This window comes from Streptomyces uncialis (genome assembly GCF_036250755.1).
Taxonomy (GTDB): Bacteria; Actinomycetota; Actinomycetes; order Streptomycetales; family Streptomycetaceae; genus Streptomyces; species Streptomyces uncialis.
Genome location: NZ_CP109583.1, coordinates 1554369 through 1610837 on the forward strand (window position 1 = coordinate 1554369; position 56469 = coordinate 1610837).

Genomic DNA, 56469 nt, shown 5'->3' on the forward strand with positions numbered 1-56469 from the left:
GTGAACTCGGCGGTCCGGACGACGTCGTCGTGCTGGAAGTCCAGGTAGAGGCGGTACGTGCCGCCCGACGGCGCGACCGCCATGAAGGTGATCCGGGGCCCCGGCTCGGTGGTGCCGTCACCGGGCTCGCCGTCCGGGTGGACGTGGAGATAGCCGAGGTCCCCGACCCGCAGCGCCACCAGATGCCCGTACGCGGCCAGGTAGGGCTGGAGGTCGGTGACGGGGTGCCCGTCCCTGCTGACGGTGAGCGTCAGATCGCTCGCCTCGCCGGGTACGAGTTCGCCGTCGAGGGTGACGGTGTACTCGCCGACGCGGGCGGTACGGGTGTCCTCGGAGATCGGCTGCGGGTCGTACCGCCCGGCGACCGATACGTCGATCCCCAGCGTCATCGTCCCGTCGTGGCCGGTCGGGTGGATGTCGGCGAAGAGTCTCCAGGCCCCCGGCTCCAGGGCCAGCTCGACGCTCCAGGTGCCGCTCCCGTCCCGCACCGGGTGCACATGCTGGAACCCGGTCGTGTCGCGCCGGACGGCGATGAGGTGCAGTTCCTTCCCGTGCTCGGGCGTGAACGCGGTCACCGGCTGTCCGTCGGGACCGGTCACCCGGAAGGTGACCGTCCGCACCCCGGCCGGAAGGATCGTCGCGTCGAGCTCAAGGGTGTAGCCGTTCTCGGAGACCGACAGCCCACCGGGACGGGCTCCGCCCTGGCCGCTGTGGCCGCTGTGACTGGTCATGTCGTGGCCGGAATGGTTCTTCATCGTGTCTCCACCTGTGCGATGCGTGTGTGTCGCGTGCCGTGCCATCAGTCGTCGTGAAATCAGTCGTCGTGCGTTGCCCCTGTCCGGGACATTCACCATAACCATATACCCCCTGGGGGTATTTCCGTCAGGGGTTTTTCGACGGATGGCATGTCATCACGGATTCCCGCACCGGGAGTCGCGCCGCGCCCCGCGACCCCGGAACCGCGCCCACGGGGTCGGGCCTGTGGGGCCCGCCCTCGGAGCCGGACCCCGCTACCGGCGGCGGCCGTCCCGCCACGGACGGTGCAATCAGATGTCCTCACCATCGGGATGTTCCGTGTATCTTCGACCCTGAAAGACGGCGGAGAGACATGAGGGGAACGCGCGGATGGTGCGGTTGACCCGGGCTCAACAGCAGGAGCGCACGCGCGCGGCGGTACTCGACGCGGCGCGGGACGAATTCATCGAGCGCGGGTACCCGGCGGCGAAGGTGGACGGGATCGCCGAGCGGGCGGAGCTGACGCGTGGCGCGGTGTACTCGAACTTCCCGAGCAAACGCGCCCTGTATCTGGCGGTGCTGGTCGACATGGTCGAGCACGACGTCACCGCGGAACATCACGCCGACGCGCTCCCGCCACCCGCGGCGCCCTCCGCCTCGTCCGTCACCGACGCGTTGGGTGCGTTCGCCCGGACCTGGCTCGAACGCATGCCCCTGGCCGACGGTTCCCCCTCCCTGGGTCGGTTGCACCCCGGTTCCCCGGCGGGGGTTCTCGACGACGAACCGATCCGCGACGCGTTCGGACAGCTGACCCGTGTCGAGGCGCTGCTGCTGGCGCTCGCCCTTGAGTCGTACGCGCCCGCCGACGCGTCGTCCGGGCGGCAGGTCCGGCGGGCCCGACTGGTGCTGAGGCTGCTGGACGGGCCGGGGGCCTCGGCGAATCCGGCGCTCCAGTTCGGCGATCCCTTCGACATCGTGCTGGCCTGCGCGCATCTGGGCGGGCTCGACCTCGCCGACGAGTGGGACCCTCCGCACCTGCCCTACGTCCGGCCGGCCCGGGCCTGCCGGGACCGTTGGGCACCGCCGCCGGAGCTGCGGGACCTCCTCACGCACCGGCCCGTCGGCTTCACCGGGGACGGAGTGATCACGTTCCTCGGCACCCACCGCCTGGAAGCCGCCGAGGAGGCCGTCCGCGCCGCACGGACCGGTGACCGGATCACCGTGGCCGTCACGACGGCGGACCCGGCCGAGACCGGCCGCCTCGTGCAGCTGAGGGCCGGTGACTTCGCGCGCTGCCTGCGGCGGGTGTTCGAGCCCGGCGCCTGGCCGCGGCTGCGCCTCGTCCTCGACGAGGGCGGCCTGCTGGCGTCGGCGGCGGGCGTACCGGACGCCGACGACGACACCGAGTACGCGGTTCGTGTGCGGGACGGCGATATCGTCGCCCGGGCCGGGGGACGTGGTGCCGCCCATGCGGCGGCCACCTTCGGTCTCCCCACCGCGGCGGACTCCCCCGTCGCCCCCGACGGGACGCCGTCCCCACCGTCCGGACGCGGTCACCGCACCCCTGGAGCCACGTCATGACCCGGCCCGGCCCGTCCCACGCGACCAGCACCGAACTGCTGGTGCTGCACACCCTCCGCTGCGTCGGTGTCTCCGGGCTGTCCAGGGTGGCCGGAGCGACAGGGCTCGCCGAGTCCGACACCGAGTCGGAACTGATCGACCTCGCCTTGGCCGGACTCGTCACCCGCACCTCGGGCGACTTCGGCGGATGGGGACTCACGGAGGACGGCCGGGTCGCGGACGCCGAGCGGATCGCCGACGAGGTCGCGGCAGCCGGAGCCCGGCCCCGGCTCACCGCGGCGTTCGATCGGTTCCTGCTCCTCAACCCCGAGTTGCTCGACCTCTGCACGTCATGGCAGACCCGCACCATGGGCGGCACCATGACGATGAACGACCACAGCGACCCCGCGTACGACGCCCAAGTGCTGGACCGGTTCACGGAGTTCCACCGGCGTGCCGAGCCCGTCTGCGCCGAGCTGTCCGCGGCGCTTCCCCGCTTCCAGCGCTACGCCGTGCGGCTGGGCGACGCCCTCGCCCGGGCGCGGGCCGGCTCCCTGGAGTACGTGACGGACAGCACCTCGTCGTACCACACCGTGTGGTTCCAGCTGCACGAGGACCTGCTGACCACCCTCGGTATCCCACGCCACTGAACCGCGACTCCTCACCCGTCACCCGTCACCCGTCACCCGTCACCCGTCACCCGTCACCCGTCACCCGTCACCCGCGATGGTGCGCATCGGCGCGGGACTTGCGGCCGAGCCCGCGAAGGCGAACGCAGAGATGACCACGCGATGACCTGGATTCACCCGCTCTCGCCCGAGGTCGAGGAGAGCGTGGAAGTGCTCGGGGCCAAGGCGCACGGTCTCGTCGTGCTCCGCCGTCTGGGACTGCCCGTGCCGCCGGGCTTCGTGATCAGCACAGAGGTGTGCCGCGCCTTCCTCCGCGCCGGACGACTGCCGAGCGGCTTCGGCGCCCAACTGGCGGCAGCCGTGGCCGACCTCGAAGCCGTCACACATCGCAGGCTCGGCGGTGCGGAACGGCCGCTCGTGTTGTCCGTCCGCTCCGGCGCCAGTGTGTCCATGCCCGGCATGATGAGCACCGTCCTCAACCTCGGGCTCACTACCAGGGCGACCACCGCTCTGGCCGACGAGACGGGCGACCTTCGGTTCGCGCTCGACTCACGGCTGAGGTTCCTGACCGGCTTCGCCTCCGAGGTTCTCGGCGTGGGCCCGGCGACCTTGGCGGGCGTCGATCGTGCGGCCGCCCGACAGAGCACCAGCACCAGCAGCCGTCTCACCGACGCGATCCATGATGTCGAACGGCTCATCGCGGAACGCGGTGGCGACACCGTGTCCGAGGACGCCACCCGGCAGTTGGAGTCGGCCGTGACAGCCGTGTTCTCGTCATGGAACACACCCCGCGCGAAGGCCTACCGCGAACTGCACGGCATCCCGCACGACCTCGGCACCGCCGTGACCGTCCAGTTGATGGTGTTCGGGAACCGTGACCAACACAGCGGTACGGGGGTCGCGTTCAGCCGCGACCCCAGCACCGGCGAGCATGTCCCGTTCGGTGAGGTCATGTTCGGCCGCCAAGGTGATGACGTCGTCTCGGGCACCTCGCTGACCGGTCCCCTGAGCGAACTCGCCGACCGGGAACCCGCCATGTGGACGCGTCTGCTGTTCGCCCTGACGCGGCTGGAGGAGCACTATCGAGACGCGTGCTACGTCGAGTTCACCTTCGAGGCGGGCGAGCTGTGGGTGCTTCAGGTGCGACCCGGACGATTCGTCGGGCGCGCGGCGGTACGCGTCGCGGTCGACCTCGCCGACGCGGGCGCGATCCGGCGCGACGAAGCGCTGCTCCGCGTCTCACCGCACCACCTCGCCCAGCTGCGTACGCCTCGGATCGCGGCGACCGGACCCGGGGCCGTCTTCACCCGAGGGCTGGGCGCCTCCCCCGGAGTCGCTGTCGGCCGAGTGGCGACCACCGCCGACAGCGCGGTACGGCTTGCCGCACGAGGACCGGTCGTCCTGATACGGCCGGAGACCTCCCCGCTCGACATGCACGGCCTGGCCGCCGCCTCCGGGGTGGTCACCGCTCGCGGCGGCCCGGCCAGTCACGCGGCCGTCGTGGCGCGCTCGCTGGGGAAGCCCGCCGTCGTGGGTGCCGCGGGTCTCACCGTGGACCCCGTCGGCGGCACCGTCCGGGCAGGCGGACGTACCCTGCCCGAGGGCACCCTCGTCGCACTCGACGGGACGAGCGGAGAGGTCGTCGTCGGCGAACCTCGCGTCACCACGTCCTCGGCCGACCCTCAGCTGCACCGCTTGCTCGCCTGGGCCGACGACATCACGGCCGACGAGCCCACGGGCCGCACCGAACCCGAACGCCTCACCGCGGCCCAGGCCGTCCTCCGCCGAACCGGCCGAGCAGCGACAGGCTGACCGCACGCACGACGGCGCGCGGAACGCCCCTCCGGTTCCGCGCGCCGCCACGTCAACTGGCCTGGTGTGTGCGGGGTATGGGCCCGACCGGCGTTGACAAGCCGTGCCACCACCGCGTTGAGTTGCCCGCGCGATGGTCCGGTCCGGGAGCATCGCGGTGCCCAGGTCCGCTGCGGCACTTCGAGAGTCCGGGAGGGGAACCCCGATGGAGCTTCGATTCATAGCCGGGCCGGTGAGCGTGGGGGCAGGGGGCGTGGCGCTGGCCTTCGCGGACGTAGCCGTCGGGTGGTGGATCGCGTGGACCGTCTGCGCGCTCGTCACGGCCGCCTCGGTCGCGTACATGATCCGGCTCAGCCGCTGAACCGGATGCCGGGTGCGGGGTCGCCCCGCGATATGGGTAGCTGTGCGGCGCGGGCGGGAGCAGTGTTCCCGCCCGGGTCGGCGCCGGTTCGGCCGGTGGGTGGAGGTCCGAACACCATTGCGGTCCGGACTGGTTGAGCACCTGGTCACGCGACCGCGAGAGACCTCGTACCGCTCACCCCACCCGCACGCGCCGTGCGTCCACCTCGGCGAGCACGCGGTCGATCCGGTGCGACCTGCGCAGCAGGGCCGGTGCCTTCGCCCCGGCCAGGGCGAGAAGGGTGACGGGGAGCGGGCGGCCCGCCAGTACGGCCAGGGCGACCGTCCAGGGCGGTATCCCGGCCAGCGCGCACATCACCACGGCGGCCCGGGGCGTCCACGGCAGCAGCGCGAGAGCGGCCAGCGCCCAGCCGCCGTGGCGCTCCACCAGCCCGGCGACCTCCCGTAGTTCCGCCCGGCCCGGCGCGACGGCGCCCACCGTGTCCAGCAGCCAGGGTCCGGCCGCGTGGACGGCGGTCGCGACCAGGAAGGCTCCCAGTACCGACGCGGCGACGAAGGTCAGGGCGATCACCCGCCAGCGCCGGGGATGGAGCGCCGACAACCCGATGAGCAGCATCTGGTTGGGCAGGACCGGCAGTACGTAGTCGCTCAGCGGGAAGACACCGAGCGCCGGAAGGAACCACCGCCGGTGCGCGGCCCGGTCCAGCCGCAGCAGCAGCCGCACCGTGCGGGTGGCGGAGTTCTCCCGGGCGGCGGGAACGGGAGCGCCGGGGGCCGGATCGGGGACGGGGGCCAGGGGCTCAGCCATGGCGCAGGGACCGGTATCCCAGCGACGGTGAGAGGCGCATCAGGGACGGCAGGAGGCGCGCCTTGCCGACGTAGATCTCCGTCCGGTCCCGGCGGATGCCCTCGATCACCGCGTGTGCCGCCTGCGCCGCGCTGATCTTGCCCCGGCCCCGGCCACGCGTCATATCGGTGTCCACGAGCGGGAGGACCGCGTCGATCACCCGGATGTGCGGCGCCCCGTCCTCGCACTGGTAGCGCAGCGACCGCGTGAACGTCCGCACCGCCGACTTGGCCGCGCAGTACACGGGTGCCGAGGGCTTGGGCACGATGGCGAGTCCGCTGGTGATGTTCACGATCGCGGCCTCGGAACGGCTGCTGAGATGGGGAAGCAGCCCGGTGGAGAGGGAGATGACGGCGTCCAGATTGACGGCGAGTTCCCGCCGGAGCAGCGGTCGTGAGGCGCGCGGATCGGCGGTGAGGAAGTCGCTGGGGTTCTGCACTCCGGCGTTGTTGATGACGACCGAGAGTCCGGGGTGGCGGCCGGGCAGTTCATCGCCGAAGGTGTCGACCGCGTCCGGATCGGAGAGATCGACCACCTCGGCGGACACCCGGTCGCCGTACTCGGCTTGCAGGGCCACGAGGGGTCCGGGCGCGCGGCCCACGGCCACCACATGCGCGCCGAGCCCGACCAGCTGCCGGGTCATCTCCCTGCCGATGCCGCGCGCCCCGCCGGTGACGAGCACCGTTGTGCCGGTGAGCTTCATGCGGTCCTTCTCCTCGCTGCTTCATGGGTACGGGCCGTCGTCCGCGCGTCGGGGCCCGTCCGCACACCCGTCGGCGCATCCGTCCACTCACACGTCCGCTCGTCCGGTCGCTCGTCCGGTCGCTCGTCCATGTCGGACACCGTGTCCGGGCCGGGTCGCCGGAACGCCGACCTGTAGGCCGCCGGTGTCATCGCGGTGCGGAGCCCGAAGTGGCGGGTGAAGTGCGGCTGGTCCGCGTAGCCGCAGGCGAATCCGATGACGCCGATGCTGTGGGCGCTCCGCAGGAGCAGCGCCGCGGCGGCCTCCGTGCGGAGCTCGCCGAGGAGTCCGGTGAAGCCGCCGTCACCCGCCAGCCGCCGTTGGAGGCTCCGCACCGGCAGGCCCAGTTCGGCGGCGAGGGCGGCGAGTGTCCAGCGCCGGGCGAGATCGGCGCCGAGCAGTTCCCGGGTGCGTGCGACAGCGTCCGTACCGGCCCGCGCCGGGCGCGGGTGCACGGGTGGTGCGGTGCCGGACCAGGTGAACCGCCAGAGCCCGCCGCCGTGACCGGGCGGTGCCGCCGTGACGGTGCCGTCGGCGAACACAGTGGTCGGCTCCCCGTACCCGGCGCCGACGACGAGATCCCGGGCACCGGTCAGCGGCAGCAGCGCGGTCAGTACGCCGAGAACGACCGCGTCCTCGGCGGGTTCGGGCGGTTCCATGGGGGGTCCCACATGCTCGGCGACGAGATGTCCCGTACCGGATTCCCGTACCACCACCCGGTGCCGTGAGTGGGTGAACCGCTCCAGCCGCTGCCACCGGGCGAACAGGTCCCCCGGGCCGACCGCGCTCAGCAGCGCGGACACGGCCGGGTCGGACGGGCTGGCCGGCATCAGTGAGCCTGCCCGCAGCAGCGGCAGCAGCCCGTGATCGCGCGCCACGTCCCTCAGGAACCGCCGCTTCGCCTCGAACGGCAGCAGCGCCCCGCCGCCCCCCGGAGCGACGACCCGGATGCCCTCACCTGCCAGCGCCCGCTGGACCAGCGCCACCAGTCTGGCGCTCGCGAACTCGTCCATGACCAGCGCTCCTTCCGTCCTCACCGCGTCTTCCGGACACGTTAGGCGGGTTGACGGAAGGTGTCTTGAACGATCGCGCCACCGCATCGGAGGTCCTGCCGGGTACGTACCTCCGGAGCAGTGGGGCTCAGGTGTCGATGCGGGAGCGGTCCAGGGTGGCGGCGGAGCTGGTGATGAACTCCTTGCGCGGGGCGACCTCGTTGCCCATGAGCAGGTCGAAGACCGACTCGGCCGAGTCCAGATCGCCGATGTTGATCCGGCGCAGGGTGCGGAAGCGGGGTTCCATGGTGGTCTCCGCCAGCTGGTCGGCGTCCATCTCGCCGAGGCCCTTGTAGCGCTGGATCGAGTCCTTGTATCGGACCTTTCGGCGCCGGTACTCCAGCAGGGTCTGGCGCAGCTCGTTGTCCGAGTAGGTGTAGACGTACTTGTCCTGGCCCTTCTTGGGCTGGACGAGTTCGATCCGGTGCAGTGGCGGCACGGCAGCGAAGACGCGGCCCGCAGCGACCATCGGACGCATATAGCGCTGGAACAGCGTCAGCAGCAGGCAGCGGATGTGCGCGCCGTCCACATCGGCGTCCACGAGCAAGATGATCTTCCCGTACCGGGCCGCGTCCAGGTCGAAGGTACGCCCCGAACCCGCTCCTATGACCTGGATGATCGCCCCGCACTCGGCGTTCTTCAGCATGTCCGAGACGGACGACTTCTGGACATTGAGGATCTTGCCCCGGATCGGCAGCAACGCCTGGAACTCGGAGTTGCGGGCCAGCTTCGCCGTACCCAGCGCCGAGTCACCCTCCACGATGAACAGCTCACTGCGCTCCACATCGTCACTACGGCAGTCCGCCAGCTTCGCCGGCAGCGACGACGACTCCAGCGCCGTCTTCCGACGCTGCGCCTCCTTGTGCTGACGAGCCGCGATCCGGGTCCGGGCAGCCGCGACGATCTTCTCCATCACGGCACGGACCTGCTGTTTGTCGTCCCGTTTGGTGGAGGTCAGATAGGCCTTGAGCTCCTTGGCGACGACGGCCGCGACGATCCGGGTGGCCGCCGAGGTACCGAGGACCTCCTTGGTCTGGCCCTCGAACTGCGGCTCGGCCAGCCGTACGGTGACGACCGCCGTCATGCCCTCCGTCGCGTCGTCCTTGGCCACGTCGTCCTCGGCCACGCGCAGCAGCTTCGTGGCGCGCAGCACCTCGTTCACGGTCTTGGTGACCGAGCGTTCGAAGCCGGAGAGGTGGGTGCCGCCCTTGGAGGTGGCGATGATGTTCACGAACGACTTCACGTTCGTCTCGTAGCCCGTGCCCCAGCGCAGGGCGATGTCCACACCGAGCTCGCGGGTGACCTCGGTGGCGGTCATATGGCCGCGGTCGTCGAGGACCGGGACGGTCTCCTTGAAGCTGCCCGTGCCGGTGAGACGCAGGACGTCGCAGACCGCCTTGTCCTGGGCGAGGTATTCGCAGAACTCGCCGATCCCCCCGTCGAAGCGGAAGGTCTCCTCGGTCTTGCCGGACCCTTCCAGGGCGCGCTCGTCGCGGACGACGATCGTCAGACCGGGGACGAGGAATGCCGTCTGGCGGGCGCGCTGGTGGAGCGTGTCCAGCGTGAGCTCGGCGTCCTTGAGGAAGATCTGCCGGTCCGCCCAGTAACGCGTCCGGTTCCCGGTGCCGTTCGCGTTGCGGCTCCGCACCTTCCGCTTGCGCAGCCCTCCGCCGGGGGTGAAGTCGGCGTCCTCACCGGGTCCGGAGTAGTGGCCGGGCACGCCGCGGCGGAAGCCGATCAGGTAGGTGTGGCCCACCCGGTCCACTTCGACGTCGAGGCGGGCCGAGAGGGCGTTGACGACGGAGGCGCCGACCCCGTGCAGTCCGCCGGAGGCCGCGTACGAGCCGCCGCCGAACTTGCCGCCGGCGTGCAGCTTGGTCATGACGACCTCGACCCCGGAGAGGCCGGTCCGGGGCTCGACGTCCACGGGGATGCCGCGGCCGTTGTCGCGGACCTCCACGGAGGAGTCCTCGTGGAGGATCACCTCGATGTGGTCGCAGTACCCGCCCAGGGCCTCGTCGACGGAGTTGTCGATGATCTCCCAGAGGCAGTGCATCAGGCCACGGGTGTCGGTCGACCCGATGTACATACCGGGCCGCTTGCGGACGGCCTCCAGTCCTTCGAGGACGAGCAGGTGCCTCGCGGTGTAGTCGGAGCCGTCTCCGGCCGGGGTGCGGGGACGGGCGGAAGGCGGGGTGCTCACGCGTTCGCTCCAGGTACAGAGGATGGGTGGGTGACGCGGCCGGGGCCCGCGAGCGCGGGCCCCGTACCGGAAAGACGCGACTGCCGTGGGCTCAGATGTCGAGGAAGCGGACGTCCTTGGCGTTGCGCTGGATGAACTGGCGGCGGGCCTCGACGTCCTCACCCATGAGGACGGAGAAGAGGTCGTCGGCCTGTGCGGCGTCGTCCAGGGTGACCTGGCCGAGCACCCGGTGCTCGACGTCCATGGTGGTGATGCGCAGCTCCTCGGCGTTCATCTCGCCGAGGCCCTTGAAGCGCTGGATGGAGTCCTCCCGGATGCGCTTGCCGTTCTGGCGGCCCAGCTCGATCAGCGCGTCCCGCTCACGGTCGGAGTACGCGTACTCGAAGTCGTCCCGACCCCACTTGATCTTGTACAGCGGCGGCCGGGAGAGGTACACGTGACCGGCCTCGACCAGGGGGCGCATGAAGCGGAAGAGGAACGTCAGCAGCAGGGTGTTGATGTGCTGGCCGTCGACGTCGGCGTCCGCCATCAGGATGATCTTGTGATAGCGCAGCTTCGCGATGTCGAAGTCCTCGTGGACACCGGTACCGAAGGCACTGATCAGCGCCTGGACCTCGGTGTTCTGGAGGATCTTGTCGATCCGGGCCTTCTCGACGTTCAGGATCTTGCCGCGGATCGGCAGGATGGCCTGGTACATCGGATTGCGGCCGGACTTGGCGGAGCCGCCGGCGGAGTCACCCTCGACGATGAAGATCTCGCACTTGGCGGGGTCGTTCGACTGGCAGTCCGACAGCTTGCCCGGCAGGGAAGCCGACTCCAGCAGACCTTTGCGACGCGTCAGATCACGGGCCTTGCGGGCCGCCACGCGCGCGTAGGCCGCCTGGATCGACTTGCGGATGATGTCCGCGGCCTCGTTCGGGTTCCGGTCGAACCAGTCGTTGAGATGCTCGTGCACGACCCGCTGCACGAAGGTCTTCGCCTCCGTGTTGCCCAGCTTGGTCTTCGTCTGGCCCTCGAACTGCGGCTCACCGAGCTTGACCGAGATGATCGCCGTCAGACCCTCGCGGATGTCCTCACCCGCGAGGTTGTCGTCCTTCTCACGCAGGAACCTCTTCTCCCGCGCGTACCGGTTGACCAGAGCCGTCATCGCCGCGCGGAAGCCCTCCTCGTGGGTACCGCCCTCGTGCGTGTGGATCGTGTTCGCGAAGGAGTGCACGCTGTCGGAGAACTGGGTGTTCCACTGCATCGCGACCTCCACCGACAGCAGGCGCGCGGTGTCCTCCGCCTCCAGCGAGATGATCGACGGGTGGACGGGGTCGCCCTTGCGCGCGTTCAGGTACTTCACGAAGTCGACGATGCCGCCCTCGTAGCAGTACGCCACCGTCCGCGCCACCGGGTCGGACACGTCCGCGACCGGGTCGTCGGCGCCCACCGTGGCCTTCGCGGACTCGCGCTCGTCGGACAGCGCCAAGGTCAGGCCCTTGTTGAGGAAGGCCATCTCCTGGAAGCGGCGCGACAGCGTCTCGAAGGAGTACTCGGTGGTCTCGAAGATGTCGCCGTCGGCCCAGAACGTCAGCGAGGTGCCGGTCTCGGAGGTCGCCTCGTGCTGCCTGAGCGGAGCGGTCGGCACACCCTTCTCGTACTCCTGGCTCCAGCGGTGCCCGCCGTAACGCACCTCCGCCTCCACCCGCGTCGACAGGGCGTTGACCACCGACATGCCCACGCCGTGCAGACCGCCGGAGACCGCGTAGCCGCCGCCGCCGAACTTCCCGCCCGCGTGCAGCACCGTCAGTACGACCTCCAGGGCGGGCCTGCCCTCGGACGCCACGATGTCCACCGGGATGCCGCGGCCGTTGTCGACGACCTTGATCCCGCCGTCGGCCAGGATCGTGACGTCGATGCGGTCCGCGTGCCCCGCGAGGGCCTCGTCGACCGAGTTGTCGACGATCTCGTGGACCAGGTGGTGCAGTCCGCGCTCGCAGGTCGAACCGATGTACATACTGGGCCGCTTGCGCACCGCCTCCAGGCCCTCCAGGACCTGGATCTGACTGCCGGTGTACGACGTGTCCCCCACGTTGCCGGTGGTGGACGCGGGTGCGGGTGCCGGTGTGGTGACGAGTGCGGTGTCGGTGGCGGGCGCCGTGTCGGTGACGGATGCGGTGGCGGATGCGGCGGCGGATGCGGGTGCCGTAGGGGGTGCGGTGGCGATGGTGTCGGCCGGAAGGTCGGAGGGAATGCCGGGACCGGTCACAGGGGCGCTCTCTTTTCTGGCACGACGAACCGCGCTCCCACCCACCGAGGCGGGAGCCGCATGGCGTCGGACGGAGGTCGGCGCAGGGGCCCCGCCGATCGGCGAGGCCCTGTTCCGCAAGGTTCACCATAGAACCGAGAACTAGGTTTAGCACACCCGGCGTCAGCATTACAGTCGACTCAAGAAGTCCCACGAACGCCTCAATAGCGGCCATCCAGGCATCCACTTGATCCCCCCTACGCGCGAAGCGCGAAAGCTCGCCAGATCGCCGCACAGGGATTTCGCCGCCCGGCGTCACGGCCCGCCGAAATCGGGACCCGCGCACGGCCTGGAATCGCTCCACGGAGCCCTTCGAAGCCACCTACGGCGACATGAGGCGTCCGCCTCAAGGTCATCCACCCGGCGTCCCGGGTGGAGGCGCGCACAGCGCGATGCCGGCGGCGGACCCCCGGGTCCATGGGGAAGGCGTCGGGTCGGCTCCGACAGGTGGGTAAGCAGGCAGGCGGGCAGGTGGTGTTCGTGCGGCGAAGGACGGCCGACCGGTCGGGCGGTGAGCCGGTCGGGCGGGAAAACCGATCGACAGACGGTACGCGAGGGGCTGTGATGGCTCCGACCGTCCGTCGCATCGAGCGGGCCCACCGCAGGAGTTGTCCATGACCACCGGGAGTACCGCGGAGCCCCGACCCGCGATCGATACCGCACTGGCCAGGCGCCTGGTCGACGCGCAGTTCCCGCAGTGGGCCGAGCTGCCTCTCAAGCTGCTCGACCCGGCCGGTTCGGACCATGTGATCCACCGGCTGGGCGACGACCTGTCCGTCCGGCTGCCCCGCCACGCGGGAGCCATCGGACAGGCCGCGAAGGAGACGGAGTGGCTGCCCAGGCTCGCTCCGCATCTGCCGTTGGCCGTCCCGGTGCCGGTGGGGGTGGGTGAGCCCGGCTTCGGCTATCCGTGGCCGTGGGCGGTGTCCCGCTGGCTGGACGGCGAGGTGGCGACCGTCGGGGCGTTGGGCGACTCGCCCGGGGCCGCCGTCCAACTGGCGGAGTTCCTCGTCGCCCTTCAGTCGTTCCCGCCCGCGGACCTCCAGGTCGGGAACGCTCGCGAGGACCTGATGGGTGAGCCCCTGGCCGACCGGGACCGTGATACGCGGGCGGCGATCGCGGAGGTCGGCGGTACGTTCGACGCCGCGGCCATGACCGAGCTGTGGGACGCGGCGCTGAGCGCCCCCGGATGGGACCGCCCGCCGGTGTGGTTCCACGGCGACTTCCACACCGGCAACCTGCTGACCCGCGACGGCCGCCTCAGCGCGGTCATCGACTTCGGCGGGCTGGGCATCGGCGATCCGGCGTGCGACCTGATCATCGCCTTCACCCTGATGTCCGCCAGGAGCCGCGCCGCCTTCCGTACCGCGCTCGGCGTCGACGACGCGACCTGGACCCGGGGCCGTGGCTGGGCCCTGGCCACCGGCCTGAACGCCTACACCTGCTACGCCGCCGTCAACCCCCGCGTCGCCGCGCAGACCACCCGCCAGATCACCGAGGCTCTGAACGGCTGATCGACCGAGGAGAGCGCCGTCCGGCCCCTGCTCGACCAAGGGCGGGCCGAGGAAAGGATCATGAGGTGGCGAGTGCCGTCCAGAAGGCGTGGTGGTGGTCGGCCGCGAAGTCGGTGCGCCCGGCGCGGTCGGACGCGAGCCGCTGCACATAGGGATCGCGGGTCGTGAACCGCTTCCATCCGGGCAGGCCGTGCCCCGTCATCTGCCCGGTGGCCGCGAACCGGCTCCAGTGGCCGATCACCGTGTCCGACAGCCTGGCCTGCGTGGTGTCGAGCGGCTCGAACAGGTCGTTGTCGAACAGGTAGGCCAGGTCGACCATATGACCGGTGCCGAGCGAGAAGCTCGCCGGTCGCGGCACGCTCTTGACGTACGGGGACTCGGCCTCGGCGAAGTCATAGGCGTGGACGGGGGTGTGGTGGGCCATCGCGCGCTGGGTGTCGAGCGCCGCGCCGGAACTGCGTGCGCAGGTTGCCGCCGGGCTGCGGCAGGGACGCAGCGGCATGGCGCGCGAGGTCACCGGCGGCGTCGAGAGCGAGCTCTCCGAAGCGACGATCCGCACCCTCGGCTCGGTACAGCTCGCCCTCGTCAGCGGCCTGATGATGCAGCACCTCACCGACCCCGACTCCGCGCCTACCGCCGACGAGGTGCTGGAGGGTCTGCGGGCGCTGGCCGCCCACCTGCCCGAGAAGGCCTGAGGCCCGTCCCCTGGGCGCCGTCGCACCACCGTGCCACGCCCCCCGGGCCCGTCCCACGTCCCACGTCCCACGTCCCCGGATGAACGACGGCGACGGGACGGGCGGCCCGACCGGGTTCGGCCCGACCGGGTTCGGCCCGACCGGGTTCGGTGAAGCCGCGCGACGACGGTCCCGAGGACGGCAACCGCCTTCCGGGGAAGGGCGCCCCGCGCGGTGCACGCACAGCAGATCGCGGTGGTCCCGCCTGCGCGAGCGGGACCACCGCGACTTCGTCCTTCTCAACGGGACCCAGGTCCGCCGCGCCCTTCAGCGGGAGCGGTCCGCCTGCCCGCCGGTCAGCCCCGGCCGTAGACGACGGCCCTCGTCGTGTCCTTGTAGGTGTTGTTGAGGGTGATCTCGCTCCACGCCTCGTTGGCCTCGCCCGCCGCCAGCGGCCGGGTGGGGCCGTAACAGGCGAGACGCTGCCCGGAGAGGAACCTCGTCTTGTGGCAGGACGCGTTCGTCCCGTGGGTGTGGATCACATGCGCGGCGAGGTCCACCGTGACCGTGGCCGGAGCGTTGTTCACCACCACGGCGACGGCCTGGTAGGTGTTGTTGGCCGGGTTGCGGAAGATGCAGGTCTGCATCGCGACATTGTTCGACGCGTAGTGGGTGGTCGTCTGGCCGCAGGTCTGGTTGGGGCCGTTGGAGACGAACGGCTGCCAGTACGGCGCGGCCACCGCCGGACTCATCCCCAGACTGAGCGCTCCCACTGCCATGGCGCCCGCTGCCGCTGTCTTGACCCACGTGCTCCGGAACATCACAAAGCCCCTCTCGAATGGCGATGAGCATATGACTGACGAATACACGGATGTCAGCGGTCGGGAGCTAACCACCTGCGGTTCAGAAGCGACAAGGGCGCCTCGGAGCCTCGTCCGGAAGCCGTTTCGACCTGGCGCTCCCACCGCGGGGATGTCGAGACGGTCCGGCGTTCCGGAGCGCGGAGAGCCCCCAGGGCCGTAGCCCCAAGGGATCTCGCGCTGTTCCGCCGCACGGACGAGGGGGCCGGCCGAAGCCCGCGCGGAGACCTGCCGACCGACGATCCGTCAGCGCCATTCGGGCGGGATGCCGCCAAGTTGGGTGAGGAGGTCCCAGTCCTTGGGACGCAGGCTCGGGGAATGCCAGCGGGCACCGTTGCCGACCCAGTAGCCGCGGTAGTTCCGGATGCCCTGGAGCCCTTCCCAGGTGCCCGGCTCGCCCATGTCGCCGATGCCGGATTCCGTACCGCAGCAGGAGCAGATCCCGGCGGTCGGCCAGCCGGACTCCCAGGTCAGCCCGTCCTCCCCGTAGCCGCAGATCCGGCAGTGCTCCTCGTCCATGTCCATACCCGGGTCCGTTCGTTCCATCGCGGCAGCGTAGACCGAGGTCAGGAGCGCGGACGATCGAATTCCGCGACGGCGGACCGGGGTCGGGTCCGGCAGGCCGGGTCTTTTCCCGTCCTCGGGCGCACCATGCGTGGAAGCCGGGGTTTGCCTTCGTTCGTGTACAACCTCACGATTTTCGGCTGATCGGGCCGGAGGGCCGCCGGATAGTGGAGGCGACCGGTGGGACACGTCCCCGGTCCACCTACCCACCTGGAAGCAGAGGTGTTCCGTCATGCCCACCACCGAGGCCGTCGCCCGAGCGCAGCTCGTGTTCACGCTCTTCGACGCCGACGGCAACGGCTACCTTGAGCCGGCCGACTTCGATCTGATGGCCCGCCGGACGGTCGACGCCCTGCCGGCCGCCAAGGAGGAGGCCGGACAGGCGCTGCTCGACGCCTTCCGCGGGTACGGCGCCACCTTGACGGCGGAACTTGACGCGGACGGCGACGGGCGGATCAGCCCTCAGGAGTTCACGGCGGTCGTCCTGGAGCCGCAGCGGTTCGACGGGGCCGTGGACGTGTTCGCGGACGCGCTGGCGGAGCTGGGCGATCCGGACGGCGACGGACTGGTCGAGCGGCCCGACTTCCTCGCGCTGATGGTCGCCATCGGGTTCGAACCGGCCAACATCGAGGCCCTGTTCGACGCCTTCGCCCCGGTGGAGGGCGACCGGGTCCCGGTCGCCGTATGGGCGGACGGCATCCGGGACTACTACCGGCCCGACAGGGCGGGCATCGCCGGGGACCGTCTCGTCACAGGCTGAGCCACGTGTGAGCGCCGACGACCGCGCGGTAGGGGTACGGACGGGCGGTCGGCCGCCGTCAGGGCCTTCCCGGCCCGGGGGGCTCACCCAACGCGTCCTCTGCGGTGGGTGAGCCCCCCGGGCGGCGGGCCGACGGAGTCCCATGAGCGGAGCGTCGCGTACCGAACCGGGCGCTCCGCAGCGGACGGGCAGGGATGAGCACCCCGTACCGGACCGTCGAGTCGCCCGCCCCGGGTCGGCCCCGCAGCAAACGGCTCAGCCGATCCAGACCAGCAGGCCTTGGCGGAGACGGGCCGCCGTCCGGAAGAAGGCGGCGAGATCCTGGTACGCGACCGCCACGTCGTCCAGCCGCGGCCCGGGGTCGGAGCCGCCCGCGTAGGGGTAGGTCCCCGCGTAGGGGTAGGTCCCCGCGTCCGCCAACTCCGCCGGGGTGACCCGCTCGACGAGTCCCTCCGGGTGATCGCCGCCATCGCCCCGGCGGCGTCCCGCACCCGCTCCGGTCGGATCATCCGGGGCGCTCCGTACCCCCAGTCCTCCGCGCCGGGAATCTCCTCCTCGCCGTGCACCACATTCACCTCGACACCCCGGAGCCTGAGCAGACGCTCCAGCGTGTGCCACATCTTCCCGGTGCTGTGGAGGCGGCTCCCAGGGGCCGGTCTGCCGTCACCCGGCTCCGCGGCCATGCGCTCCTCGACGAACTCCCGGGCCCAGTCGGGATGCAGAACGGCCCGGTTCAGCTCGGCGGGGGTGAGGCGGACATACTTTCCGACCATGCTCATGGCCGAATCGTAGGAACCGCCACTGACATCGACACCGGCAGGCGGGTTCCGGCGACACCCTGGGTCCCGCCGCACAGGGACCTGGGACGCGCCGCACAATGAACGGATGACGTACACCGAGGACGCGGCCACCGCGTATGCCTGGGCGGTGCTCGGAGGCCGGGGCAGGCTCGTCGAGAGGGTGCGCTTCGAGGGGGCGGGCGCTGTCCTGCCGTCGCGTCTGCCGGTCCGGGAACTGGCGCGCGCCTGTGTGGGGGTTTCGTCGCTGGCGGCGGCGGAACTGCTGGCCCTGCGCAACGGCGTGCCGGTGCCCGCGGTGCGGGTGAACGAGGCGGCGGTGGCCACCGCGTTCGTGAGCGAACGCCATCTGAGGATCGACGGCCGGGCTCCGACCTCCTTCGCCCCGCTGTCCGGGTTCTGGCAGACGTCCGACGGATGGGTGCGCACCCACGCCAACTACCCGCACCACCGGGCCCGGCTGCTCGACGCGCTGGGTATCGCGGACACGGGACCTGACCAGACGCTGGTGGGTGTGCTCGCGAAGGAACTGGCATCGCGTCCGGCCCTGGAGGTCCAGGAAACCGTCTACGCGGCGGACGGCCTGGCCGTGGCGGTGACTCCCGCACCCACACCCGCAACCGGCACCGGGCCTACACCCGCACGCGGCACCGGCACCGGACCCGCACCCGCACCCGCACCCGCGCCGACATCCGACCGGCCCGCTCTGGTCGAGGCGCGGCGTGCGGGTCGGAGCAGCCCCCGGCTGCTGACGCCCGCGTCCGTGCCCGCCCAGGGGGTGCGGGTCCTGGACCTGACCCGCGTCATCGCCGGTCCCGTAGCGACCCGCACCCTGGCGCTGCTGGGCGCCGACGTGCTGCGCGTGGACGCCCCGCGACTCCCCGAGGACGCGGACGCCCACGCCGACACCGGCATGGGCAAACGCTCCACGCTGCTGGATCTCGCGGCCCCCGGTGACCGGCGCGTCTTCGAGGGCCTTCTGAGCGAGGCGGACGTCGTGGTGACCGGCTACCGGCCCGGCACCCTGGACCGGCACGGACTGGCCCCCGACGCACTCCTGGCCCGGTATCCCGGCCTGATCGTCGCGCAACTGTGCGCCTGGGGGTGGTCCGGCCCCTGGGCCGGGCGCCGCGGTTTCGACAGCCTGGTCCAGGCCGGTACCGGTATCGCCGCGATCGAGGCCACGGCCGACGGCCGCCCCGGCGTACTGCCCGCGCAGGCGCTGGACCACGGAACCGGGTATCTGCTGGCCGCCGCGGTCCTGCGCGCACTGACCGACCGCCAGGCCACCGGTGACGGGCGGCAGCTCCGCCTCTCCCTGTCAGGCACGGCCTCCTGGCTGCTGCACGGCGTCCAGCCCACTCCCGTACAGGGCCACTTCGGCCGTGACGACCCGGCCGCCTGGCTCACCGAGACCGAATCGCCGTACGGTCTGCTGCATCACGTCCTGCCCCCGGTCCACTACGACGGCGCACCCGCGAACTGGGACCGCGCATCGAGCCGCTGGGGAAGCGATCGGCCGAACTGGGCCTGAACAAGGGCAATATGTCCGGCTGAGCCGACATATCCCCGTGGTCCCTGGCCAGCCCCCAGGCGGGATGGCCGGACGCTGTGGCGGACGATGCGTACTGACGGCGGAAGCCGTTGCCCACGGCGTTCCGGCGAACTGGATGAATTCGGCGCGACCGCCAGATGTCTCCATGACGGACTTCGGCATCCGTGAGGACGGCCTTCGGTACCCCTCCAGGTGGGCGAAGTCCGAGTGCGGGAAGCCTTCCCCCAGTACGCCTCGGGGGCAGCCGCCGGGTGACTCGTCCGTCCGCCCGGCCCGGATCGGCCTCCCCAAGGCCGTCCCCCGTCGGCATGCACTCCATCAGGTGCGCCGCAGCGGCTCCTGACCCGTCCCGCCGCCGTCCGACGGTCCGGTCGGCACTGGGCGTGCCCGCGCAACACGTTCAACACGCTCGCCGGAGGGGACCGCGATTACTCCGACGACCGCGGGCACGCCAAGAGACATGACCCGAACGAGATGCCCGGCGAGGTGAACGCGCCGCCGCGCCGGTCGGGGGCGCCGGGCCGCAGGTACGTCGGTCACGAGGCCGTCGCGGCAGGGCCGCCTGATGCGGCGCCGATATCAACAGCGTTGGTGCGCGACGGAGTTCCCTCCCGAGCGCGGCCCGTCGCGCCGCCCCTCGATCGCCGGGGCTCTCCGTCCACCGCCCGCGCAGCCACCTCAAGGAAGGCGCTCCCCGTGCCGCATCCGAGCACCGCCGAATCCACCCGTCCCCTCGCCTCCCCCGCTGTGTCCGACACCCTTGATCTCGCGGAAAGGATCTTCGCCCCGGGCACGGCGGGGGTACGAGGCCCCGCCCACGAACAGGTACTGCTGTGCCAGGACCGTACGGTGGGGCTGAAGGCCGTCGTCTCCGTCCACTCCACCGCACTGGGCCCCGCCCTCGGAGGCACCCGGTTCCACGCGTACGGCAGCAGCGCCGACGCCGTGCTGGACTCCCTGAACCTCGCCCGCGGGATGTCGTACAAGAACGCCCTCGCCGGCCTGCCCTACGGCGGCGGGAAAGCCGTCATCATCGGTGACCCCGCCCTGCTCAAGACTCCCGGGCTCCTGCACTCCTACGGCCGTTTCGTCGAGTCCCTGGCAGGCCGGTACGTGACCGCCTGCGACGTGGGCACCGACACGGCCGACATGGATGTCGTCGGCGAGGAGACGGATCATGTCGTCGGGCGCTCTCCCGCTGCCGGAGGCGTGGGGGATCCTTCGGCGGCCACCGCGTACGGGGTGCTCCAGGGGATGCGTGCCTGCGCGGCGGTGCGCTGGGGGGAGCCGCATCTGCGCGGCCGCCGGGTGGGCGTCTGCGGCCTGGGCAAGGTCGGTCAGCACCTTGTTGGGCTGCTGACCGAGGCGGGGGCGACGGTGCTGGCGTCCGACATCCGCGCCGACGCGGTCGCGCGTACCCAGGTGAGGTTCCCCGAGGCCAGGATCGTCGCCGACGCCAAGGCGCTGCTCGACGCGGAGATGGACATCTACTCGCCCTGCGCACTGGGCGGAGCGCTCGACCGGGTGGCCGTGAACAGGCTGCGGGCGCCCGTTGTCTGCGGCGCCGCCAACAATCAGCTCGGCTACGCCGGGGCCGAGGAGCGGCTGGTCGACCGGGACATCGTCTACGCGCCGGACTACGTCGTGAACGCGGGCGGCGTCATCCATGTCGCGCGGGAGTACAGCGGATGCTCCGCGACCCGGAGCCCCGACCGTGCCCGTGCCCGTGCCCGTGAACAGGTGGACCCGATCTACGCCACGACCCTGTCGATCCTCACGGCCGCGGCCGACTCGGGCGCCTCGCCCAGTGCGGTGGCCGACGATCTCGCGGAGAAGCGGATGGCGTCCCCGCCGCGGACCTGAACCCGTCCGGTACGACGACCAACGAAGCAGGTACCCGTGAACACTGTCCGGCAGGCCACCCATGAACTCCTCAGGCACCACGACATGCGTGTCATCTTCGGCAACCCCGGCAGCACCGAACTCCCCTTCCTCGCCCACCTTCCGGAGGACTTCAGCTACGTGCTGGCGCTCAACGAGTCGACCGCGACCGCCATGGCCGACGGATACGCCCAGGCCACCGGCCGTCCGACCCTGGTCAATCTGCACACGGCAACCGGTCTCGGCAACGCCATGGGTTCCCTGGTCAACGCCTCCGGGGCCCGAAGCCCCGTGGTGGCGCTGGCCGGGCAGCAGGTCAGGGCCGCCCTGCCCACCCCGGCCCTGCTCGTCAACCGGGGCCCGCTCGCACTGGCGCAGGGCGCGGTCAAGCACACCGCCGAACCGGCACGGGCCGAGGACACTCCCGAGATCCTCGGCCAGGCGATCCTGCGCGCGGCCCAGGCGCCGTCCGGGCCCGTCTGCGTGTCGGTCCCGATGGACGACTGGGACCGGTCGCTCGATCCGCCGTCCGAAGAGGCCCGGTACGAAGCCCACCACAGGGCGCGTACGAGCGACAGCGTGCCTGCCCCGGACGCGCTCAGCGATCTGGCCCGCCAGCTCGCGGAGGCCCGCGCACCGGCCCTGATCGCGGGCCCTGAACTGGACACCGAGGCGGGATACACCGCGGTGGTGGCACTGGCGGAGCGGCTGGACGCGCCGGTCTGGCTCCCCGCTTTCACGCCCCGGGCGGGCTTCCCCAGCGCACACGCAGCCGCGCGCGGCCCCTTGCCGTCCGCCGCGGACGAGGTGGCGGACACCCTGGCCGGACACGATCTGGTGCTGGCGCTGGGTGCCCCCGTCTTCACGTACTACCAGTGGACGGGAGGCCCGCCGGTGGCTCCGGGGACCCGCCTGGCGCAGATCACCTCGGACCCCGAGGAGGCGGTCCGCTCGGTCACCGGGAGTTCCTGCCTCGGATCGCCGGTCGCCGCCGCCGGGACGCTCGACCGTCTGCTGGAACGGAGGGGCCACCGGCCGCGGAACGGGGCCATGTGTCGTCCGCGCACGAGTCCCACCCCGAAACCCGCCCTGGCCCCGGAGGGCGTCCTGCACGACGGCGAGGTCTTCGCCACACTCGCGAAGGTGCTGCCCGGGGACGCGATCGTCGTCAACGAGGCGGCCCAACAGCTGCCCGCCTACTGGCGGTCGGCGGCCAGTTCGCGTCCCGGCAGCTTCTACTTCACCGGCGCGGGCGGTCTGGGCTTCGGTCTGGCCGGTGCCGTCGGCGTCCAACTGGCCTGCCCTGAGCGTCCGGTGGTGGCCGTCATCGGTGACGGCTCCGTCCAGTACACCCTCCAGGCTCTGTGGACCGCCGCCCACTACCGGATACCCCTCACCGTCCTGGTGCTGGACAACAGCGAGTACGGGATACTCAAGAACTGGGGCCGGACGCTGGGCACCGGTCCGGTGCCGGGGCTGGATCTGCCCGGCATCGACATCATGGGGCTGGCCACCGCCTACGGCGTCACGGCGGAGCGGGCGCACTCCCCCAATGAGCTCAAGAACCTCCTCAGCGAGACGATCGGCGCGCCGGAGCCGCACCTGATCCATGTCCCGCTGGCGTCGTAGCGCGGAGAGGGAGCGGGAGGGCGGGTGAGCCCGCCCCGGGCCCGGTCGGACATCGGCTCAGCCCTCCCGCTGCTCGCTGAGGAGCGCTCCGACGGTGGCGTTCGAGCGGTACGGGATGAACTCGTGCCGTAGTTCGGACCTGGCGGCGTCCACGCTGCTGGACTGGAGACCCGCTCCGGTCGCCAGGAATTCCCGCCAACTGCCGCATGCCTCCTCGACATGCCCCGTCCGCAGCGACAGCTTGGTACGGACCGCGTGGGTCAGAGCATGGCCGCGGCGGTCGTCGGGATGCCGGTGCCGGGAGGAGGCGGACAGCGCCTCGATCGCGCCCTTGACATCGCCGAGTCCGCGCAGCGTCTGGGCGCGCTGGAACTCCAGGGCCGCCCTGGGATACACCTGGAACGGGTCCCCCGTCGCGCGGCTTTCGCCCGCCGCCCGGTCGGCGTCCTTCAGGACCTCCAGGGCGTCGCGGCCCCTTCCGACGGCCGCACGCGCGACCGCGAGCTGTGCCGCGACGAACGCTCTGGTCGCCGGTGGGCACCGCGCGGGCAGCGCGGCATAAGCGTTCTCGCCGTACCGCACGGCCTTCTGCCGGTGGTTGAGGGCCAGTGCCTGGCTGCTCATCGCGCGCAGGATCACCGCCCAGGTGCAGACATCGTCGGCTTCGTCGGCGAGCCGGAGCGCCGCGACGTAGAAGAGCTGTGCCGCTCCGTGGAATCCGCTGTCGCTGTGGATACGCGCTCGCACGAACACCAAGTGGGCCGCCTCGGTGAGCAGTTCCCTTCGGACCTTCTCCTTGGCGGGCCTGTTCAGCCAGGGCACGAGATCATCGGCGAGGAAGGCCGCGAGGGCGGCGTCGGCATGGCCGCCGCCGTGCAGGTCCAGCCCGGTCGCGAACACCCGCACGGCGGTCCTGAGCGAGGCGACTTCCGCGCGCCCCGCCGGCGGCCCGGCGGTACGCACGCCGGATCCCGTCCGGCGCGCCGCGGACTCCCGCCATCGAGGCTTGCCATGGTCGGCCGCCAGATAGGGAGACTGCTGAAGGGGCAGGCGGTACACGGGGTCGGCGTCCGTGCTCGTCAGTTCGGCGAGACGGGCGACTGCCCCGGCCCGGCCGCGGGGGCCGATGAGCCCGGCCCGCCGCGCGCTGCCGTCGGGGAAGCCCGCCACCGCCGCGGTGATGCTCCGGCCGAGCTTGCGGGAGAGCACTTCGGCCACCAGGTCGGGCACCGGATGACGTGGCCGTGCCCCCGCCAGCCAATGGGCGACCGAGGTCCGGTCGTACGACAGTGCCCGGCCGATTTCCGCGCCCGCGCTGTTGACAGCGCGCGCGAATGCCGCCGAGGTCCATGCGGCCTCGGCCAGCAGAGCTCGCAGCCTGTCATTGGGGACGCGTTCACTCGCCAACGCCATCCTCCACGGACCCGTTGGGTTCAGGCATCGGCCACGGTCCCGGACCGGACCCGATTCCACTGATACGGACAGATGTTCCCCTGCCCCTGGCGGGCAAACGAGGGCGCTCCCCTCGCCTTCCGGCGCACTCCCGGTCTGCGCCCTCCCGAAGGATCTGGTGCCGGTGGGCGAGGGCGCGATCCACGAGTGCCCACGTCCAGGAGAGTGGCCCGCCGGTGGGCCTGCGCCGGGTTCCGCCGACGTGGGCAGGCATCCGGTACATGAACGATCCCTTCATGTACGGACTGGCTTTCGGGCGCTCCGGCGATCCACGCGCCACCTCGTCCAGCGAACCCCCCAGGGCATGTCCCGAAGTCCAGTTCGCCAGTGCACCCGCAGCGGCAGGGACCGCGTGCGCCTTGACGCGCGATGAGCGCCCCGCCCCGCCGGACGACGAGAGCCGACTCCCGGCGCCCGCCTGAGCCCGCGCCCGCCGACACTCGTACCACCTCGGGAGGACCGGGCCCCTCCCCGCGAGTCCACCCCGAGTTCAGCGCGTCGCGGTGGAGGCGGCCTCCAGCCCGCAGAAGGCAGGGCCTCCGTGCCGACATCGCCACTACTCGGTGGTACCGTGTAGTGGTACTCGGTGCTACGCAGTACCGCTAGGACCCGGGGAGGACTCGCGATGGACGACCTGACGGAGATGCTGAAAGGCACGCTCGAAGGGTGCGTGCTCGAAATCATCGGCGGCGAGGAGACCTACGGGTACGCCATCACCCGTCAGCTGAACGAGCTCGGCTTCGCGGACGTCGTCGAGGGGACGGTGTACACCATCCTGCTGCGACTGGAGCGGAACAAACTCGTCCAGGTGACGAAACGGCCGTCCGGGGTGGGTCCGCCGCGCAAGTTCTACGCGCTCAACGACGCCGGACGCGAGGAGCTCGCGAAGTTCTGGGCGAAATGGCAGTACGTCTCATCACGCATCGACAAGCTCAAGGAGGGCGGGAGATGAACTTCTGGGAGACCGTCACAGGCAGTGATCTCACCAGGGACTGGCAGGCGTTCGAGGCCCGGGCCGAGGCCCTGCCGGACGACTACCGGGCGGCGTGGGAACAGATCAAGGGCCACCTCCATCCCCATGGGGACTTCACCGGCCGCAACCTGATGCCGATCCTCGACGCCGCCCTGGGGCTGCTCGAAGAGACGGCGGCGGACGGGCAGAGCGTCCATGAGGTCCTCGGCGACGACATCCGGGGCTTCTGCGCGGCGCTCGCCGGTGGAGAGGGTGCTCGAACCTATCGCGACCGGTGGCGCGAGCAGTTGAACAGGAACGTCGCCAGGAAACTGAGCCGGCTGGGAGGCTGACATGGGCATCCAGGACATCATCGAGGGCAAGAAGCAGTGGCGGGCACACACGGCGCGGGTCAAGGCGCTCCCGCCGGACTACCGGATCGTCTACAAGGAGATGCAGAAGTACCTGTTCAAGGTCGGACCGGTCGACCTGCCCGACGGGCCCCTGCTCCCCGGGATCGTCGACTTCTTCGAGGAAGGCGCCGCCGAGGGCAAGGGCGTCCTGCAACTCATCGGCAACGACGTCGCCGCGTTCTGCGACGACCTGGTCAAGGACTCACGCACCTACGCGGACATCCACCAGGAGTCCATCAGCAGGGACCCCGCCGGTACGGCCGAGAAGTAGCACCCGTCCCCGCACGCAGTGGACGCAGCGGCCCGCACGCGCGGGTTCGTTCACCTCTGCGCGGCCGCCTCGGCGCGGCGTGACCAGGCACGAGCCGACCGGCCGCCGGAAGTCGCCACGGACCCTGTCCGCCGGGGTTGTCGACCAGGGCGGCGACACCCGGCTCAGCCCTGCCCAACCCCCTGGCGAGCAGATGTCCGGCGCCGGGCCGCCCGACCCCGTCGCCCACCACAACACGACTGACGTGCGGTACGGCAGTCACTCGATCCGGGTTCCGCACGTCTCCACTCCCCCTGTGTCTCCAGCCTCCGGAAGGAAGCCCTCATGCCTCCATCTGTCATGCCCACACCCAGAAAGGGTGACGGCCGTCCGTCGCCGGCCGCCGTCCGAGCCGTCGGGCTGCGCAAGTCGTACGGTGAGAAGGCCGTCCTCGACGGTATCGATCTGCGCATCCCGGCCGGGTCCGTGTTCGCGCTGCTCGGCCCGAACGGCGCCGGGAAGACGACCACCGTCAAGATCCTGTCCACGCTCATCACCGCCGACGCCGGTGATGTGCGCGTGGGCGGTCACGACGTGGCCGCCGACCCCCAGTCGGTCCGTGCCGCGATCGGTGTCACCGGACAGTTCTCCGCCGTGGACGGCCTGATCACCGGCGAGGAGAACATGCTCCTCATGGCGGACCTGCACCACCTGTCCAAGAACGAGGGACGGCGGGTGGCCGCCGAACTCCTGGAGCGCTTCGACCTGGTAGAGGCCGCGAAGAGGCCCGCCTCGGCCTACTCCGGCGGGATGAAGCGCCGGCTCGACCTCGCCATGACGCTGGTCGGCAGCCCGCGGATCATCTTCCTCGACGAGCCGACCACCGGCCTCGACCCCCGCTCCCGTCACAACATGTGGGGCAGCATCCGCGGCCTCGTCGCCGACGGCGTCACCGTCCTGCTCACCACCCAGTACCTGGACGAGGCGGACGAACTCGCCGACCGCATCGCCGTGCTGAACGACGGAAGGATCGCCGCCGAGGGCACCGCCGAAGAGCTCAAGCGGCTCATACCCGGCGGGCACATCCGCCTCCGCTTCAACGACCCGGCCGCGTACCGTTCCGCCGCCGACGCCCTGCGCGAGGTCATCCTCCCCCGAGCTCTCGGCTCCGCCCGGCCAGGGGGCGTCCCCGACGACGAGGCACTGTCGCTGTCCATCGCCAGCGACGGCAGCCAGCGCGAACTGCGCTCCGTTCTCGACCGCCTCGACTCCGCAGGCATCGAGGCGGACGAGCTCACCGTCCATACCCCCGACCTCGACGACGTGTTCTTCGCCCTGACCGGCCCGGCCGGCGTCCCCGACCAGCCGACGGAGAAGACCCGATGAGCTCCCTGTCCCTCGCCGTCCGCGACTCGCACACGATGCTGCGCCGCAACCTCCTGCACGCATGGCGCTACCCGTCCGGAACCCTGAACCTGCTGCTCACGCCGATCATGATGCTGCTGCTCTTCGTCTACATCTTCGGCGACGTGATGAGCGCCGGCATCGGCGGCGGCGGCGCGAACCGCTCCGACTACATCGCCTACATCGTTCCCGGCCTGCTGCTGATGACCGTCGGCAGCACCGTGATCGGGGCCGCGGTGTCCGTCTGCGTGGACATGACCCAGGGCCTCACCGCCCGATTCCGCACGATGGCGATCCACCGGAGCTCCCTGCTCGTCGGGCATGTCGTCGGCGGCGTGTCGCAGTGCATGATGAGCGTGGTCCTCGTCGGCGCCGTCGGGGTGGCCATGGGCTTCCGGTCCACGAACGCCACGGCACTGGAATGGATCGCGGCGTTCGGGCTGATCACGCTGTTCGCCCTGGCGCTCACCTGGATCGCGGTCGGGATAGGCGCGGCCAGTCCGAACCCGGAGGCAGCGGGGAACATGGCGATGCCGCTGATCCTCCTGCCGCTCGTCTCCAGCGCGTTCATCCCGGCCGGTACGATGCCGGGCTGGTTCCGGCCGATCGCCGAGTACCAGCCCTTCACCCCCGCCATCGAGACCCTCCGCGGCCTCCTTCTCGGCACCGGGATCGGCGACAACGGCTGGATCGCGATCGCCTGGTGCGTCGGCCTGATCGCGCTCGGCCACCGCTGGTCGACGGCGCAGTTCAACCGCGACCCGAAGTAGCCGGCCCACGCCGGTAGCGCCCTCTCCTCCCACCTCGACCTCGCCCGAGCGGCGTCAGCTCCGCCCCGCAACCCCGTCGATCAGCCTTGCTCGCAGTGATCGGGGCTGTGGACGGCAGGTGCCCGGGCCTTGCGCAGCTGGGTGACCGGCACCGCCGGGGCGAGTGCGAGTGCGATCACTCCCACGAGCAGCAGGGCCGGCCACACGCCCGATCGGTCGATGATGATTCCGGCCCCTGCGGCTGCCAGCGAGGCACCGAGGTTCAGCGACGTGTTGATCCATGTCGAGGCTTCCGTCCGGCTGGTCTCCGGAACGATGGTGTCGGCGATGAGGTACCCCGTGATCAGGCAGGGGGCGAGGAAGAATCCGACGAGGGCGAGGCCCGCGCCGAAGAGGACCAGGGCGTCCAGCCGGGAGACGAGCACCGAGGCGAGCCCCATGCTGACGCACAGGGCGAACAGCCTCTCGCCGATTCCGCCTTTGAGGTTCAGATGCCCGTACAGCAGACCTCCGAGAGCGCTTCCGCCGGCGAAGGCCGCCAGGAGCCAGCCCGAGGCCGCGACCGCGTCGTGTTGCGCGGCGATGGCCGGCGCTGCGATCTCGGCGGCGCCCAGGACACCGCCGACGCCGAGGATGACGACCAGCACCCTGACGAATCCGGGCCGGCGCAGCGGACGGTCCCCCCGCGCGACACTGCCGCCCGTTCCACGCAGTGCCCCCGACGACGCGCTGGACGTCATCGCGGCGGTGCCGAGGGAGACCGCTGCCGCGGTCACCCAGAGCCCGGTGCTGGGAGAGCTGACCACGATGACCGCGGTGATGACGACGGGACCACCGACGAAGAGGAGGTCCTCGGCCACCGCGTCGATGCTGAACGCCTTGGTCCGCTGATCTCCGGGTGTCGTGAGCGACGCCCAGATCGTCCGCATCGCCGCCCCCAGGGGTGGCGACGTCAGTCCGATCACCGCACTGAGAACGGAGAACCAGACATCGGCGACCCCCTCGGCCCGCGCGAGGAACGCGAGAGCGGTGAAGCCCGAAGCCTGGCCCGTCGCCATCGTGTTGAGCGCGATGCGCTGACCGGCCCGGTCGACGGCCCGGGCCCGCCAGGGAGCGGCGACGACGTTGGCGATGCCGAACGCCGCGGTCGCGAAACCGGCCTGTGTGTACGAACCCGTGCTTTCCTGGACGGCGAGGAGGAGAGCGAGGCCGCCCATCGCGAGAGCGGACCGGCCGATCAGGGCGGGGAGAAAGGCGCGAAGCGCACCAGGAAGCAGAAGCACTGCGAACACGGAGAAGCTCCAATGATGTGCGGCCGCCGCCGTGGGCGCGACCGCCAGGAATCCGACGGCTTGCAGAGTCCGGAGGGCAGGGGGAGCAACACCCTCGACGGATCAGAACCTGGACGGGAGAGATCCAGGACCGTCAGATGAACATCACGATGAGCACCCGGAAACGTTAGCAGGCAGCGGTCTTCTCGCCCGCGGGAGAAGCCATGCCCGTGACCTCACCGGCCGTCACATCGAGCGAGGACCCGCTCGCCCTAAGGGGCGGGGCACCAGGGGGTGTTCTCCGGGTGCGGGTGGGTCTCAGGCAGTGCGCGGGCTGGGCGCGGGCGTGGAAACGGGTGGAGCCGGTGATGGAGACGCCGGATTCGTCGCCCGGGCTCGGAGCGAGAGGTGCGGAGGTGCGGAGGTGCGGACGGTGACCGGGGTGTCCAAGGGCTGCCCTTGTGCGGCACCGGTCGCAGCCGTGCGGCGACGGTCCCCGGAGGACATCGAGGCGTTCGGACGGACGGACGGTCCGCGTTCACCGGGAGGGTCGGCTCACCGCGCCGCGCGGCCCGGGGGGCGCAGCAGAACGGGCAGGGCGAGGACGTCGTTACCGATGAACGACGGCTGCGGGTCCGGAGCGTTCCCCTCGTCCGCGAGCGCGATGTCCGGGAACCGGTCGAAGAGGGCGGGCAGCGCGATGGCGGCCTCCAGCCGGGCGAGCGGGGCACCGAGGCAGTAGTGGATGCCGTGCCCGAAGGCCATATGGTCCCTGTCCGCACGGTCGATCCCGAAGCCGTGCGCGGCGTGGTGGAACGACGGGTCCCGGCCGTGCGCCCCGAACCCGATGAGAATGGCTGCCCCGGCCGCTATGGTGACGCCCTCGCCGAGATCGATGTCACGAAGCGCGAACCGCAGCGGAAGATGGACGACCGGCGGATGGAGCCGCAGGGTCTCCTCGATGGCATCGGCCCAGCGGGCGGGCTCGGCCAGGATCGCGCTCAGCTGCCGGCGGTGGGTGAGAAGCGCCCGGACCGCGTTCCCGATCAGCGCGATCGTGGTCTGGCTCCCGGCGCCGATCATCAGAAGCAGGGTGGAGATCAGCTCCGTCTCGGTGAGCCGGTCACCCTCATGGGCGGCGAGCAGCAGACTGGTCATGTCATCGCCGGGCTCCCGCCGCTTCGCCTCCACGAGACGGCTCATGACGGTGATCAGCCCGCTCGCGACGCGCTCCGACTCCTCCTGGGGGACATCGGTGGCCAGGATCGCGTCGGCGACAGCGAGCACGGCGGGGCGCTGGTCCTCGGGAACGCCGAAGAGATCGCAGATCACACGGGTCGGCACACTGTGCGCGAAGTGCGCCCGCAGATCCACTGCCGCGCCGTCCTCCAGAGCCTCCAGACCGTCCAGGAGGTCGGTGACGACGGACTCGATCGAGGGCCGCAGGGACGCCATGCGCCGCGGTGTGAAAGCGGGGCCGATCAACCTCCGTAGCCGGGTGTGCTCGGCCCCCTCGGAGGTGGCCATGGAGCGGACGTCGATCCAGGGGGAGAGCCAGGGGACGGCGCCCGGCTGGTAGCCGGTCCAGGCGCCACGGGCGTTCCTGGTGACATCGGGATGGGTGACCAGCCGCCTGACGACATCGCCGCGCGTGACGGACCAGGCGATGACGTTCTGGGGCAGCCGGACCCGCACGGCGGGCCCGGTGGCGCGGAGTTCCTCGATCTGCTCGTACAGCCGGTCACCTCCGTCGCTGTCGAGGACCGGGACGGCAGCCTCGTGGCTGGTGGTCATAGGACACCTCCGGTCACGCGGGGGCGCCCGTCGACGGGAGCGGCCACGCTGGCGCGGTCTCCCGGGCGCCGGGTCGCGCCGGTGCGTGGATGGATACTTCGCGGCAACGACGGGGAATCGGTACCGGGGATTGTGCTGCGCCCGCACAGGATCGCAAAGAGGGAAATCGGCCTCTTGTCTGGTTTCTGAGCCGATTTCAGGATTGCTCGACCGTCTGCACGTCCACCGTTGGGCACGGTTCACGGAGACGACGTGCGGGAGCCGTCTCCGGGCAACGCGGCGAGCCCCTCAGCCCGGCCGTCCGGCCCGCCCCCGGAAGACGCCGCTGGACCGCGTGGTCCCCAAACGGTCCCCAAGACATGCGGAAAGGCGGTACCGGATTTCTCCGATACCGCCTGCGACCTGCGTAGATGCAAGTCGGGACGACAGGATTTGAACCTGCGACCCCTTGACCCCCAGTCAAGTGCGCTACCAAGCTGCGCCACGTCCCGCTGCTCGTCTGACCTGGGGTTTCCCCTGGCTGAACGCGCAGGGAAACAATACCGCACTCCGGAGCGTGGTCGCGCACTCCTTTTCCGCTTGACCCCAAGCGCTCTTGAGGTTGCATGGTGTCGGTATGACGACTGCGACGGGCGCCGAGGGGCGCGACACGGCCGGGGCCGGTTACGGATTCGGGGACCTCGACCGGCTCATGGGGCTGCTGACCGGGGACGAGAAGCACGGTCCGGCCGCCACCTCCACACTGGACGCCCTGTGGGTGCTGTACGACCGGGTGCTACGGGTCTCCCCCGCGACCGCCGACGCACCGGAGCGGGACCGCTTCCTGCTGTCCAAGGGGCACGGGCCCATGGCGTACTACGCGGTACTGGCGGCGAAGGGGTTCGTGCCCGTGGAGTGGCTGCCCGGGTTCGGCGCGTACGACTCGCCGCTCGGCCATCATCCGGACCGGATGCTGGTGCCCGGGGCCGAGATCGGCAGCGGATCACTGGGGCACGGCCTGCCGCTCGCGGTGGGCACCGCGCTCGGGCTGCGGGCACGGGGGCTGACGGACCCCGCGGTCTGGGTACTGGTCGGGGACGCGGAGCTGGACGAGGGCAGCAACCACGAGGCGATCGCCTTCGCGGGCCCCGCCGGGCTCGACCGGCTGCACACCGTGGTGATCGACAACGCGTCCGCCAGGTACGGCCGTCCCGGCGGGATCGCCGCCCGTTTCGAGGCCGGAGGGTGGTCGGCGGTGACCGTCGACGGCCGTGATCACGAGGCCCTGTACGCCGCTTTCACCGCCCCGCACCCCGGGCGCCCGCACGCGGTGATCGCCCGCGTCGACCCCCGCAGCTGAGCACGGAAAGGATCATTCTGATGGACACGATGCGTGACCGCTTCGCCCCGGTCGTCTCCGCACTGCTGGACGAGGACCCCAGGGTCGCGGTCGTCCTCGCCGCGATCGGGGTGGACGGCTTCGTGGAGGCCGCCCGCCGCCACCCGGACCGGGTGATCGATGTCGGGATTCGCGAACAGCTCCTCATCGGCACGGGCGCGGGACTGGCGCTGGCCGGGCTGCGGCCCGTCGTCCACACCTTCGCGAGCTTCCTGGTGGAGCGGCCGTTCGAGCAGGTCAAGCTGGACTTCGGGCACCAGGGTGTGGGGGGCGTGCTGGTCAGCGCGGCGGGCTCCTTCGACTGGCCGTCCGGGGGGTTCACCCATATGTCACCCGGGGATGTCGCGCTGATGGACACCCTCGACGGCTGGACCGTGCACGTCCCCGGCCACCCCGACGAAGCCGAGACCCTGCTCAGGCACGCCGTCGCCGCGGGCGACGACAAGGTCTATGTACGGCTGTCGGTCCAGTCCAACGCGGCGGCGTTCCCCGTGGACGGACGGGGGTTCCACCTCGTGCGGGAGGGCGGCCGGGGTGTGGTGCTCGCCGTCGGCACCATGCTGGACCACGTCCTGGCGGCCACGGAGGGCCTGGACGTCACGGTGCTGTACGCCACGACCGTGCGCCCCTTCGACGCGCGGACCCTGCACCGGGCCGCGCTGGCCGCCACCGGTGGGACGGGGACCCCGGACGTCGTGGTCGTGGAGCCGTATCTGGCGGGAACCTCGACCGCCGCCGTGGCGGAGGCCCTGGTGGAGGTGCCGCACCGGGTGCTCGGGCTGGGCGTGGGCCGCCGTGAGCTGCGCCGCTACGGCACGATCGAGGAGCATGTGGCCGCGCACGGGCTGGACGCCCGCTCCCTGCGCGAGCGGATCTCCGGATTCCTCGGCACCGGCGGTTCCGGGAACGGTCCTGGCGGAGGTTCCGGTGGAGACACCGGTGAGGAGTCCGTACGAGACTGAGATCCGGCCGCCGGGCACAGGTCGTACGGCTTCGTACGGGTTCGTATGACGCGGGGGCGCCTCCTGGACCGGCTCCGACCGGTCGCGGTGCCGGGCCCTACCGGTCGCGTTCGGGGCTTACCGGTCGCGGTCCGGGGGGCAGCCGTCCGCCGGGCTCTTGTCCCACTTGCTGTCGCCCCCGGACGCCCCGCACGCGGCGGCCGACCGGTCCGTCGCCGTGCCGGGTGTGCCGGTGGCCGCCGCGGCGGGGTCGACCGGGCCCAGCGGGGCGACCGGGCCGCCCGAGGTGACCGGACCCGGTGCCGGATCGGCGCGTATCAGCCCGCGGATCGCGGGTACCGACAGCAGCGCGACGGGGACGAGCAGGGCCATGCCTCCGCCGAAGAGCAGCACCGCGTCCGCTCCTCCGCCCTGGGCGGAGGCAGCGGGACCGGCGAGGGCCTGCCCGACGGGCACCATGGCGAGGGAACCGGCGACGTCGTACGCGTGGATGCGGTTCAGCACATCGGGCTGGACCTGGGTCTGCACGCTGGTCGCCCACATCACGCCCCAGAACGACAGCCCCGTGCCCGCGACGACGGCTCCGGCGCACATGGCGCCGACCCCGAGGTTCGCGCCGACCGTCGCCGGGTGGGCGGCGAAGGCGAACAGCGCGATGCTTCCGGCCCGGAGCATGTGCCGGGGCCGCAGCCGCAGGGCGAGCAGCCCGCCGATCACCGTTCCGGCGCCGAGGGCGGAGCTCACCAGGCCGTACGCGCGGGGGCCGTGGTCCTGGATCACCTCGGTGGCCACCAGGGGCACGGCCGGTCCCGCCACGGTGATCATGTAGACGCACCAGATGGCGATGACGCCCCACAGCCAGGTGCGGGCCCGGAACTCCCGCCAGCCCTCGACCAGATCGCTGCGGAAGCCCGAGGTACGGGCACGGTCGGCGGGATCGGGGCCCGGTATCCGCAGGAGGAGCAGGCATGCCGCGCTGAGCGCGTAGGTCCCGGCGTGCGCGACGAAGACACCGCCCGCCGAGGAGAACGCGACGAGCAGTCCCGCGAGGGCGGGGCCCGCGAGATGGGCCACGGACTCGGCGACCCGGATCGCGCCGTTCGCCGCCTGGACGTCGGAGGCCAGCCGGGGCACCGTACTGGCGACGCCGGGCTGGAAGATCGCGGACGCGGCGCCGTTCACCGCGCCGATCACACATATCTGCCAGAGCACGACATGCCCGGCGAAGAAGAGGCCGGCGGCCAGTGCCTGGGAGACGAGACGGACGACATCGGAGCCGATCATCAGCAGCCGGGTGCTGAAACGGTCCGCGAACACCCCGCCGAAGATGACCAGCGCGGCGAAGCAGCCGACGGACGACCCCATCGCGAGCCCGACCGCGCCCGTGCCGTACCCGTGCTGGAGGAGGCCGGCCGCGAGGGCGACCGGAAGCATGGTGTCGCCGAGTTTGGCGACGGCACGGGCGGTGAAGAACAGACCGAAGTTCAAGGACCAGATGCTGGGGCCGCCGTGGCGCCCCTTGCCGGACAGCGGACCGCCCCGGCGTCCCGGGCCACCGCCCGCGCCGCGTCCGCCGAGCAGTCGTGGCCGACCGGACCGGCCACCGCCGGCAAGCCGCCCTGGGGAGCCGCCGGTTCGGCCCCGCCGGGCCGTCCCGTCGCCGTCCGCCCGTGACACCCATGACGCCCGAGGCACCCGACCGCCCATGGGCCTTACCGCAGATACTCCGGACATCGCTGCCCGCACCCCTCCCCCCGGACCTGCCCGATGGGCACGGCCCGGCTCCCCCGATCCGTCGGTCCCCTGACAACACGCGGAGCCCCCGACCCCCTCACACGATCATCGCAGCCGGACCCGCCCCGCCGAAAGCGATTTCCCTCACTGCGAGGCGAGGCCCAGACCGGGGTGGGCCTCCAGCAGGCGGTGCGGAGCGGCCTGCCGCCAGGAGTCGGCGAGGATGTCCGTCAGTTCACCGTCGTCCTCCAGGGCGGACAGCCGCACCCGGACCCAGGCGGAGAACGCCTCATGGTCCGCGACCCAGAACTTCCCGGGCTCGGCCAGCACCAGTTCGTCCCGCTCGGCCTTGGGGCAGCGCACGGCCATGGAGGTCTCCTTCTCCGGGAGGGTGGCGAACATCTTGCCCGCGACCCGGAACGTGGGCATGCTCCAGGCGGTCTTCTCCGTGGTGTCCGGGAAGGAGAGGGCGATACGGCGTACATCATCAGCGTCCGGCATGCGAAGAACCGTAACCAACAGCACTGACAATCGCTCTCCGGGCGTCGGCCGACCGCCGGGCGCGGTGCGGGGCGGCGCGGTGCGGGGCGGCGCGGTGCGGGGCGGGGACGCTACGCGTACGGAGCGCCCGTCCGTGCGCCGGACGCTCCCCGCGGTGCACCGGGGTCCGTACCACCCACGGCCGCCCCCGCCCCCGCTGATGCCGCGATCGCTTCCGCTCCCCCGCCCACGCCCGCCGCGCCGGTCCGCTTGTAGTACAGCGTCGTCGGGTGCAGCTTCCCGTACGGGTCGGCCGCGTAGTCGGGGATGGTGCCGGCGCGCTCCCAACCCGCCGCGCGGTACAGGCGCTCGGCCGGGCTGCCGGTCTCCGTGTCGAGGTGGAGCAGCCGGGCCCCGCGCCGAGCGGCGCCCTGCTCCGCGGCGGTGAGCAGCGTACGGCCGAGGCCCTGGCCCCGGGCGCGGCGATGGACCATCAGTTTCACGATCTCCGCACGGTGTCGGCCGTTGGGTTTGTCACCGAACCGGACACCGATCGTGCCGGTCACCCCTTCGGCGTCCCGGGCCATCCAGACGGCGAGCAGTCCGGAATCGACGGCGGACGCCTGGTCGCGCCAGAACTCGGCGGCGCCCGTACGGTCCAGCGACTCCAGGAAGCCGAGTGAGGCGCCCGCGTGGACGGTGTCCAGCAGGAGGTCCGCGAGCGGACCGGCGGCGGCGAGGAGTTCGCCGCCGGTGCGCAGCCGGCTCACGTCCGCGGTCACGGCGGTACGACCACCCGTCATGGCAGCACCACCACCAGCGTGTAGCGCGCGGCGCCAGGTCCGGGGCAGGTGAAGCGGGTCGCTCCCCGTACCCGGAACCGCAGGCAGTCGCCCGGGCCCAGCCGGTGGGCCGTTCCCTGCACGGTGATCTCCAGCGTTCCCTCCCGCACCCAGACATGCTGTTCGAGCCCCGGCACGGGCGGCCGGTCGTACCGCAGGTCGGCGCCGGGGTCGAGGCGCCCTTCGACCAGTTCGGCACGGAAACCCGGCTGGGGCGGTGAGACGGAACGCCGTACGAAGCCGGAGTCCGGGTCGGTCCACACGGCCTGGTCGTCGGCGCGGACGAGTTGCGGGGCCAGCGCCTCGACCTCGCCGAGGAGCTGGGACATCGTGCGGCCGTGGACGGCGCAGAGCCGGTTCAGCAGGGCGGCGGTGGGGCTGATCTCGGCGCGTTCGGCCCGCGAGAGGGTGGAGCGGCTGATCCCGGTGCGCTCGGCGAGCTCTCCGAGCGACCAGCCGCGCTCGGCGCGGAGCTCGGCCAGCCGGATCGCGAGCCGCGCGTCCACGTCGTCGGCGCCGTCCGGGATGCCGGGGGTGCTCTCCGTGTCGGGGACGCCGGGAGCGGTGTGGGGGTCGCCAGACCCGGACGCTTGTTTCATATTCGGGATCGTATCCCGAATGCGGGACGCCGGAAAGCGGATTTCGCCTCACCCGGCCATGGGCCGGCCCATCGCCTGCCACGTGAGCCGATCCGGCCCGCACGTCCGGGCTCGCACGTCCAGCCCGTGTGTCCAGCCCGTGTGTCCAGGCCGCACGTCCAGCCCGCAGGCTGCCGCGCCCGGCACCGGCCCGCCGATCCCGATCACGCCCCCGCCCCGCTCCGTCACCGCTACGGCCGCGCAGCCGCGCCTACCCGGCTGTCTCGTCCACCGGTGCCGCGCTGCCCAGGGCCGCCAGGACCGGACGGATCAGCGGATGCTCCTCCGCGCCGCAGCGCACCGCGGCGAACACCCGGCGGGTGGGCGCCGCCCCGTCGACCGGGCGTACGGCGACCTCACCGAGGTCCGTCCCGCGCAGCGCCGAGCGGGGCACGAGGGCGACCCCGGCGCCCGCCGACGCGAGGGCCACCACCGCGCGGAAGTCGTCGGACTGGTGCTCAAGGCGGGGCTGGAACCCCGCGTGCTCGCAGGCCAGGACCACCACGTCATGGCAGGGGTTGCCCGGATAAGGGCCGATCCACGGGTCCTTGGCCAGCTCCGCGAGCGGAATCCGCCCTGCGCCGGCGAGCCGGTGGGCCAGGGGCACCACGGCGTCGAAGGGCTCCACGTAGAGGGGCAGCCGGGTCAGCCGGGGGTCGTCCGCGCCCGGGGCGCCCCGGTACTCGACGGCCACCGCGATGTCGACCTGCCGGTCCAGGACCATCGTGAGGCTGGCGTCGCCCTCGGCGTCCTGGACCCGGACCCCGATCCCCGGGGCCAGCACCGCGAGCCGGGTGAGGGCGGGGGCGACCACCAGACCGATCCCCGTGGCGAAGGCGGCGACGGTGACCGTGCCCGCCGCGCCCGAGCCGTACGCGGCGAGTTCGGCCTCGGCGCGTTCTAGCTGGGCGAGCACGGCGTGGGTGTGGCGCAGCAGGATCTCGCCCGCCGGGGTGAGCCGGACACCCCGCGCGCCGCGGTCGACGAGCCGGTGCCCGGTCTCCTGCTCCAGGGCGGTGAGCTGCTGGGACACGGCGGACGGGGTCAGATAGAGCGCGGCCGCGGCGGCGGTGACCGTCCGGTGGTCTGCCACCGCGCGCAGGATGTGCAGCCGCCGCGCCTCGATCATGTCCGTGCCTCGCTCATACGGGTGATTCTCGCAGGAGCGAGGGCCGGCCCGGACGACGGACAGCTCAGCCGGCAGCCGGGGCAGGCGCCGGACGGCTCAGACCGCCGAACGCTCCCGCGCCAGCTCCGCGCGGGCGGCCACGAACGCGTCGACCGCGTGGTCGACGTCCTCGGTGGAGTGCGCCGCGGAGAGCTGGACCCGGATGCGGGCGCGGCCCTGGGGGACAACCGGGTACGAGAAGCCGATCACGTACACGCCCCGGTCGAGCAGCAGTTCCGCGATACGGGCGGCCTCGGCGGCGTCCCCGATCATGACGGGCACGATGGGGTGGTCCCCGGCGAGGATGTCGAAGCCCTCGGCCGTCATCCGCGAGCGGAACAGGGCGGTGTTGTCGGCGAGCCGGGTCCGCAGGTCGTCGGCGGACTCCAGCAGGTCGAGGACCGTGAGGGAGGCGGCGGCGATGACGGGGGCGAGTGTGTTGGAGAAGAGGTACGGGCGGGAGCGCTGGCGCAGCAGGGCGACGATCTCGGCGCGTGCGGCGACATAGCCGCCGGAGGCTCCGCCGAGTGCCTTGCCGAGGGTGCCGGTGATGATGTCGACGCGGTCGGAGACACCGTGCAGGGCGGGGGTGCCGCGGCCACCGGGTCCGGTGAAGCCGACGGCGTGCGAGTCGTCGACCATGACCATGGCGTCGTAGCGGTCGGCGAGGTCGCAGATGGCGTCCAGGGGTGCCACGTAGCCGTCCATGGAGAACACGCCGTCGGTGACGATCAGTCGGCGCCGGGCGTCGGACGCGTCCTTGAGCTGCTGCTCCAGGTCGGCGAGGTCGCGGTTGGCGTAGCGGAAGCGGCGGGCCTTGGAGAGCCGGATGCCGTCGATGATGGAGGCGTGGTTGAGGGCGTCGGAGATGACGGCGTCCTCCGGGCCGAGCAGGGTCTCGAAGACGCCGCCGTTGGCGTCGAAGCAGGAGGAGTACAGGACGGTGTCCTCCTGGCCGAGGAACGCCGACAGCCGGGCCTCCAGTTCCTTGTGGACCTCCTGGGTGCCGCAGATGAAGCGGACCGAGGCCATGCCGTAGCCCCAGCGGTCGAGCGCGCGGTGGGCGGCGGCGACGACATCGGGGTGGTCCGCGAGGCCCAGGTAGTTGTTGGCGCAGAAGTTCAGCACCTCGCGGACGGCGGGGGTGTCCTCGCCCGGCCGGGCGCCCGCGACGACGCCCACCGTCGCGGACTGCGGGGTGCCGATGACGCGTTCGGGCTTGTGCAGTCCGGCGGCGCGGATCTCGTCGAGGGTGGCACGCAGGTCGTCACGCACGGAGTCGAACATGGTCCGGTCCAGTCCTTCGGGTCGGTGAGCTCGGGTCAATGGCTCGGGTACGGGGGAAGCCGCGGGGACGGCTCGGGAGTGAGCGGGTGCGGGGGCGCGGGAGGGGTGCGGGGGCGCGGGAGGGGTGCGGGGGCGCGGGAGGGGTGCGGGGGCGCGGGAGGGGTGCGGGGGCGCGGGAGGGGTGCGGGGGCGCGGGAGGGGTGCGGGGGCGCGGGAGGGGTGCGGGGGCGCGGGAGGGGTGCGGGGGCGCGGTGCGGGCTCAGTCGGTCCAGTCGAGGATGATCTTGCCGCCGCGGCCGCTCGCGGCGTCCTCGAACGCCGCCTCGTGGTCGCGGTAGCCGTAGCGGCCGGTGATCACCGGGGCGAGGTCGAGCCCGCCTTCGAGCAGGACGGACATGGCGTACCAGGTCTCGAACATCTCACGGCCGTAGATGCCCTTGACCGTGATCATCGAGGTGACGATCCGGGACCAGTCGACCGCGAACTCCTCGGCGGGCAGGCCGAGCATGGCGATCCGGCCGCCGTGGGTCATGTTGGCGATCATGTCGCGCATGGCCTCGGGGCGGCCGGACATCTCCAGGCCGATGTCGAAGCCCTCGCGCAGCCCGAGCTGCCGCTGTCCGTCGGCGATGGTGGACGTGCCGACGTTCAGGGCGAGGCTGACCCCGATCTTCCGGGCGAGTTCGAGGCGTTCCTCGCTGATGTCGGTGATGACGACATTGCGGGCGCCCGCGTGCCGGGCGACGGCGGCGGCCATCAGCCCGATGGGTCCGGCCCCGGTGATCAGTACGTCCTCGCCGACCAGCGGGAACGACAGGGCGGTGTGCACGGCGTTGCCGAACGGGTCGAAGATCGCGGCGACATCGAGGTCGACGGGGACCCGGTGCACCCAGACGTTCGCGGCGGGCAGGACCACGTACTCGGCGAAGGCGCCGTCCCGGCCGACCCCGAGGCCGACCGTGGCGCGGCACAGATGGCGCCGACCGGCCTGGCAGTTGCGGCACTTGCCGCACACGAGGTGTCCTTCGCCGCTGACGCGGTCGCCGGGGGTGATGTCCTGGACGTCGGGGCCGGTCCGTACGACCACGCCGACGAACTCGTGGCCGAGCACGAGGGGGGTGCTGATGGTCCGCCGGGCCCAGCCGTCCCAGGCCCGGATGTGGAGGTCGGTGCCGCAGATCCCGGTGCGTTCGACCTTGATGAGGACATCGCCGGGACCGACGGCCGGTTCGGGGACGTCCATGAGCCGCAGCCCCGGTTCCGCCCGGTCCTTGACCAGTGCCTTCATCGCCACGGCTCCCTGTCGTCGTCGCACACCCCGGTACGGCACGGCGGGGTTTCGCCGTTCCGTGCGGGGTGGAGGGGCGGCAGGGGCGGGCGGTTGCGGGCCTCGACTGCCGACACGGTACGAATCTGCCGTACGGCGCGGCCGGGGTCCATCGAGGATTTCTTAAGCGCCCTCGCAGGTTTCCTTCAGGCCGGTCCCTTCAGGCCGGCTCCTCAAGGACAGTCCCTCCAGGCCAGGGGGACGGAGCAGCCGCTCAGACGGGGTTGCCGGGGGCCGTGCGGCGACGGGGTGCGGGACCGGCTGCCCCGGGTCACAGCAGGCCGTCCTCCCGGTGGCGGATCTCGTCCGCCAGTTCCGCGGCCATGGCCTTGATGGTCTCCAGTCCGGGCCGTCCCCAGGGGCGGGGTTCGGTGTCCGCCACGCTCACGGTGCCGAGCGCGATCCCCGTCCGGTCGATGAGCGGGGCGCCCAGGTACGAGCGCACCCCGGTGTCGTCGACCACGGGGTTCCCGGCGAACCGGGGATAGTCGCGGACGTCCCCGAGGACGAGGGCCTTGCGCCGGACGACGACGTACGGGCAGAAGCCGCGGTCGCGCGACATCCGGCGGCCCGGGGCCGAGCCCTCCGGGCCGGGCGCGGCCCCGAGCGCCCGGGACGAGCGGCCGTCGGGGGTGTGCAGCCCGGACAGGAACTGCTCGTGCTCGTCGATGAAGTTGACGAGCGCGAACGGGGCCCCGGTGACCTCGGCGAGCCGGTCCGCGAACCGGTCGAACACCGGGTCGGGCGCGCTGCCGAGGCCCAGCGCCCGCAGCCGCCGGGCCCGTTCGGGCGCCTCCCGGTCGACCGGGGTCATCAGGAAGGGCAGCGGCCGGACGGCCGGCTCGTACCTCATGTACGTGCCTCGTGCCCCGCCGGGTGCGCCGGGGCGTAGGCGATGAGGTGCTGGACGAGCGTGAGCAGGGTCTGGACCCCGGAGCTGGAGATCCGCGCGTCGCAGCGGACGACGGGCACCTCCGGGTCCAGGTCGATGGCCGCGCGGACCTCGTCGGGGTCGTAGCGGTGGGAGCCGTCGAACTCGTTGACGGCGAGGATGAAGGCCATCCCCCGCTGTTCGAAGAAGTCGACGGCGGGGAAGCACTCCTCCAGCCTGCGGGTGTCCGCGAGGATCACCGCGCCGAGCGCGCCTTCGGAGAGTTCGTCCCACATGAACCAGAAGCGTTCCTGGCCGGGGGTGCCGAACAGGTACAGGACGTGTTCCGCGTCCAGGGTGATCCGGCCGAAGTCCATGGCCACGGTCGTCTGGGTCTTGTTCTCGACCCCCTCCAGGCTGTCGGTCGCCGCGCTGACCGTGGTGAGGAGTTCCTCGGTGCTCAGCGGCGCGATCTCGCTGACGGCACCCACGAAGGTCGTCTTGCCGACCCCGAAGCCTCCCGCGACCAGGATCTTGAGCGCTGTCGGGAAGGGGTCAGAGCTGTCGTCGTAGTCCATCGAGCACTGCCTCCAGAAGGGACCGGTCCGTGGGGTTGTGGAAGAGGGCGGGCGGTTTCATGGTGAGCGCCCCGCAGTCGACCAGGTCGGAGAGCAGCACCTTGGTCACGGCCACGGGCAGCCGGAGCTGGGCCGCGGCCTCCGCCACGGAGACGGGGCCCGCGCACAGGGCGAGTGCCTGGGCGTGTTCGGGGCCGAGGTAGCCGAAGGGGGTGGCGCCGGTGCTCATCACCTGCGACATCAGGTCCAGCGCCGTCGTGGGACGGGTGCGGCCGTTGCTCACCGTGTAGGGGCGGACCAGGCGGCCCGCCGCCTCGTCGAGCCATGGACCGTCCTTCGGCGCGACCACGCTCACGGCCTCATCGCCGGGGAGTCGACGCGGACGGAGGACAGCCGGGGGGCGGTCGCCAGATAGGGCCGGACGCTCTTGACCAGCATCGCCATCTCGTAGCCGAGGACGGCGGCGTCCGCCTCCCGACCGGCGAGGACCGCGAGGCAGGTGCCTGATCCGGCGGTGGACACGAACAGCAGGGTGGCGTCGAGTTCGACGACCACCTGCCGTACGTCCCCGCCGTCGCCGAAGCGGGCACCGGCGCTGCGGCCGAGGGAGTAGAGCCCGGACGCCAGCGCGGCCATGTGGTCGGCGCCGTCCGGGTCGAGGCCGTGCACCGACTTGACCAGACCGTCGGAGGACAGCAGGACCGCGCTGCGGGTGTGGGGCACACGCTGGACCAGACCGCTCATCAGCCAGTCGAGATCGGATGCCTGGCCGGTGTGCGCGTCGCTCGCCATGGTGGATGGACTCCTTGGGGGTGCGGGGAAGGCGGAACGGGGTGGGGGCGGCTCGTGCGAGGGGCGGGCGGGGCCGTGGGCGGAGACCCGGGCGGGTCCGGCCCGGGCGGGCGGGTCCTGGGACGGGGGTGGGGGTCCCGGGCGGACCCGGGCGGCCGGGGTCAGCCGCCGGGCGCGGGGTCGTGACGGGCGGCGAGGTCGTGGACGGGCGGGTCGTGGGGGTGGCGGCCGGGGGTGCGGGCGCCGGGGAGCGTGCCGGGGGCGGCGGTGAACGTGCCTGTGGCGAAGTCGCTCACGGTGAGGTCGTGGATGGGGGTCCGGGTGACGGCGGGCAGCTCATGGGCGGGCACGTCGAGTGCGGTACGGGGGCGGGAGCCGACGGCGGATGCCGTGGGGGCGGACCCGTCGTGGCGCCGCGGGCCGGGCCGGGTGGGCTCGGCGGGGAGGGTGTGCGGGGCGGGGAGCGGATGCGGGGCCGGGAGGCTGTGCGGCGCGGCGGATGTGCCGGGTGACGCGCCGGGAGCGACGGCGGCCGTGGGGGGCCGGTCCTGGTGCCGGGTGGACTGCTGGGCCTCGGCGAGACCGACGCCGCGCTGGAAGGCGGCCATCAGCCCCGGGTCGTGGTCGGCAGGTTGTTCGGCGTCGGGGCGCCGGGGGCCGGGCGCTTCGCGGAGCTGGGGCGCGAGGTGCTGTTGCGCGCGCCGTTTGGGGAGGTCGGGGCGGTCCTCCGTACCGCGTGCGGCGCTGCGGGGGGCCAGGCGGGCGGTGGGGCGCTCCTCGACGAAGCCCCCGGCGCCCTCGCCGCCCTGAACGCCCGCGACGCCTTGGACGCCCTCGACGGACGGCTCGCCCTGGCCGAGGCCAACGCCGACACCGAGGCCAACGCCGACGCCAACTCCGGCTCCGGCTCCGGCTCCGGCTCCCAGGGCGGCGGCGGTACCGAAGGCCGCGGGGACCGGGCCGCCCGTTCCGGTGCGGTGGTCGGCGGGGGGTGCCGCGTGGGCCGGGCGGGGGCGGAGGTTGTCGCCGGGATACGCGGCACGGTCGGCGCGGACGTGTCCGGAGGGGGACGCGGTGGGATCGGGGCGGGGGACTTCGGGGGCGGGGGCGCGGTCGGGGCGGACGGCTACGGGACCGGTCGGTGCGCGGTCGGGCCGGAAGCCCTCGGGGACATACGTCGCGCGGTCCGGGTCGACGTCCCCGGGAGTGTGCGCGGCTCCGCCGGGACGGGGCCCCGGGACGGCTTCGGCGGGGCCCGGCCGTACGGCGCGGGTGTCGCGGACCGGGAGGGGCGCGGGGCGGCCCGATCCGTGCGGGCGGGGCGGCGGGGCGGTGAAGGCGTCGGCCGCCGGGGTGCCCGGATGGGTGACGGTGTGTCCCGCCGCCTGAGGGCCGTCGGGGGCGGGGGGCTCTCGGCGCCGGCAGCGGCGTCACCGTGGCGCAAGGGCCGGTCGCCGCCGCCCGGGTCGGCGGCGGGGAGGGAACGCGGCCCGGCCTGCGCGGGCCGGGGCACGCGTACGGCCGCGTCACCGCCTCCGGGCCGGGGCACGCGTACGGCCGCGTCACCGGCGGGCCGCGGGGCGGTCACGGCGCGGTGCTGCCCGGCCGGTGCGGCGGGTCCGCCGGAGGTGGTCCGCAGGGTCGGGGGGTTCTCGCCGCCGGGGCGGGTGCGGGACCCGGGGTCGTCGTCGGAGCCGAGGAGTTCCTGGGGCAGGACCAGTACGGCCTGCACGCCTCCGTAGATATTGCTCTGGAGACGGACCGCGATCCCGTGCCGGTGGGCGAGCTGGGAGACGACGAGCAGCCCGATCCGGCCGTCCTGGAGCAGGCTCGCCACATTGACCTGGTCGGGCGCGGCGAGCAGGGCGTTCATCCGTGTCTGTTCGGACGGCGGCATCCCGAGGCCCCGGTCCTCCACCTCGACGGCGACCCCGGAGGTCACCGGCGCGACCCGGAGCAGGACCTGGGTGTGCGGGGCGGAGAACACCGTGGCGTTCTCGACGAGTTCGGCCATGAGGTGGACGACATCGGCGACGGCGTGGCCGCGGACGGTGCCCTCGATCGGGGGGACGAGCCGCACCCGGGAGTACTGCTCGACCTCGGCGATCGCGGAACGCAGCACCTCGTGCAGGGACACGGGGGTGCTCCACTGGCGCCGGGACACAGCGCCGCCGAGGACGGCGAGGTTCTCGGCGTGGCGGCGGATACGGGTGGCGAGGTGGTCGACGTGGAACAGGCCCTTGAGGAGTTCGGGGTCCTCGACCTCGTTCTCCAGTTCGTCGAGGATCGAGATCTCGCGGTGCACCAGGGACTGAAGGCGGCGGGCCAGGTTGACGAAGACCTCCACCTTCTGTTCGCTGCCCGCCCGGCCGGACAACTGCGCGGCCCGGTGGACGGCCTGCACGGACGCGTCCTGGGTGTGCGCCAGTTCCCGGGCGAGCCGGTCGAACTCGTCGCCGTCCGCCATGCCGCGTGGCGCGGCGGTGCGCGTGGGCGGGGTCTCACCGCGGCGCAGGGCCTCGACCAGTGAAAGGATCTCGGCGCGGTTGCGGGCGCTGGCGCGGCGCAGCGAACCGAGCCGGTCGCCGAGGGCGGCGGCGGCGCGGTCGGCGGCGATCGCGGCGATGACGAGTCCGGTGACGGTGACCGCGACGGCTCCGGCCAGCACGGCCCACAGCGTCGGCCCGGCGGGCACGGCGGACGCCCGTACGGTGAACAGCACGGCGGCGGTGGCGCTGAGGGCCACGGCGACGGCGGGGAGCACCGCGATCCGCAGCAGTTGCGCGCGTATGTGCGACTCGGGCAGCGGGCGGGCGGGGCCGCCGGCGGGTCTGCCGTGCCGTCCGCCCTCACGGCGGTCTGCGCGTACGGCCGGTGCGCGAAGGTGTGACATCAGCGTCCTTGAGGTGTCCGTCTGGGCTGCCGTGCGCGTGGCGGAGCGCGGTCGCCGGTTCCGTTCGGATCGGGCCGGGTCGCACGCTCCGGCAAGTGACCCGGCGACCACACACCGTAGTCGGCAAGTCGGGCCACGCGTCGCATGGTTCGTGAAGTCCGGCGGACAACGTCCCGCTCTGGTATGAGGCTTCGCATGGCCGTCCGAAATCGGATGTGGACGGATGTTCGGGTGCGGGGTGCCGGGGCCGGGCGCGCCGTCAGTCGCCGGGCCTGCCGCACAGGTCCTCCAGGGCGAACGCGTCCGCCTGGATCTGCAACCGGCGTTCGGCGTCGAGCTGTCCCAGCAGACGGTCCAGCAGCTCGGTGTCCTGCGGCGCCGTGAGGAACTCCAGCACGGCGCGCTGGAAGGCGCCCCGGAGGGTGGACGGCATCGCGTCCGAGGCGTCGAAGCACAGTTCGTCCGCCTCGCGGAACAGTCGCAGGACCGCCTTGGTGCCGGGGGTGAGCGGGTCCGGCCCCGCCGTGCCGTCGGAGAAGAAGGGACGCTCCACGGGCAGGGCCGCGGCGGCCCATTCGTCGCGCGTCCTGCGGTCGATGAACTGTCTCAGCAGCTCCCAGGCGGCGTCGCTCGGGGTGAAGACGGCCGCCATGTCACCGGACACCTCGTGAAGCTTGCGGTGGTCCGGCAGTCCGGGGACGACATCCGGCGTGGGGGCGGGCATGACGTCGTCCCCGTAGTGGCGGCGGATGAACGAACCCTGGTGCTCCAGCGCGCAGTCACCCCGGTTGAGCAGGCCCCACCGCCCGTCGCCCAGGCTCTCGAAGGGGGTGAAGACCGCCTTCGGGCCCGCCTTCGGACCGGCCGCCACCAGCAGCTCGCGCCACTCCTGCCACGCCCGCTTCACCTTCGTGTCGGTCCAGGCCAGTTCGCCGGTGGCCCAGTCGGTGTACACATCGGGGCCCTGCCGCTGGAGCAGCAGGTCCTCGATCCAGTCCGTGCCCGGCCAGCCGGAGGTGGCGCCCGACGCCATACCGAGACACCAGCGGGCCGGACCGGTGGCCTGCTCCCCGCCGTCACGGCGCCACACGATGCTCTTCAGATCCACCCGGACCGGCACCCAGTACGTGTGCTGCCGCTGCTCACCGTCCTTGTTCCGTACGGTGATCCGGGGGCCCCACGGTCCGAACGACGCCGACGCGAGACCGTCGGGCAGCGGGTGCGCGTCGCCGTCACGGGCGTACTCGGCGAGCTCGCCCTGGCCGTTGAGGATCGCGACATCGGGGGGTGAGTCCGTGCGCAGCTGCGCCACCAGCGTCTCGCGCAGCGAGCGGGTGCCCTCGTAGACGTAGCGGACCCCGGTCCGTTCGGTGATCTTCGCGAGCATCGCGACGAAGGACCGTTCCTCGCCGTCCGTCCAGGGGCCGAGGACGACCAGGGTCGGCTCCTCCCGGTCGGCGCAGCCCGCCGTGCCGAGCACCGGCCCGGCGAACAGACAGCCCGCCAGGACGGCGCGGAGCAGGGCGCGTACGGTCCTCATGCGGTGCGCCAATGGATCTCCAGATGTCTGCGGTTGTAGTGGAAGAGCGTGAAGCCGCAGGCGAGGGTGCCGGCCGTGCCGAGGGCCAGCGCGAGGACGGCCATCAGGGTCCGTTCCTGGGGGTGGGTGTGCCGCAGATGCGCGGCGAGCCGTGTCCCCTCGTCCTCGATCGCGGCGCCGGTACGGGTCTCGCGTTCGATCTCCTCGCCGATGCCCCCGCCGGCGACCCGCTCGACCTCGATCGCCGCGAGCCGGTCGACGGTGCGCCCGACATACGCCTGGGCGGTGTGCTGCCCGGCCGCGCCGAACGCCAGCACGACCAGGACCAGGAGGACGGGTGTCGCGAGCAGGGTCAGCACGACACCGCGCACCCGGAGCCTGCGATGGACGAAGTCCAGGGTGCCGACGAGCAGGAACACGAGGAACAGCGCCGCCAGGACGGCCGCCGACGCCGCCCCCGCCGCCGGTCCGCCCCATCCCGAAAGTTCCCGGGCGTCGGCGCGCAGTTCCGCCTCCAGGGTCCGGATGCGGTCGAGCACGGCGGTGGAGTCCGGGGCGCCCCGTCCGTCGCCCAGCAGGCCCGCCGCGGTCTCCAGTCCGGCCCGGCGCAGCCCGGTGTTGCTGTGGTGACGGCTGTTGGCCCAGTTGATGAAGTCGTCGTAGGCGACGACGAGCCCCGACACCACCCGGACCTCCTGCTCCTGCGAGCGGTGCAGGGCGCCGGTCAGCGCGGCGTTGTTGAGGCTCTGGGACGCCTCGGTGATCAGGGACGGATAGCGCTCCCCGAGGCCGACGAGGTCGGTCTGGGGCAGCGGCTCGCCGTCGTTCGCCGCGAGCCGCCGTTCGGCCTCGGCCCTGGCGAGGGTCAGCGAGACACGTGCGTGGGTCAGTTCGACGAGGGCGGGGGCGTAGCGCTCGCGGAGCTGTTCCGTCCGGTCGTGCAGGGTGAAGTACGAGGTGGCCGCCAGGCCGAGGACGGTGAGCGCGACGGCGGGCAGCAGCAGCATCCGGGTGAGCAGGAACCGGCGGGTGGACGTGGACACCGAGACGGTCGTGGCCCTTGAGCCGGTTCTCGGGGCGGGCGCCGGGTCGGGTGACGGGCGACGCCCCGACGACCACCACCACAGGGCCTGCCCGGTCGGCCTTCGCGGGGCGGTGGGTCCGGTCGCGGGCACGGCGGCACGCGGGGCGGGCGCGGCTACGGGCGACTCGGGCACGGGGTCGTTCGGCGGGGGGTCGTTCGGCGCGGGGTCGGGGGCCGTTCGGTGGCCGGTGGCCGGTCCGGGTCCGGGGGCCTCGGGTGCGGGGTCGGGGGTCGGTTCGGGTCCGGGGGCCGGTCCCGCGTCGGCGGCGGCTCCGGGCGTCCGCTCCCCGGGGTCGGCCTGCGAGGGCACCGTCCTCGTGTCCCGTGGCCGCGTGCCGGACCGCTGCGTGCCGCCCGTTCGCGGGCCGGGCGGGGCCGGGTCCTCGACGGCCGGGGCCTGCTGCTCCGCTCCGTCAGGTATACCGTCCCCGGGCGTCGCCGTCGTCGGGGGCGCCTGCCCGGCGGCCGGGGGCCGGGGGTCCGGGGCGGTGGGCGGATGGCCCGGGTCGGTCGTGCCGCTCATCGGCGCTCCTCCTCCGCGGGGGTGGGTTGCGTCGTGGCCGGGCCCCGTGTCCAGGGGCGCAGGAGCCGGTGGCGCGGCTCGCCCCGGTTGTGGGTGAGACCGACGGGCCGGGTGAGGTACGCGTTGTCCACCAGGGCCCCGGCCAGCTCTCGGTAGGCGTCCCGCGGTGCGGGGGGCACCTGTTCGGCGAGCCTCAGATAGCAGGCCGCCAGTTCCTCGTGCAGATCGCGCACGGTACGGGGCAGCCGGGCGGCCTCGGGGGCGCCCGCCAGCTCCTGGTGGAGGGCCTGGAGGGGATCGGGCTGCGGCGCCCGTGCCCCGCCCGGCCGGACCCGCACACGGGCGCGTTGCCCGGTGCCGTCCTCCGCGGGGTCCAGCCGCAGCAGGAGTTCCAGGAGATCGGCGCGCAGCCGTTCCTGCGCGTGCCGGTCGGTGAGGCCCTCCCTCAGGGTCAGCCGGTGCATGGCCACCCAGGCCCGCGCGGCGGCCTGCGGGGTCGGCCGGGCGTCACCGTCGGGCGGGTCCGCGAGGATGCGCACCATGGCGGTCCGCGCGGCGGTGCGGTGCCGGGAGTCGGCCGGGACGGCTTCCAGGCAGTCGAGGGCGAGCTGCGGCTTGCCGTGCCCGACATGGATACGGGCCAGCCCGAAGGCGGCGCCGCCGAGCGCGCGGTTGCGCTGCCACACCGCCCCGTACAGCCGGACGGCTTCCTTCGGGTTGTCCCCGAACTCCTGGCAGTAGCCCATCGCCAGCTTCGGGGCGTACTCGCCGGGTATGGCGGCGTTGACCCGGGTGAAGCACTCCAGTGCGGGGGTCACCTCGCCCCGGGAGAGCCACAGCAGTCCGTGGTGCCAGTCGAGCCGCCAGTCGTGGGCGGCCGGTTCGCCGACGGCCGTCGCCGCCAGGGCCAGCTCCCGTTCGGCACGCCGGAGTTCACGGGCGGCCTCCGCCGGGTGGTCACGGGCGATCTCCAGATGGAGACGGCAGCGCAGCAGGGCGCGTTCGGGCGACTCCCGCCACACCTCGCTGAGCTGGAGCAGTCCGGCCGGATCGTCGTACGACGTGCGTTGCAGCTCCGTCCGGTTCCGGTCGGAGTCGTCCGGCCGGGGTACGGGCAGCCCCAGGGCGACCTCGGGCGGGGTCGGCCGGGTGGACGACAGCTTCCGCTTGCGGTTGCCGCCCTGCCGCCACTGGTCGAGCGGCGGCGCCTTGCCGAGCGCGCCGTCGAGGGCGGCGGGCGCGGTGGCGAAGAGCGGGGACGGCTCGAACGTCTCCGCGCCGAGCCGCAGTGAACGCAGTTCCCGCAGCACCCCGCGCAGTTGGACCGACATCTCCTCCGCGGAGGCGAACCGCGCGGCGGGCAGCGGCGCCATGGCGCGCGTCAGCACCCCGCGCAGCGAGGTCGCGCCGAGGCCGGCGGGGTCCTCGGGGGCCCGGTCCAGCAGCTTCTCCAGCAGCTTGCCGACGGCGTACAGTTCGGCCGCGACCGTCACCCGGGTGGACAGGCCCGTCTCGGGTGCCCGGTAGGTCACCGGGCCCGGGTCGCCGATCTTCCGTACCCCGGCGACATCGATCAGCTTGATGCCTTCGCCGCAGTGGATGACGTTGGTCAGGGAGAGGTCGCCGTAGACGAACTCCCGCTCCACATGGAGATAGGTGAGCGCGTCCAGGATGCGCAGCCCGTACGCGGCGATGAACTCGTGCACCCGGTAGTCGTGGAACGGCGCGACACGGCGTCCGATCTGGTCGGCGACCCAGGCGAGAGGGGCGCCGTTGGCGAACTCCATCACGATGAACCTGGCGTTGCTGTCCGGGTCCGGATGTCTGGCGTAGTTGAACACCTTGATGATCGCGGGATGGTTGAGGCTGACCAGCCGCACGCGTTCCGTGGAAGCGGTCTTCTCGGCGTCCGGGTCGGCGGGGTCACGGACCCCCTTGAGGGCGACGGCCCGGTCCTCCAGCATCCGGTCGTGGGCGAGGTACACCTCGCCGTAGGTGCCCTGGCCGAGTCTGCCGATCACCAGGTACTGCTGATGCAGTTCCTGCCCCCGGGACAGCCCGGGGCCTGCCGCGCCGTCGCCGGGCTCCCCCGGTTCGGACTCCACGAGGCGGTCCGGACGCCCGACGACGACGTTCGGGAGGTCGGTGAGTCCGTCCGTCGGAGGCTTCACCACGTACCGCCGTGACGGGTACGGCAGGCGCAGCGCCTGGACGGCGTCCTCGACCTCGGTGCGCAGCCGGAACAGCTCGTACACCACGTCCTCGGTGTTGCTCAGGACGCCGCCCCGCCGCAAAGCGTCGAGCCTCGCCCGCAGCCGTACCGACACGGGGTCGGGGCCGTCGGGCGCCGGGGCGGGAACCTCCGGTACGGGATCGGCGCCGCGCGGCGGGGGAGGTTCAGGGCTCTGCGGCGCGGGGTCGGCGCTGTCCGGCGCGGGCGGGGCCGTGGCGGTGCGCCGGACGTGGCGGACCCGCCGTTCCAGTCCGCCGAGGGCGTTCAGCCTGGCCGCGATGGCGTCCGCGTGCCGCTGGGCCCACCCGGGGTCGAGCAGCTCACGCACCACGCGCGCCAGCAGCGGGGAGGTGCGTTCACGCAGGACGAGCAGGACACGGCTGTGACCGGGCTCCAGCAGCGCGTGCAGCAGGGGCAGGACCGCGTCCGGCCGGTGGGCGGCCCGGTCGGCGGACAGGAAGGCGGCGGACAGCGGCGGGCCCTCCTCGGCGATACGCGCGAGGAGGCGGTCGGTACGGGTGGACGGGCGGTCGCTGTCCAGCGGCCGGTCGGCTCCGGGCGGTCCGTCGGCGTTCGGCGGTCCGTCGGGGGGTGGGCGGTCGCCGTCCGCGTCGGGTGCGCTGTCGGCGTCGGGTGCGCGGCCCGTCGTGGGTACGGGTACGGGGTCGGGGTCGGAGGCGGTCGGTTCGAGGTCGTCCAGGCCGGCGCGGGCGGCGGTGCGGTCGACGAGTTCCGCGGCCGTCCAGCCCTTCGCGTCCAGGGCGATGTCGATGGACCCCGCGCGGGGCTCCACCGGCCCGCCCGGGTCCGCCGGGTCCGGGTAGCGCTCACGGTCGGCCCGGACGAGCGTAGAACGGACGGCGGCCCAGGCGTCCGGTTCGTCGTCGTGGACGAACGCCAGTTCCACCGGCTCGGCCGCTGCGCCGGCCTCCCTGACCGGCCGGCCGGACGCCGACGCGCTTCCCTCGGTCGCGCTCCCCCAGGTCAGCGTCGTCCCCTGATGCGTGCCACCGCCATGGCCGGAACCGACGACGGTCCCGCCCGCGCCGAGCCACCGGGTCATGAGGTACCGCAGCCCCAGGGCCCGTTCCTGGGCGCCCGGCGGGGTGGCGTCGGCCCGGATCCCACGGGAGACGGCTCGGGGCCCCAGGACCTTCAGCCCGTGCTCGCCGGGGCGCAGATGCCGGAGGATGGTCTCGGTCGGGATCATGTACGCGTGGCTCAGCGGGACGGGCACCCGCTCCGTACCGTGCTGGTGCACCAGGATGCCGATGACCCGGCCGGTACGGCTGTGGACCACACCGCTTCCGCTGAAGCCGTGCCGGATCACATAGGGGGACGACTCGGGGTCGAGCTGTACCCACTCGGGGTAGAGGCCGGGACCGCCACGGCCCATGATCCGGGCGTTGACGTACTCCCCGCCGATGAGGTAGTCGGGATAGCCGACGGCGTGCACCTGTTCGTTGCGGGCGGGGATCTGCCGGTGCAGCACGGCGGGCGTCACCCGCAACGGCTCCGCGCCGGGCACCCGTTCCAGCTTCAGCAGGGCGAGGTCGGCGCTGTAGCCCGGGGTGGGCGGCCTCAGATGCTGGAGGAGGACCCGGGCCGGCAGCCGTCCGGGCGCACCGGAGGCGGTGGGGAACTCCGCCACCACCCGTTCCAGCGACTCGTACCCGGCGGGTTCCGGGTCGTCGTCCCGGTCGTCGTGTGCCGCCGGAAGGCGCGGCAGCAGCACCACATGGGCGCAGGTGAGCACATGGCCCCCGGCCAGGAGTACGCCCGCTCCCAGCGGCGGGCTCCCAGGAGCATCCTCCTGGAACAGTCGTACCCGCCAACCACCTTCGTGTACAGCGGAGTTGGAAGTACCCTCGGGCTCCCTCATGCTCCATGACAATAGCCAGGAGGGGGGCATTCCACCCCCGTCCCACCAAAGGAGGACCCTGATGGGGCGAATTGGCGGCCGGGGCGAGTCCGACGGCGCGGAGACGGCCGGGCTCGCGGAGGTGATCGGGAAGATCCGTGACGAGCTCGAACAGGCGCAGCACGAGGGTTCCCGGAGCAGGCTCCGGTTCCTGGTGGAACGCGTCAACGTCGAGTTCGCGGTGCAGGTCCGCCGGGAGGGCAGCGGGCGGGGCGGGCTGAGCATCGGTGTGGTCACGGCGGAGGCGGGGGCGGCGGCCTCGCACGAGACCACCCACCGGATCGAGATCGAGCTGAAGCCGCATGACCGGGATGACCCGGGAGGGCCGGGGATCAGCGTGGGTGGCCCCCGCAGGTAGTTCCTGGGCGTCCGTTCCTGGGTGCTGCCTCCTGCTGTTGCTTCGCGGCCTGACGGACGCCCTCGCCTTTGCGTCGTTGCCCCTGCGGGGCGCCTTCGCTTGCGCCTTCGGGTTCCTGTGCCGGGCGCACTTGTTCCTGTGCGGGTCGCTCGTCGGGTGCGCGGTTCCTCGCGCCCCTGGGTACTCGGGGCCGGGCGTACTTGCCGCTGTGCCGTCGCGCGGTGGGTTCGCGCAGTTCCCCGCGCCCCTGTCGGGGGCGCTGCCTGTCCGGTGCTGTCGGTCGGGTGCGGGTCTGCCCTCGTTCTTGCGCAGTTCCCCGCGCCCCTTTGGGGCGCATCCTGTGGGTTCTTCGGGGCGGGGCCGGTCGGGATTCTCCGTCCTCGCTCCAACGCGCTCGGTACGGACGTCCAGCGGATGTACTGGTGGCGTCGGAGTCTGCGGGCAGAGATTCCCGCCCACCCCCTCGCGTGCGTCCTGCGAGTGCGCGTGGAGGGTTCTGCCGGTTCGGGGCGCTGGGTGTGTCGGATACGGAGGTTCCGGTGGAGCTGGAGCTCCGTCATGACCGGACCGAGCTGTACACCAGGGCCGTTCAGCCCGTGCTCTGGCTGCTGATCTTCGGTGAGACCTTCTCCCGCGTCCACGCCATCCCGACCGGAAGGGTGCCCTATCTCGGCTTCCTGGCCCCCGGCGTCATCGCCCAGTCCGCCATGTTCATCGCGATCTGCTCGTCACCCCGACCCCGCGGTCCGCGCTGGTCACCGGCAAGGCGTTCGCGGCGCTCGCGGGCACCTTCTGCGCCTCCGCCCTGATGGGGCGCCTGGCCCGCTGAGCTACTGGGCGTCGTCCATCGACGGCATCAGTTCGCCGTCGCGTACCTTCCCGTCGGCCGTGGTGGGAGTGGTCGGGTCCCCGGCGGGCCGCTGCGACGAGGCGCGCCACCACGGGGTCCCCGGCACGGCCGCACCCGGCTCGAACGGCTCACCGGGCGCGGGCGACGCCACCCGTGCGCCGATACGGGCGGCGGCGCCCAGGGTGTCCTCCCCCGGCTCGGCCCAGGGGTGCGGGGCGAGGTTGAACGTGGCCCAGTGGATGGGGAGCATCACGCCCGCCGCCGCGTCGCCGCCCTGGAGGTCGCGATGCGCCCGGACACCCTCCTCGGGGGTCATATGGATGTCGGGCCAGAAGTCGCTGTACGCGCCGATCTGGATCATCGTGGCGTCGAACGGACCGTGCTCGGCGCCGATGTCCAGGAAGCCGGGGAAGTAGCCCGTGTCACCGCTGTGGAAGACGCGGTGCGTGTCGCCCGCGACGGCCCAGGAGGCCCAGAGGGTGTTCTGCTGATTACGCAGACCGCGTCCGCAGAAGTGCCGGGCCGGGGTCGCCGTGAGCGTCAGACCGCCGATCCGGGTGGACTCCTGCCAGTCCAGCTCGCGCAGCCGGTCCGACGACACCCCCCACCGCTCCAGATGCGCGCCGACCCCGAGCGGGACCGCGAACACCGTGTCCGTCCCGGCGAACCGTCTGACCGTCGGCATGTCCAGATGGTCGTAGTGGTCGTGGGAGATCACGACGACGTCGACCGGCCCGAGGGCGGCCAGCGGGAGGGGGACGGGATGCAGCCGCCTGGGTCCCGCGAAGGCGAACGGGGAACACCGCTCGCCCCACACCGGGTCGAACAGCACCCGGTGCCCGTCGATCTCGGCGAGGACGCTGGAATGGCCCATCCAGGTGATCCGCAGGCCGGTCGCGGGGCGCTCGGCCAGATCGGCGCGGGTCGTGGGGTGGACGGGGACAGGGCCCGCCGGTGCCCGGCTCAGCCGCTGCTCCTTGTCGAAGTACATCCGCGCGAACCTGGCCTTGGATCCGGCCAGCGGGGGGCGCACGCCCGTCGGGTTCCGGAAGGAGCCGTCCGCGAAGTGCGGCGACCGCTGGATACGGGCCAGCCGCTCCCCTGTCGGGTCCGCGCCGAAGGCGGCGGGCCGCAGGGCACGGAACCCGGAGCGCAGGGATCGGGGTGAGGTCACGGGTGCCTCCAGGTGCGGACGGTTCGGCACTCCCATTATGAGCGGCACCGGTGACATCGCTGGTCCAGGCCGGTAGCAGGGGCCCCTGAGGCCCCTCGCGGCCCGGCTCCGGGGCCGCCCGGTCCGGCATGTCACATCCGTCGAACCCCGTCCGTCGTACTGATGACACAGACCGCACCGCGTACGCCCGGAAGGTGATCCGCATGGCCCGCATCTCGATGAATCCGCCCCGTACCCTCCTCAACCGCGCCGTCGAGTGGTACTCGAAACGGACGTACGGGAAGGTTCTGGACCCCGCGAAGGTGCTCGGTCACCATCCACGGGTACTCCGTTCCGATCTGCGCTTCGAGCAGTCCGTCGCCAAGTGGGACAAGCTCGACCCGGGGCTGAAGGCACTCGCCGAGATGGGGTCGGCGGTGGCGATCGGCTGCTCGTGGTGCGTGGACTTCGGCTACTGGGAGAGCACCCGCAAGGGCATCGCGCCGCAGAAGCTGCGTGACGTGCCGTCCTGGCGCGACAGCGGTCTGTACACACCGCTGGAGCGGGACGTCCTGGAGTACGCCGAGGCGATGACCGCGACCCCGCCGACCGTCGAGGACGGGCTGGTGGAGCGGCTGGTGACCCGGCTGGGCGAGGCCGCCTTCGTCGAGCTCACCGCCATGGTCGCGGTGGAGAACCTGCGCTCGCGCATGAACGCGGCACTGGGGCTGACCAGCCAGGGGTTCAAGGACTCGTGCGAGGTCCCCGCGGCGGTCGGGCGGCCCGTGGGGACATCGGCGGCCGGTACCCCGGAGGCCGGTGGCCCGGGGAGCACGGGCGGACGGGGCTGAGGGAGCCTTCCGGGCGGACCCCGGCCCGGTCCGGGCGTCGCGCCGGGCCGGGGTCCGCGGCTTCGGCCGAGCCGCGGTCCGCCGCGGGCCCGGGGCCGACCGGCACCGGGGTCCGGTGGGGCCCTGGGGGCGGCGGGGGCCGGTGTGCCGGGGCGGGCGGGTCCCGGGCACCGCGACCGGGCGGGCCGGGCAGGCGGTACGGCGGCCGTCCGGCCTGCCCGGTCCCGCCGGGGCGG

General features: G+C 72.5%; 51 protein-coding genes, 1 tRNA gene and 1 pseudogene (1 of these 53 cut by a window edge). 21 read left to right on the top strand and 32 right to left on the bottom strand.

The features are described 5' to 3' along the window. A protein-coding gene (locus OG711_RS06140) for a hypothetical protein (protein WP_329558668.1) crosses the window boundary here: on the bottom strand, positions 1–755 show its 5' portion. Its footprint begins 85 nt before the window's first position; the window shows 755 of its 840 coding nt (coding positions 1–755); its start codon is at positions 753–755; its stop codon lies off the left edge, out of view. Between the two features lie 370 nt (positions 756–1125). Between OG711_RS06140 and OG711_RS06145 the strand changes: the two genes are divergently transcribed. The 4 genes from OG711_RS06145 (at position 1126) to OG711_RS06160 (ending at position 5097) form a co-directional block, all read left to right on the top strand. Continuing rightward, positions 1126–2316 (top strand): TetR/AcrR family transcriptional regulator, encoded by a 1191-nt coding sequence (locus tag OG711_RS06145; protein ID WP_329558669.1) that lies wholly within the window; start codon positions 1126–1128, stop codon positions 2314–2316. Continuing rightward, a complete protein-coding gene (locus tag OG711_RS06150) occupies positions 2313–2945 on the top strand; it encodes a transcriptional regulator (protein WP_329558670.1) in 633 nt (210 codons plus the stop codon). The genes OG711_RS06145 and OG711_RS06150 overlap by 4 nt, the downstream gene beginning before the upstream one ends. A gap of 141 nt (positions 2946–3086) precedes the next feature. Further along, a complete protein-coding gene (locus OG711_RS06155) occupies positions 3087–4736 on the top strand; it encodes a pyruvate, phosphate dikinase (protein WP_329558671.1) in 1650 nt (549 codons plus the stop codon). A 205-nt stretch (positions 4737–4941) separates the two neighbouring features. Beyond that, a complete protein-coding gene (locus OG711_RS06160) occupies positions 4942–5097 on the top strand; it encodes a hypothetical protein (RefSeq protein ID WP_178391001.1) in 156 nt (51 codons plus the stop codon). Positions 5098–5271: 174 nt separating this feature from the next. Here the strand turns inward: OG711_RS06160 and OG711_RS06165 are convergent, their stop codons facing one another. From OG711_RS06165 to gyrB, 5 genes are all read right to left on the bottom strand, one after another. Next, positions 5272–5904, bottom strand: coding sequence for a VTT domain-containing protein (locus OG711_RS06165; protein ID WP_329558672.1), 633 nt, complete (start codon positions 5902–5904; stop codon positions 5272–5274). Beyond that, positions 5897–6646 (bottom strand): SDR family oxidoreductase, encoded by a 750-nt coding sequence (locus OG711_RS06170; RefSeq protein WP_073787189.1) that lies wholly within the window; start codon positions 6644–6646, stop codon positions 5897–5899. The genes OG711_RS06165 and OG711_RS06170 overlap by 8 nt, the downstream gene beginning before the upstream one ends. Continuing rightward, positions 6643–7698: a helix-turn-helix transcriptional regulator gene (locus tag OG711_RS06175; protein ID WP_073787191.1), complete on the bottom strand. Its 1056-nt coding sequence runs from the start codon at positions 7696–7698 to the stop codon at positions 6643–6645. Before OG711_RS06175 ends, OG711_RS06170 begins: the two co-directional genes overlap by 4 nt. Before the next feature lie 127 nt (positions 7699–7825). Further along, complete coding sequence (locus tag OG711_RS06180) at positions 7826–9940, bottom strand: DNA gyrase/topoisomerase IV subunit B (protein ID WP_329558673.1); 2115 nt, start codon at positions 9938–9940, stop codon at positions 7826–7828. 91 nt (positions 9941–10031) lie between these two features. Beyond that, positions 10032–12014, bottom strand: coding sequence for a DNA topoisomerase (ATP-hydrolyzing) subunit B (gene gyrB / locus OG711_RS06185; protein WP_266510194.1), 1983 nt, complete (start codon positions 12012–12014; stop codon positions 10032–10034). An 830-nt stretch (positions 12015–12844) separates the two neighbouring features. Between gyrB and OG711_RS06190 the strand changes: the two genes are divergently transcribed. Continuing rightward, positions 12845–13744, top strand: coding sequence for an aminoglycoside phosphotransferase family protein (locus tag OG711_RS06190; RefSeq protein ID WP_329558674.1), 900 nt, complete (start codon positions 12845–12847; stop codon positions 13742–13744). A 58-nt stretch (positions 13745–13802) separates the two neighbouring features. Here OG711_RS06190 and OG711_RS06195 read toward each other — a convergent pair whose 3' ends face one another. Further along, positions 13803–14246 (bottom strand): carboxylesterase family protein, encoded by a 444-nt coding sequence (locus OG711_RS06195; RefSeq protein WP_329558675.1) that lies wholly within the window; start codon positions 14244–14246, stop codon positions 13803–13805. On the opposite strand from OG711_RS06195, the gene OG711_RS06200 reads away from it, so the two are divergent. Further along, positions 14245–14439 carry a hypothetical protein gene (locus OG711_RS06200; RefSeq protein ID WP_245876560.1) on the top strand — a complete coding sequence of 65 codons (195 nt, stop codon included), beginning with the start codon at positions 14245–14247 and terminating at the stop codon, positions 14437–14439. The genes OG711_RS06195 and OG711_RS06200 overlap by 2 nt on opposite strands. Positions 14440–14774: 335 nt before the next feature. Here OG711_RS06200 and OG711_RS06205 read toward each other — a convergent pair whose 3' ends face one another. Both OG711_RS06205 and OG711_RS06210 read right to left on the bottom strand, forming a co-directional pair. Further along, a complete protein-coding gene (locus OG711_RS06205) occupies positions 14775–15239 on the bottom strand; it encodes a hypothetical protein (RefSeq protein WP_143201158.1) in 465 nt (154 codons plus the stop codon). Between the two features lie 285 nt (positions 15240–15524). Next, the gene (locus OG711_RS06210) at positions 15525–15824 is read right to left on the bottom strand and encodes a hypothetical protein (protein WP_245876559.1); all 300 of its coding nucleotides are present in this window, start codon (positions 15822–15824) and stop codon (positions 15525–15527) included. A gap of 250 nt (positions 15825–16074) precedes the next feature. Here OG711_RS06210 and OG711_RS06215 point away from each other — a divergent pair, with 250 nt between their 5' ends. After that, positions 16075–16602, top strand: coding sequence for an EF-hand domain-containing protein (locus OG711_RS06215; RefSeq protein WP_073782629.1), 528 nt, complete (start codon positions 16075–16077; stop codon positions 16600–16602). A gap of 255 nt (positions 16603–16857) precedes the next feature. On the opposite strand, the gene OG711_RS06220 is transcribed toward OG711_RS06215, so the two are convergent. Then, positions 16858–17022: a hypothetical protein gene (locus OG711_RS06220; protein WP_329558676.1), complete on the bottom strand. Its 165-nt coding sequence runs from the start codon at positions 17020–17022 to the stop codon at positions 16858–16860. Positions 17023–17114: 92 nt separating this feature from the next. After that, positions 17115–17381, bottom strand: a pseudogene (locus OG711_RS39035) (DUF1877 family protein); the annotation flags it as partial. Positions 17382–17487: 106 nt separating this feature from the next. Between OG711_RS39035 and OG711_RS06225 the strand changes: the two are divergent. The 3 genes from OG711_RS06225 to mdlC all read left to right on the top strand — a co-directional run bounded on the left by OG711_RS06225 (position 17488) and on the right by mdlC (position 22464). Further along, positions 17488–18933 (top strand): CoA transferase, encoded by a 1446-nt coding sequence (locus OG711_RS06225; protein WP_329558677.1) that lies wholly within the window; start codon positions 17488–17490, stop codon positions 18931–18933. 798 nt (positions 18934–19731) lie between these two features. After that, complete coding sequence (locus tag OG711_RS06230; RefSeq protein WP_329563643.1) at positions 19732–20817, top strand: Glu/Leu/Phe/Val family dehydrogenase; 1086 nt, start codon at positions 19732–19734, stop codon at positions 20815–20817. Between the two features lie 36 nt (positions 20818–20853). Continuing rightward, entirely contained in the window at positions 20854–22464 is a 1611-nt protein-coding gene (gene mdlC, locus OG711_RS06235) for a benzoylformate decarboxylase (RefSeq protein ID WP_329558678.1), read from the top strand. 57 nt (positions 22465–22521) lie between these two features. On the opposite strand, the gene OG711_RS06240 is transcribed toward mdlC, so the two are convergent. After that, positions 22522–23871: a hypothetical protein gene (locus OG711_RS06240; RefSeq protein ID WP_329558679.1), complete on the bottom strand. Its 1350-nt coding sequence runs from the start codon at positions 23869–23871 to the stop codon at positions 22522–22524. Between the two features lie 670 nt (positions 23872–24541). On the opposite strand from OG711_RS06240, the gene OG711_RS06245 reads away from it, so the two are divergent. The 5 genes from OG711_RS06245 to OG711_RS06265 all read left to right on the top strand — a co-directional run bounded on the left by OG711_RS06245 (position 24542) and on the right by OG711_RS06265 (position 27705). Further along, positions 24542–24868 carry a PadR family transcriptional regulator gene (locus tag OG711_RS06245; protein WP_266506258.1) on the top strand — a complete coding sequence of 109 codons (327 nt, stop codon included), beginning with the start codon at positions 24542–24544 and terminating at the stop codon, positions 24866–24868. Further along, a complete protein-coding gene (locus tag OG711_RS06250; protein WP_329558680.1) occupies positions 24865–25221 on the top strand; it encodes a DUF1048 domain-containing protein in 357 nt (118 codons plus the stop codon). Before OG711_RS06245 ends, OG711_RS06250 begins: the two co-directional genes overlap by 4 nt. A gap of 1 nt (position 25222) precedes the next feature. Then, complete coding sequence (locus tag OG711_RS06255; RefSeq protein ID WP_329558681.1) at positions 25223–25552, top strand: DUF1048 domain-containing protein; 330 nt, start codon at positions 25223–25225, stop codon at positions 25550–25552. A gap of 324 nt (positions 25553–25876) precedes the next feature. Continuing rightward, the gene (locus OG711_RS06260) at positions 25877–26917 is read left to right on the top strand and encodes an ATP-binding cassette domain-containing protein (protein ID WP_329558682.1); all 1041 of its coding nucleotides are present in this window, start codon (positions 25877–25879) and stop codon (positions 26915–26917) included. Beyond that, positions 26914–27705 (top strand): ABC transporter permease, encoded by a 792-nt coding sequence (locus OG711_RS06265; RefSeq protein ID WP_329558683.1) that lies wholly within the window; start codon positions 26914–26916, stop codon positions 27703–27705. The genes OG711_RS06260 and OG711_RS06265 overlap by 4 nt, the downstream gene beginning before the upstream one ends. A gap of 80 nt (positions 27706–27785) precedes the next feature. Here the strand turns inward: OG711_RS06265 and OG711_RS06270 are convergent, their stop codons facing one another. The 3 genes from OG711_RS06270 to OG711_RS06280 all read right to left on the bottom strand — a co-directional run bounded on the left by OG711_RS06270 (position 27786) and on the right by OG711_RS06280 (position 31261). Next, entirely contained in the window at positions 27786–28997 is a 1212-nt protein-coding gene (locus OG711_RS06270; RefSeq protein ID WP_329558684.1) for an MFS transporter, read from the bottom strand. Between the two features lie 534 nt (positions 28998–29531). Continuing rightward, a complete protein-coding gene (locus OG711_RS06275; RefSeq protein ID WP_329558685.1) occupies positions 29532–30770 on the bottom strand; it encodes a cytochrome P450 family protein in 1239 nt (412 codons plus the stop codon). Between the two features lie 417 nt (positions 30771–31187). Beyond that, positions 31188–31261, bottom strand: a tRNA-Pro gene (locus tag OG711_RS06280). Between the two features lie 125 nt (positions 31262–31386). Between OG711_RS06280 and OG711_RS06285 the strand changes: the two genes are divergently transcribed. Then, positions 31387–32109 carry a transketolase gene (locus OG711_RS06285; protein ID WP_329558686.1) on the top strand — a complete coding sequence of 241 codons (723 nt, stop codon included), beginning with the start codon at positions 31387–31389 and terminating at the stop codon, positions 32107–32109. A gap of 20 nt (positions 32110–32129) precedes the next feature. Beyond that, a complete protein-coding gene (locus tag OG711_RS06290) occupies positions 32130–33110 on the top strand; it encodes a transketolase family protein (protein ID WP_329558687.1) in 981 nt (326 codons plus the stop codon). 117 nt (positions 33111–33227) lie between these two features. Here the strand turns inward: OG711_RS06290 and OG711_RS06295 are convergent, their stop codons facing one another. Beyond that, positions 33228–34544, bottom strand: a complete 1317-nt coding sequence (locus OG711_RS06295) for an MFS transporter (protein ID WP_399502383.1) — start codon at positions 34542–34544, stop codon at positions 33228–33230. 75 nt (positions 34545–34619) lie between these two features. On the opposite strand from OG711_RS06295, the gene OG711_RS06300 reads away from it, so the two are divergent. Further along, on the top strand, positions 34620–34784 hold the full coding sequence (locus OG711_RS06300) for a hypothetical protein (RefSeq protein WP_329564260.1): 165 nt from the start codon (positions 34620–34622) through the stop codon (positions 34782–34784). Between the two features lie 204 nt (positions 34785–34988). On the opposite strand, the gene OG711_RS06305 is transcribed toward OG711_RS06300, so the two are convergent. From OG711_RS06305 to OG711_RS06375, 15 genes are all read right to left on the bottom strand, one after another. After that, entirely contained in the window at positions 34989–35345 is a 357-nt protein-coding gene (locus OG711_RS06305; RefSeq protein ID WP_073782606.1) for an MmcQ/YjbR family DNA-binding protein, read from the bottom strand. Between the two features lie 110 nt (positions 35346–35455). Further along, on the bottom strand, positions 35456–36127 hold the full coding sequence (locus OG711_RS06310; RefSeq protein WP_329558688.1) for a GNAT family N-acetyltransferase: 672 nt from the start codon (positions 36125–36127) through the stop codon (positions 35456–35458). Further along, positions 36124–36765, bottom strand: coding sequence for a helix-turn-helix domain-containing protein (locus OG711_RS06315; RefSeq protein WP_329558689.1), 642 nt, complete (start codon positions 36763–36765; stop codon positions 36124–36126). The genes OG711_RS06310 and OG711_RS06315 overlap by 4 nt, the downstream gene beginning before the upstream one ends. A gap of 250 nt (positions 36766–37015) precedes the next feature. Next, positions 37016–37933: a LysR family transcriptional regulator gene (locus tag OG711_RS06320; protein WP_073782602.1), complete on the bottom strand. Its 918-nt coding sequence runs from the start codon at positions 37931–37933 to the stop codon at positions 37016–37018. Between the two features lie 96 nt (positions 37934–38029). Further along, complete coding sequence (locus OG711_RS06325; RefSeq protein WP_073782600.1) at positions 38030–39259, bottom strand: glycine C-acetyltransferase; 1230 nt, start codon at positions 39257–39259, stop codon at positions 38030–38032. A 259-nt stretch (positions 39260–39518) separates the two neighbouring features. Further along, positions 39519–40547 carry an L-threonine 3-dehydrogenase gene (tdh, locus tag OG711_RS06330; protein ID WP_073782598.1) on the bottom strand — a complete coding sequence of 343 codons (1029 nt, stop codon included), beginning with the start codon at positions 40545–40547 and terminating at the stop codon, positions 39519–39521. A gap of 310 nt (positions 40548–40857) precedes the next feature. Next, the gene (locus OG711_RS06335) at positions 40858–41439 is read right to left on the bottom strand and encodes a GAF domain-containing protein (RefSeq protein ID WP_073782596.1); all 582 of its coding nucleotides are present in this window, start codon (positions 41437–41439) and stop codon (positions 40858–40860) included. After that, entirely contained in the window at positions 41436–42035 is a 600-nt protein-coding gene (locus tag OG711_RS06340) for a GTP-binding protein (protein ID WP_073782594.1), read from the bottom strand. Before OG711_RS06340 ends, OG711_RS06335 begins: the two co-directional genes overlap by 4 nt. Continuing rightward, a complete protein-coding gene (locus tag OG711_RS06345; RefSeq protein WP_073782592.1) occupies positions 42013–42384 on the bottom strand; it encodes a DUF742 domain-containing protein in 372 nt (123 codons plus the stop codon). Before OG711_RS06345 ends, OG711_RS06340 begins: the two co-directional genes overlap by 23 nt. Positions 42385–42386: 2 nt before the next feature. After that, the gene (locus OG711_RS06350; protein WP_073782590.1) at positions 42387–42827 is read right to left on the bottom strand and encodes a roadblock/LC7 domain-containing protein; all 441 of its coding nucleotides are present in this window, start codon (positions 42825–42827) and stop codon (positions 42387–42389) included. Positions 42828–42988: 161 nt separating this feature from the next. Further along, positions 42989–43435 carry a hypothetical protein gene (locus tag OG711_RS06355; protein WP_329558690.1) on the bottom strand — a complete coding sequence of 149 codons (447 nt, stop codon included), beginning with the start codon at positions 43433–43435 and terminating at the stop codon, positions 42989–42991. Between the two features lie 518 nt (positions 43436–43953). Next, positions 43954–45720 (bottom strand): sensor histidine kinase, encoded by a 1767-nt coding sequence (locus OG711_RS06360; protein ID WP_329558691.1) that lies wholly within the window; start codon positions 45718–45720, stop codon positions 43954–43956. Positions 45721–45979: 259 nt separating this feature from the next. After that, the gene (locus tag OG711_RS06365) at positions 45980–47260 is read right to left on the bottom strand and encodes an ABC transporter substrate-binding protein (protein WP_329558692.1); all 1281 of its coding nucleotides are present in this window, start codon (positions 47258–47260) and stop codon (positions 45980–45982) included. After that, the gene (locus OG711_RS06370; RefSeq protein ID WP_329558693.1) at positions 47257–48867 is read right to left on the bottom strand and encodes a hypothetical protein; all 1611 of its coding nucleotides are present in this window, start codon (positions 48865–48867) and stop codon (positions 47257–47259) included. Before OG711_RS06370 ends, OG711_RS06365 begins: the two co-directional genes overlap by 4 nt. After that, complete coding sequence (locus OG711_RS06375) at positions 48864–52982, bottom strand: tetratricopeptide repeat protein (protein ID WP_329558694.1); 4119 nt, start codon at positions 52980–52982, stop codon at positions 48864–48866. Before OG711_RS06375 ends, OG711_RS06370 begins: the two co-directional genes overlap by 4 nt. 61 nt (positions 52983–53043) lie before the next feature. Here OG711_RS06375 and OG711_RS06380 point away from each other — a divergent pair, with 61 nt between their 5' ends. Both OG711_RS06380 and OG711_RS06385 read left to right on the top strand, forming a co-directional pair. Beyond that, on the top strand, positions 53044–53379 hold the full coding sequence (locus OG711_RS06380; protein WP_073782580.1) for a trypco2 family protein: 336 nt from the start codon (positions 53044–53046) through the stop codon (positions 53377–53379). A 539-nt stretch (positions 53380–53918) separates the two neighbouring features. After that, positions 53919–54188, top strand: a complete 270-nt coding sequence (locus OG711_RS06385) for a hypothetical protein (protein WP_405672858.1) — start codon at positions 53919–53921, stop codon at positions 54186–54188. Positions 54189–54209: 21 nt separating this feature from the next. On the opposite strand, the gene OG711_RS06390 is transcribed toward OG711_RS06385, so the two are convergent. Next, positions 54210–55403: an MBL fold metallo-hydrolase gene (locus tag OG711_RS06390; protein ID WP_329558695.1), complete on the bottom strand. Its 1194-nt coding sequence runs from the start codon at positions 55401–55403 to the stop codon at positions 54210–54212. A 203-nt stretch (positions 55404–55606) separates the two neighbouring features. On the opposite strand from OG711_RS06390, the gene OG711_RS06395 reads away from it, so the two are divergent. Continuing rightward, the gene (locus OG711_RS06395; protein ID WP_329558696.1) at positions 55607–56233 is read left to right on the top strand and encodes a carboxymuconolactone decarboxylase family protein; all 627 of its coding nucleotides are present in this window, start codon (positions 55607–55609) and stop codon (positions 56231–56233) included. The last annotated feature ends 236 nt before the right edge of the window (positions 56234–56469 follow it).

Coding starts and splice junctions, on each gene's coding strand:
- tdh (WP_073782598.1), bottom strand. CDS start 40,547: ATGAAGGCACTGGTCAAGGACCGGGCGGAACCGGGGCTGCGGCTCATG.
- OG711_RS06255 (WP_329558681.1), top strand. CDS start 25,223: ATGGGCATCCAGGACATCATCGAGGGCAAGAAGCAGTGGCGGGCACAC.
- OG711_RS06325 (WP_073782600.1), bottom strand. CDS start 39,259: ATGTTCGACTCCGTGCGTGACGACCTGCGTGCCACCCTCGACGAGATC.
- OG711_RS06285 (WP_329558686.1), top strand. CDS start 31,387: ATGACGACTGCGACGGGCGCCGAGGGGCGCGACACGGCCGGGGCCGGT.
- OG711_RS06200 (WP_245876560.1), top strand. CDS start 14,245: ATGGCGCGCGAGGTCACCGGCGGCGTCGAGAGCGAGCTCTCCGAAGCG.
- OG711_RS06145 (WP_329558669.1), top strand. CDS start 1,126: ATGGTGCGGTTGACCCGGGCTCAACAGCAGGAGCGCACGCGCGCGGCG.
- OG711_RS06260 (WP_329558682.1), top strand. CDS start 25,877: ATGCCTCCATCTGTCATGCCCACACCCAGAAAGGGTGACGGCCGTCCG.
- OG711_RS06170 (WP_073787189.1), bottom strand. CDS start 6,646: ATGAAGCTCACCGGCACAACGGTGCTCGTCACCGGCGGGGCGCGCGGC.
- OG711_RS06350 (WP_073782590.1), bottom strand. CDS start 42,827: ATGGCGAGCGACGCGCACACCGGCCAGGCATCCGATCTCGACTGGCTG.
- OG711_RS06160 (WP_178391001.1), top strand. CDS start 4,942: ATGGAGCTTCGATTCATAGCCGGGCCGGTGAGCGTGGGGGCAGGGGGC.
- OG711_RS06340 (WP_073782594.1), bottom strand. CDS start 42,035: ATGGACTACGACGACAGCTCTGACCCCTTCCCGACAGCGCTCAAGATC.
- OG711_RS06355 (WP_329558690.1), bottom strand. CDS start 43,435: ATGGCCGCCTTCCAGCGCGGCGTCGGTCTCGCCGAGGCCCAGCAGTCC.
- OG711_RS06380 (WP_073782580.1), top strand. CDS start 53,044: ATGGGGCGAATTGGCGGCCGGGGCGAGTCCGACGGCGCGGAGACGGCC.
- OG711_RS06315 (WP_329558689.1), bottom strand. CDS start 36,765: ATGAAACAAGCGTCCGGGTCTGGCGACCCCCACACCGCTCCCGGCGTC.
- OG711_RS06245 (WP_266506258.1), top strand. CDS start 24,542: ATGGACGACCTGACGGAGATGCTGAAAGGCACGCTCGAAGGGTGCGTG.
- OG711_RS06150 (WP_329558670.1), top strand. CDS start 2,313: ATGACCCGGCCCGGCCCGTCCCACGCGACCAGCACCGAACTGCTGGTG.
- OG711_RS06215 (WP_073782629.1), top strand. CDS start 16,075: ATGCCCACCACCGAGGCCGTCGCCCGAGCGCAGCTCGTGTTCACGCTC.
- OG711_RS06175 (WP_073787191.1), bottom strand. CDS start 7,698: ATGGACGAGTTCGCGAGCGCCAGACTGGTGGCGCTGGTCCAGCGGGCG.
- OG711_RS06205 (WP_143201158.1), bottom strand. CDS start 15,239: ATGTTCCGGAGCACGTGGGTCAAGACAGCGGCAGCGGGCGCCATGGCA.
- OG711_RS06190 (WP_329558674.1), top strand. CDS start 12,845: ATGACCACCGGGAGTACCGCGGAGCCCCGACCCGCGATCGATACCGCA.
- OG711_RS06165 (WP_329558672.1), bottom strand. CDS start 5,904: ATGGCTGAGCCCCTGGCCCCCGTCCCCGATCCGGCCCCCGGCGCTCCC.
- OG711_RS06395 (WP_329558696.1), top strand. CDS start 55,607: ATGGCCCGCATCTCGATGAATCCGCCCCGTACCCTCCTCAACCGCGCC.
- OG711_RS06365 (WP_329558692.1), bottom strand. CDS start 47,260: ATGAGGACCGTACGCGCCCTGCTCCGCGCCGTCCTGGCGGGCTGTCTG.
- OG711_RS06195 (WP_329558675.1), bottom strand. CDS start 14,246: ATGCCGCTGCGTCCCTGCCGCAGCCCGGCGGCAACCTGCGCACGCAGT.
- OG711_RS06265 (WP_329558683.1), top strand. CDS start 26,914: ATGAGCTCCCTGTCCCTCGCCGTCCGCGACTCGCACACGATGCTGCGC.
- OG711_RS06335 (WP_073782596.1), bottom strand. CDS start 41,439: ATGAGGTACGAGCCGGCCGTCCGGCCGCTGCCCTTCCTGATGACCCCG.
- OG711_RS06155 (WP_329558671.1), top strand. CDS start 3,087: ATGACCTGGATTCACCCGCTCTCGCCCGAGGTCGAGGAGAGCGTGGAA.
- OG711_RS06320 (WP_073782602.1), bottom strand. CDS start 37,933: ATGATCGAGGCGCGGCGGCTGCACATCCTGCGCGCGGTGGCAGACCAC.
- OG711_RS06210 (WP_245876559.1), bottom strand. CDS start 15,824: ATGGAACGAACGGACCCGGGTATGGACATGGACGAGGAGCACTGCCGG.
- OG711_RS06275 (WP_329558685.1), bottom strand. CDS start 30,770: ATGACCACCAGCCACGAGGCTGCCGTCCCGGTCCTCGACAGCGACGGA.
- OG711_RS06360 (WP_329558691.1), bottom strand. CDS start 45,720: ATGTCACACCTTCGCGCACCGGCCGTACGCGCAGACCGCCGTGAGGGC.
- OG711_RS06375 (WP_329558694.1), bottom strand. CDS start 52,982: ATGAGGGAGCCCGAGGGTACTTCCAACTCCGCTGTACACGAAGGTGGT.
- OG711_RS06250 (WP_329558680.1), top strand. CDS start 24,865: ATGAACTTCTGGGAGACCGTCACAGGCAGTGATCTCACCAGGGACTGG.
- OG711_RS06225 (WP_329558677.1), top strand. CDS start 17,488: ATGACGTACACCGAGGACGCGGCCACCGCGTATGCCTGGGCGGTGCTC.
- OG711_RS06295 (WP_399502383.1), bottom strand. CDS start 34,544: ATGCTTCCGGTCGCCCTCGCGGCCGGCCTCCTCCAGCACGGGTACGGC.
- OG711_RS06290 (WP_329558687.1), top strand. CDS start 32,130: ATGGACACGATGCGTGACCGCTTCGCCCCGGTCGTCTCCGCACTGCTG.
- OG711_RS06370 (WP_329558693.1), bottom strand. CDS start 48,867: ATGAGCGGCACGACCGACCCGGGCCATCCGCCCACCGCCCCGGACCCC.
- OG711_RS06310 (WP_329558688.1), bottom strand. CDS start 36,127: ATGACGGGTGGTCGTACCGCCGTGACCGCGGACGTGAGCCGGCTGCGC.
- OG711_RS06305 (WP_073782606.1), bottom strand. CDS start 35,345: ATGCCGGACGCTGATGATGTACGCCGTATCGCCCTCTCCTTCCCGGAC.